This window comes from Rathayibacter sp. AY1C5 (assembly GCF_002931705.1).
Taxonomy (GTDB): domain Bacteria; phylum Actinomycetota; class Actinomycetes; order Actinomycetales; family Microbacteriaceae; genus Rathayibacter.
Map to the genome: position 1 here is coordinate 1 of NZ_PSWD01000018.1, position 56460 is coordinate 56460.

Sequence of the window (56460 nt, forward strand, 5' to 3'; positions counted from 1 at the left end):
CCCTCGAACCGCCCCCGACGCCCCCTCGAAGACCCGGAGCCGATCGTGAATCCTCAGACCACGCCAGACCCGACCCGCCCTCGCCGACGACGCGCACGCCTCTCCCTCACCACCGCTCTGATCGCCGCTCTCGGCATCCTGGTCGCCCCCCTCACGGCGCCCGCCGCCTCCGCGGCCACTCTCGACCCGGGCGCCGGGCAGAGCACGCGGATCCAGGAGACGAACTCCTCGCTGACCTACAGCGGCTCGTGGCGCACGATGACGGGCGGCGACAGCGGCGGCGGGATCAAGTTCCTCAACAGCACCGGCTCCGTCTCGTTCAGCTTCCGCGGCACCGGCTTCAGCTGGGTCAGCCGCACCACCGCCTCCGCCGGCATCGCCACCGTCACGGTCGACGGCGCGAGCACCTCGGTCGACCGGTACACGAAGACCACGGCGTACCAGGTCCCGGTGTTCACGAAGAAGGACCTCGCCGACACCGTCCACACGGTCAAGATCGCCTGGAGCGGCACGGCCAACAGCTCCGCGAGCGACAAGAACCTGGTCATCGACGCGTTCGACATCACCCGCGCGACTCCCGCCACCGAGGAACCGACCGACGAGACCGGCGGCGGCGAGGACGACGGCCCCGTGCTCGATCCTTCCGGAGCGACCAGCCTCCTCGTGCAGGAGACCGACCCCGCGCTGCAGTACACCGGCTCGTGGAGATCGATGGCGGGCGGCGACAGCGGCGGCGGGATGAAGTACCTGACCTCCGCCGGATCGGTGAAGTTCACCTTCGTCGGCACGTCGTGGCGCTGGATCAGCCGGAAGACCTCCTCCTCCGGCATCGCCGCGGTCTCGGTCGACGGCGGACCCGTCACCAAGGTCGACCGCTACAGCTCGACCGCGCAGTACCAGGTGCCGGTCTACGAGACGACCGACCTCGCCGAGGGCACGCACACCGTGACCATCTCCTACACGGGGACGAAGAACTCCAAGTCGACCGACAAGAACCTGATCATCGACGCGTTCGTCCTCGCCGAGGACGGCCTCGCGACCGACGCCGTGGAGCTCTCCCCCCTGACCGACGGCTACACCGTCGCCTGGGACGCGCCCTTCAGCTCGCGGGTCGTCTCGTACGACGTGCACCGCTCGAACGAGGACGGCTCCGGCGACACGGTCGTCGGCACCGTCGCCGACCCGGTGCGCCAGTACCGCGACGAGACCGCCGAGGCGGGACGCGCCTACACGTACACCGTCACGGCGACCGACGACGCCGGCCGCGACTCGCGGCTGAAGGAGTCGGCCACCACCTCGGCCGACATCCTCGCCTCCCGCGCCTCGCTGCTCGCGGCCTTCGACTGCCCCGCCGCCACCAAGACGGTGTCGACCTCGGCGCAGCTCGTCACGGCCCTGACCAACCCCTCCTCCGGCGACGTCATCCGCCTGGCCGACGGCGTCTACACCGGCAAGTTCGCCCTCCGCGGCACCGCCGCCCAGCCCGGCTCGATCTGGATCTGCGGCTCGCCCAACGCGGTCCTCACCTCCGGATCCACCTCGAGCGGCACCGCGCTCATCCTGAACACGGTGAGCGACGTGCACCTCGTGGGCTTCTCGGTCCGCAGCTCCTTCCAGGGCATCCAGGTGCTCGCCAGCAAGGGCGTCCAGATGGCCGGCCTGACGGTGAGCGAGATCGGCTACGAGGCGGTCCACTTCCGCAGCCAGACCACCGACTCCCTGATCGTCGGCAGCACCATCCGCCGCACCGGCCTCGTCTCCGCCAAGTACGGCGAGGGCGTCTACGTCGGCACCTCCGACCGCAACTGGTGCGAGTACAACAGCTGCAACCCTGACCGCACGGCCCGCATCGCGGTCGTGGACAACGCGATCAGCGACACCGGCGCCGAGCCGATCGAGGCCAAGGAGGGCACCCTCGACGGCGACATCATCGGGAACACGGTCCTCGGCGGATCGCGGCTCGCCTCGGACGTCGTCTCGCTGATCCTGGTCTCGGGCAACAGCTGGCTGGCCGCGGGCAACTCCGCCGCGGGCACCACCACCTACGGCTACCAGGTGATCACCCGCGCCGACGGCTCGGGCAACGACAACACCATCAGCGGCAACCTCGCGCTGAAGACCAGCAACGCGGTGGTCTACCTCCACCAGCCGTCCAACTGGTCCACCAGCGGCAACACGCTGAGCTGCTCCAACTCCGGGAAGGACCTGATCGGGAACGTGGCCTGCACGCCGTGACCTGATCCGCTCCCCGCGCGCAGAACCGCCGCCGTCGTCCCCTCGACGGCGGCGGTTCTGCGTCTGCCCGCCTCCCGCCGACCACGCGGGAGCCGGCGGAGTCGCGCGCGACGACCGCGACCACCGCGGACTCGCGAGGGCGCGGGCGGGCGCTCGGCGTCTCCGGGGCCGCAGGAGTGGGCCGGTCGGACGGTGACGCGATCAGAGCCCGGCTGACGCGCCCGCGCCTCTCCAGCACGCAGAAGTGGGCGGAGTCGCGCGCGGGTACCGCGACTTCTGCGGCCTCGCGGTGTCAGCGGGCTCCCGGGAGCCGGTGAGGCACCTGGTCCGGCCACGGCGGGCGCTGGAGAGGCCGGAGGAGGTCCGGAGGGGCCGGCCATGCCCTGGAGAGCCCGCACGGGCCCGCCCCGGAGAGCCCGCTGGCCTAGGACGGGGACGCCGCCTCCTCTCGAGTCCGCGGAAGTCGGCGTGCTCGCGCGCGACTACCGCGACTCGTGCGGACTCGCGGGGTGAGCGGGCTCGCGGGGGACGGAGAAGGGTCCGGTCCGGCCACGGCGGGCGTTGGAGAGGCTGGGAGGGCGGACGGACCGGCCAGGCCTCGCAGAGCCCGCACGGGCCTGCCCCGGACAAGCGGCGCAGTCCCCGGACGCGGAAGAGCGCACCGCGGCCGGGGCCGGGGTGCGCTCTTCCGCAGCGCGCGAGGACGCGATCAGACGATCGCGGGGGCCTTCTGCAGCTTGTGGCGGGCCAGGACGACCGCGCCGACCACGGGGGTGCCGGCGGTCTCGATCCAGTGCACGTCGGCGGCGGCCTGGGGCGAGTCGACCTTGCCCTCGATCAGGACGAGGACGGCTCCGTCGGCCACGCCGCGGAAGGTCGGCGACTGCTCGGTCGCGCCGAGGGTGCCGGTGACGATCAGGACGATGTCGTAGACCTTCTCGAGCTCCTCGACCAGCGCGCGGAGGGCGTCGGTCGGCATCGGTGTGCCGGCCTGGGCGCCGCCCGCGGGGAGCAGGTCGACGCGGTCGGTCGAGCGCTTGATGATCGCGTCGTCGAGCGAGGCGGCTCCGGCGAGCACCTCGCGCAGGCCCGGGCGTCCGCCCGAGGCGGAAGCGAGAGCCGAGCCCTCGGCGGTGCCGTCCACGATCACGACGGACGAGCCGAGCACGGCCAGCGCCTTGGCGAGCAGCACCGCGCTGGCGGTGTGCGGGGTCTTCTCGGACGCCGGGGCGATCGCGAAGGAGGAGTACGAGCGGGTGCGCGCGATGGCGGAGAGCTCGAACGCCACGGCCGAGTAGCGGGCCGGGATCTCGGTCGAGTTCAGCATCTCGTCGAGCTTGGTGGCCTTGACCGGGACGATGCCCAGCAGCGGCCGGTCGATCGCGGAGCGGACGTCGTCGCCGCTGCGGAGGCGGCGGTCGAGGGCGGTCATCACGATCGCCACTCCCACGCCGACCACGGCGCCGCCGAGGATGCCGAGCGCGAGCAGGACGAGGATGCCACCGGTGACCGGCAGCTCCGGCGGGAGCGCCTGGCTGAGCACCTGGAGCTGGATCTGCGGGACGGCGACGCCGTTCGTGGTGGTCGTCGGGTCGGCCCCCTTCACGGCCGCGTCGAGCTGGGCGGCGACCGCGTTCGCGATGACCGCGGCCTGCTCGGGCGAGGGGTCGGTGGCCGAGATCGTGATGACCACGGACTCCGGCTCGGCGAGGACGGTCACGCGCTTGGCGAAGTCCTCGATGGGCTCGTCGATGCCGAGGCCGTCGATGACGCCCTGCAGGACGGTGTCCGAGGTGCCGAGGGCGACGGAGGTGACCGTGGCCTGGGAGGCGGCGCTGTTGGCCGCGACCCGGTCCGCGGTCGAGAGGACTCCGGACGAGGAGACCGCGACGTACACGCGTGCGTCCGCCTTGTACTGCGGGAGGAGGACGGCGTTGAGTACCAGGGCCGCCACGGCGCCGAGCAGAGCGAAGGCGACGATGTAGACCCACCTCCGGCCGATGCCGGCGAACAGTCCGTTCAAGGTCATGGTGTGTGGTGTCCCTTTCGTCGACTGCACCGGAGTGCAGGGGGTCTGACTGTAGCGTCGTGATGTGTCGTCCGCGTTGCGCGGACCCGGCCGCGAGGTTTCGCGCGGGAGCGGTGGATCAGAGGTGGGCCTGCAGGAAGGCGAGGATCGCCTTCTTGTTGTTCGGGGTGTTGTTCTGGAGCCCGTGGTGGCCGGAGCCGTCCACGCCGACCTCGGACGCCACTCCGGCGTCCTGCAGGGCGACCTGCATCGCGTCGGCCTGCTCGACCGGGACGAGCTCGTCCTCGGAGGTCAGCCAGATCTGCGGGGCGTCCGTGGAGTCGACCGAGGTGATCGGCGACGCGGGGATGCTCTGCGGGCAGGTCGTCGAGTCGATCTCGTCGCAGTCCAGGTAGGAGAGGATCTGCTCCTTCGCCTCGGGCACCGGCGTGCCCAGCGACATCCCGGTCTCGGTCATGTCGGCGACCGCCGAGAAGGCGACGACCGTCTTGACCCGCGAGCCCTCGGTGAGGGATCCCTCGCCGAGCGTGCCCATGGTCGCTCCGATGATCGCTCCGGCGGAGCTGCCCATCACGCCGATGCGGGCGGGGTCGAGGCCGAAGCGCGTGACCTGCGCGGGCTCGCGCAGCCACTCCACGGCGGCCTGCGCGTCCTCGATCTGGCCGGGGTACCGGCTGTCCTGGAGGAGGCGGTAGTCGACGGAGACCGAGACGAAGCCGCGCTCGGCGTAGTACTCGCAGAGCTCGGTCATCCCGCCCTCGTCGCGGGCGCCGTCGACGAACCCTCCGCCGTGCAGCATCAGCAGCGCGGGGCGGTCGGTGCCGCCCGCGGTGGGGAGGCAGGCGTCGGCCTTCAGCGAGACGCCGTCGACCGAGCGGTACTCGATCGCCTTCTCCGTCGTGAAGCCGTCGGGCGTGCGGACGGGCTCGGGCTGCGAGGAGCAGCCGGCCAGCCCGAGGGCGACGGCCACGACGGCCGCCAGGACTCCGGCTCTGCGTGCTCGTGTCGTCTTCACTCGTGGGACTCCGCTCTCTTCTTCTCGTAACTGGGGGAGGTGCCGGGCTCATCGGCCGGGACCGCGACGGGATCGGAGACGACTCCGGGGCCGCGCGCAGGGACGGGCACGGGCTTGCGCCGCTTGCCGGGGCCGCCGAGGGCGGCCGGGGGGACGTAGATCCACTTGACCTTCGAGAGGTAGCGGGTCACGAAGAGCGAGAGGACGACCGCGAGCACCATCACGACCAGCAGCAGCGGCACCTCGAAGCCGCCGATCTCGGAGCGGTCCTCGGGGAGGATCACCCGCAGGATCGTGATGGCGATCACGATGAAGTAGAGGTGCAGCAGGTAGATGTGCAGGCTGCGCTCGCCGCAGATCGTGAAGAAGTTCAGGAATCGCACTCGGGAGAGGGCCCGCGACACGAGGATGCCCATCGCGACGGCGGCCATCTGGCCGGCGAGGGCGAGGAACGGCACCCAGCGGATCGGGAAGAGGAAGAGCACCGCGCTCAGCACGACGAAGACCGGAGTGACGTAGAGGAACGCGCGGCTCCCCTTCTGCTCGACGAAGTCGATGATCCTCTTCGAGTAGAGCGTGCCCACCAGGAAGAAGACGAACAGGGCGCCGATGCGGTTCCAGCCCACGTTGGTCGTGTTGAGGAGACCCGTGGTGAACATCGTCCCCATCACCGCGGCGAGGGCGACCTGCACGCGGTGGTCGACCTTGCGCAGGAGCCACGCGCCGAGCGTGAAGAGCACGAGGCCGTAGATGAACCAGTAGCTGCTGCTGGGCCAGAAGAACAGCAGGAGCAGGTTGAGCGGGTCGGTCGCGGGGAGTTCGCCGAGTCCGCCGTTCGCGAGCGGCACGACCAGGTAGAAGGCCATGCGGATCACGGACCACACCACGTAGAGCCAGAGCAGCGGGTACAGCCTGCGGCGCCAGAGGTCGCCGAAGCTCCAGGTGCGGATGCGCGAGCCGAAGAGACCGGACACCAGGAAGAAGAGGGGCATCGGGAACAGCTCGAACACGACCTTGATGCGGCCGAGAGTGTTCTCGACCCCGATGTCACCGAGGTACAACGACGTGTGGTAATACACGACCATCAGGATGGCGGCACCCTTGGCGAAATCCACCCATTCGCGTCGGGCCCCGCCCGCAGGCTTCAGCAGCTTCATTCTCTCCCCCTTGTGCCCGGTCGTACCGCTCGTGAATTCCATCCGAGGTGAACAAGGCTCAGAGAAGGACGCAGGCTCGGTCGCAGAATGCGACCGAGGATCAAGACTAAGGGTGTATCGTCCGCGCCGCACATTCGGCTGAATAGTGACGAGGACTCGATTGCCGGGAAGCGCACTCCGGCCTCTCCGCTCACCATGGAGACGACGGTCACCGGCGTCCGTTCCCGGCGCTCATCGCCGCACGGTAGAGCGCGGGCGCCGCGGCGGCGAGCCCGAAGAGGACGGAGCGCTTGAGGTCGCGCCGGCGCACGAGCGCGACCAGGTGCCGGAGCCCCGCCTCGTCGTGCGCGGCCCGCCAGAGCCGGTCGGCCTCCTCGGGGCTGTGTGCGCCCGAGGTGGCGTCCTTGAAGCGGGAGAGCAGGGAGAAGCGCGCGCGGTAGTAGGAGTAGTCCTGCGAGTCGAGGATGCGCGGGTCGAGCCCGCGGGCCGTCCGCTCGATCACGGCGGCGAGCCCGGCGAGCGAGTCGGCGCGCTTCGCGCCCGAGCGGATGATCGAGCCGGAGCGGAGGCGGTACTCGTAGACGGAGTCGGGGACGACGACGACCTCGTCGGCCGCGGCGAGCAGCTGCGCGACCTGCGCCTGGTCCGAGTGCTGGCGGATCCGCGTGAACTCGATGCCGTCGAACAGCTCGCGGCGGAACAGCTTGTTCCAGAGGTGCCCGGTCAGCTCCCCGACCAGGAGCGCGGTGAAGGCGCCCCGGCCCGAGAGCGCGAGCGGGCCGCGCAGGGAGCCGACGGGCGTGGATCCGGTGGCGTCGACCGTGACCGCCTGGGCGACCACCACGTCGGCGCGGCCCGCCTCCCCCGCCGAGAGCATGGCCTCGACCGCGGTCTCCGGCCACTCGTCGTCGGCGTCGACCAGCCAGACCCACTCGCCGGCGGCCTCGCCGACGGCGCGCTCGCGAGCGGCGGCGACGCCCTGGTTCTCGTCCTGGCGCAGGTAGCGGATCCGCTCGTGCTCCTCGGCGAACGCGCGGCCGATCGCCTCGGTCCCGTCGGTCGAGGCGTCGTCGACCACGAGGATCTCGAGCTCGGCGTGGGTCTGCCGCAGCAGGCGCTCCAGGGCGGAGGCGAGGTGCGCCTCCTCCTGGTGCGCCGGGACCACCACCGAGACGAGGGTCACTTCTGCCCCACGACCCGGCGGAGCACCGTCTCGAGGTCGCGGCCGCTCGACTCCAGCGAGAAGCGGTCGAGCCAGCGGTCGATGCCGGTGATCTCGAGCTCGCTCGCGCGGATCAGCGCGTCGGCGAGGTCGGAGGCGGAGGGGGTGAGCGCGAGCTCGCCGGTCAGGCCGGGGACGATCGCGTCCGCGACTCCGAGCGCCCCGGACACGGCGACCGAGGGGACGCCGGCGGCGGCCGCCTCGACCAGCACGTTGCCGAAGCCCTCGCGCAGCGACGGGAGCAGCACGACGGCGTTCTCGTCGAAGTGGTGGAACCAGTCCTCGACCCAGCCCATGTCCTGGAAGTCCACGCCGCGCGCGGTCGCCTCCGCCTTCATGCTGCCGAGCAGCGGGCCGCCGCCGAAGGAGACGACCTTCGCGGGGATGCCGCGGCGCTCCAGCTCCTCGGCCGCGAGGATCGCGAGCTCGGGGCGCTTCTGGACGACGAGGCGGCAGGGCAGCACGATCTGCAGGCCCGCCGCGGTGCCGGGGGTGCGCGAGACCTGGCGGGAGCGGTCGACCTTGGCGGTCGCCGGGTTCGGCACGACGGTGCAGCGCTCGCCCGAGACGCCGAAGCCGGCGACGAGCTCGCCTGCGACGGGGTGCGAGATCGCGATGACGTGGTCGGCGCGGCGGTAGAGCGTCTTGGCGAGCCCGAGCTGCACCTTCTGGGTCCTCGAGAAGCCCGGGATGCCGAGCGAGACGAGGTTGCGCTCGCTCACGATGGTCTTCGGGCGGTCCGCCTTCGCGGTCATCTCGGCCGAGGCCAGGAGCACGATGTTCGGGTAGCCCTGCAGGGCGACCGCGACGTCGGGGGTGCGGCGGCGGAACAGCTCCTTGAGCATCCGCGCCTTGCCGACGTGGCCCTTGCCCTCGCCGATGCGGTGCAGCACCGCGCCCTCGGGGAGGTACTCGTCCGTGCCCTTCACCGAGGTGGTGACCACGTCGACGTAGTGGCCCTGCTCGAGGAGCCAGCCCATCCAGGTGCGGGCGACGAACTCGGCCCCGCCGCCGTGCAGCGACGTGACGACGAACATGATCCGCATGCGCGGTCCCTTCTCCTGCGCCGCGCTCATCGCACGACCTCCGCGCCGAGGCCGCGGGTGTTGAGCGCCGAGAGGCGGCGCACCTCGGGCATGGCCGCGTCGATGGTGGCGCGCACGCCGCCGTCGCCCGGCTCCGCGAGGATGCGGTCGATCACCGGGAGGACGCGGTCGGCGAAGCCGGGGACCGGCTCGACGCACAGCTGCGGCAGGCCGATGAGGCGCATGATGCCCTCGACCTTGCCCTGGGTGGCGAGGGTGATCGCGGGGACGCCGAGCGAGAGCGACATGATCGCGAGGTGCATCCGCCCGGTGACGGTCAGCAGGGCGTCCTCGGCGAGGCCGCGGATCTCGGCGGGCATGAGCACGCGGTCGACGACGGTGACGCCCTCGGTTCCCACGCGCTCGGCGACCGCGCGGACGGCCACCTTGTCGTCGCCGATGGGGCGGGAGACGTGCGGGAGGAGCACGACGTGAACGCCGGCCGCGCGCAGGCGGTCGACGATGCGCTCGTACTCCGGCACCTGGTCGACCATGCCGGCGACGAGGGCGCTCGCGTTCACGAGCGCGAAGGGGACGCCCTCGGGCAGTCCCAGCCCCTCGCGGAAGCTGCGGTCGCGGGTGCGCGCCGAGAAGACGATGTCCGTGACCTCCTCGACGCGCTGCACGCCGATGCTCCGGGCGCGCTCCGCCGAGAGCGGGTCGCGGAGCATCGGGACGACGCCGGCGCGGGAGGCGGCGATCAGGGAGCGGCGGGCGGCGAGGCGGGCCGCCGCGTTCCAGGAGAAGCCGAGGACGCGCGTGGGCACCCCTGCCTCGGCGGCGGCCTGCGCGAGCAGGGAGCGGCGGACCGAGCCGCGGAGGCTGTACTTGCCGTCCATCATGTCGGCGCCGACGACCGAGACCGAGCGGGCGCGGCGGATCAGCGCGGCGTAGGCGCGGAGATCGGCGGCGTGCGCGTCGCCCACTCCGTAGACCAGGTGCGGGAGCTCGACGACCTCGACCCGGTCGGCCTGCTCCTCGGGGATCACGACGTCGCCGGCGTAGCGCTGGACGACCACGACGGGGCCGGTGGTGTTCTCGAGGAACGCCTCCAGCATGGCCTGGTCGCCGATGTTGCCGCTGCCGGGAGCGGCGATCACGAGGTGAGACTCGGGCTCGGGTCGGAGGTCCGCGAGGGCGGCGCGGAGCACCGCCGCGTCGCGTCGGGCGGGCAGGCGGGTCGTCGTGACGAAGTCCTTCTTCCAGGACTTGACGATGCCGAGCTTGAGTTTCATCGATCTCTTTCGCTGGGAGGAACGGCGGCGGGAGGCCGCTCGGAGTCGGGGATGCCGGCCGTGACGGCTCCGTCGACCAGCGCGCTGTCGCCGGTGGGGCTGATGGCGTCGACCGTGGCCGGGGCCGGAGCGGCGGCCGGGCGGCTGCGGCGGAAGTGGCGGCGAAGGTCGGCGAGGCTGAGGATCTGGCGGCGGAACGCGGGGAGGATCAGCATCCAGAGCCCGACCCCGACCAGGACGGCGGCGCCGCCCAGGAGGAGGCGGAGGACGGGCTGGTCGGCGGCGATCCAGACGGTGGAGAAGTAGGCGCCCACCGTGATCGATCCGAACGTGATGCCGCTGCGGAGGCCGTTGGTGAACATCTCGCGGACGGGGGCATCGGAGGTGCGGCCGATCCAGATCAGCGCGGTCGGCCAGGTGAGGGCGAGCGAGCCGGCGTACGCGACCGCGACGCCCGTCACTCCCCAGTTGGAGCCGAGCAGGATCAGGACGACCATCAGCGGGCGGGTCGCCAGGCTGTACCAGACGCTCTGGCGCACGAGACCCTTGGCGAGGAACACCCAGTTGGAGCAGTACGCCGTGGCCTGGAAGAACCCGGCCACGAGCAGGATCTGGAAGATCGGGACCGAGGCGAGCCAGCGCTCCCCCACCAGGATCCGGATGACCGAGTCGGACTGGGAGCCGAGGACGGCGAGCACGAGGCCCATCGCCGTCAGCATCGCCGACTGGCCGAAGAGGATGAACGTGCGGAACCGCTCGCGCTCGTCCTGCAGCTTGGACAGCACGGGCAGTGCCACGCGCTGCACCGGAGAGTTCAACTGCTGCAGCGGCAGCATCATCAGCTGGAACGCGCGGTTGTAGAGGCCGAGGTCGACCGGGCCGAAGCGCGCGCCGATGATGACGGAGTCGACGTTCTTGCTCACGTAGGTCAGCGCCTGGGTCGCGAAGACCCCGCCTCCGTAGCGGAGGAAGTGGCCCATCGCCTCGCCGCGGCGGTAGCGGCCGGGACGCCAGCCCGTGATGAAGACCAGCATCAGCACGCTGATGAGCGGCTGCACGATCTGGCTCCCGGCCAGCGCCCAGTAGCCGGCGCCGCCGAGCGCCATCAGCACGCCGACCACGAGGCCCAGCACCTGGGCGACGATGTCGACCAGGGTGATCTTCACGAAGCGGAGGTGACGGGCGAGGTCGGCGCGGAACTGCGTCGAGATTCCGTTGAGGAGGAACGTCGAGGAGAGCACGACGGTCAGCAGCTGGAGCCGGTCGTCGCCGTAGAGGGCGGCGATCGGCCAGGAGGCCGCGATGACCACCAGGGTGAGGGTGAGGCCGATGCCCGAGTTCATCCAGAACAGGTTGCTCTTCTGGCCCGGCGTGATCTCCTTCGCCTGGATGGCGGCGGAGGAGAGGCCGAAGTCGCGGAAGATCTCGCCGATGCCGATGATCGCCGTGACCATCGCGAGCAGGCCGTAGTCGGCCGGCGAGAGCAGGCGCGCGAGGATGACGATGCCGCCCAGCTGGACGGCGATGCGGATCGCCTGCCCGCCGATGGTGACGGCGGCGCCGCGGCTCGCCGAGCGGCTGAGGCTCGGTGACGGCTTCTGCGTGGTCCCGGTCATCGGGTCGAGCCCTTCTTGGTGGCGATCGCGCCCTCGTAGGCCTTCTTGAGCTGGAGTCCGAGCACGTCCCAGTCCCGACCGGAGAGGGCGGGGAGCCCCTCCGGCGGCCGGGTGCGCGTGCGCTCGAGAGCGGCGGTGATCAGCTCGGGGGTGAGCTCGCCGTCGTACTCGATCACCCAGTCGCTGCCGACCTCCTCGGCCAGGGCCGTGTTGGTGGGCGTGCGAGGCACCAGGATCGGCCGGCCGAGCGACAGGGCGACCAGGATCGAGCCGGAGTTGTGCATCTCGCGGTAGGGAAGGACGATCAGCTCGGCCCGGCCGATCTCGTCGACCATCTCGGCGTCGTCGACCCGGCGGAGCGTGGTGCGCACCCGGGTGTCGCGGGCGGCCCGCTCCTCGACCAGCTCGCGCTGGCCCGTGCTGGGGCTGCCGACCACGTGCAGGGAGAGGGAGTCGTCCTCCACGCCGCGGAACACGTCCATCAGCTCGACGACGCCCTTGTACGGGCGGATGATGCCGAAGTAGAGGACGCGGCCGTGCTCGCGCTCGGGCAGCGGGTGCTGCGCGAACTGGTCGCGGTAGTGGCCGTGCAGCACGGTGACGGCGGGCGCCCGGCCGGGAGCGACGGTCGTCGGGTTCAGGCGGACGAACAGGTCGGTCGCGCGGTCGACCCGGGCCAGCGAGCGGCGCTCGGCGGCGGGACCGAGCTCGTGCGGGTGCAGGTTGTGCACCGTCCGCACGAGCGGGATGCGCTGGAGCGCGAGGCGCACCAGCAGCACGTCGAGGGCGCGGCGGCGGAGGAAGCGGTGCAGCGGGCTGCGGCCGCGGATCATCAGCTCGGGCCAGTGCACGTGCAGCACGTCGTAGTCGGCGAGCAGGGCGCTGCGCCAGGAGAAGAACAGCAGCTCGACGCCGGGCGCCAGGCCGTCGACGATCGAGTCGACGTACTGCGTGGTCGAGTCCGGCGGCGCGAGCGACTGCTGGACGACGAGCGCGGCCGGCGACGAGTCGTTCCTGCGGGCGAGGCGGCTCATCGCTCGCCCCGCATCCCGACGGCCATCGGCGCGTCGAAGATCCTCGCCCCGAGGGGCTGGCGCATCCGGATGCCCTTCGAGAAGTCGGGGACGTGCACCGGGTTGAGGCAGATGATGACGAGGAATCCCAGGAGCAGGTGGCTGGGGCGGACCGCGTCGATGGCGTTGTAGCCGGCGAGGCAGACCATGAAGCCGAGCAGGCCCGCCGCAGGACCGACGTCGCGACGGCTGAGTGTGGCGCCGAACATCGCGGCCACCATGATCACGAAGAGCAGCAGGCCGGGGATGCCGACGCTGATCAGCAGCTGCAGGAACGAGTTCTCGATGACGACGTCCGAGAACCGCCTGCCGCTGATGCCGGACGTCGCCGCTCCGGAGCCGAGCCAGTGCGTGAGCTCGGCCGCCTTCAGCGACACGGTCACCGCGAGGTCGCGGGCGCCGGCCGAGATGGAGGCGTCGAGGTTGTTGTTGCGGGCGGTGACGGGCTCGAAGTTCAGGACTCCGACACCCGCGACGAGCCCGGCGATCAGGATCGAGCCGGGCCGGAGCAGCGAGCGGTTCGGGTTGAGGAAGCCCACGGCGACGAGCGCGACGACGACCGCGACGGCGATGGCCGCCATCGGTCCGCGCGAGACGGTCGCGACGACGCCGCCCGAGGCCAGGATGCCCAGCAGCAGGTCCGACTTGCGGGAGCCCTGGAGCCAGGAGCCGAACGCGAGACCGGCGCCCACCGTGAGGAAGGTGCCGGCGAGCAGCGGGTGGCCGAAGGTGATCTCGGCGCGGTAGAGCGACCAGTGCTGGTCCTGCTCGTAGCCGAGGGCGCCGTAGACGGCACCGAGGATCGGGGAGCTCTGCGCGACCAGCTCGAGGGCGGCGTAGAGGGCGAGCAGCCCCGAGAGGATCACCCACGTCTTGCGCAGCAGCACGGCCTCGCGCTGGGCGTCGAAGACGAGCATCGGCACGCCCACGCAGATCGCGAAGCTGAACATCCACGAGACGCCCTCGGTCGCGTAGGAGCTGCGCACCGTCGCCAGGGCCGACCAGAGCATGAGGGCGATGAACGCGAGGATCACCACGGCCCGCCACGGGGAGAGCACGAGCTCGCGGGTCCACGCCTTGACGGGGGCGCGCCACAGCTCGGGAGCGAGCCCGCGCCGGATCGCCCAGATCACGAGGATGACGGCCCAGAGCGTCATGCGGAACGTCAGGGTCGAGGGGGTCAGCGGCGTCGGGACGAGCGCGAAGAACGCGAGCGCCATCGCCGGCAGCCAGTGCGCGGGGACCCGCAGCAGCACGTAGGCGCCGACGATGCCGCCGACTCCGGCGGCGATCACCAGGAGGCCGGTGCCCGGCTCCCGGGTCGAGAAGATGTACCCCATCCCGAGGACGATCACCAGGGCGACCGAGAAGAGCGCGCCGACGAGGAGTCGTCGCGGGAGGATGTCGATCACGTCAGGGAGTCCTTCTGGCGTCGGAGCGGAGTGGTGGAGGAGGGGGCGGGCGGTGCGGCGCTCACGGGAGTGGTCCCGTCGGCCTCGATGAGGATCGCGATGCCCTCGCGAGCCGCCTCTCGGCGGCTGGGACGCCTGCGATGCCGTGCCCTCCTCCTCCACTGCTCGACCCTGGCGCCGACCCCCGGGGAGGAGGGGTCGCGTCGGTCCTGCCGCGGATCAGGCGGGGCCCTCCTGAAGCCAGCGGCGGAAGGTCGCGACCGAGTCCTTGTTGGTGAACTCCGGTACGACGTGACCATTATCGAATTCGGCGCCGCTGTGGTAAGCGATCGTCGCCTCCCTGGCGACGGGGAGCGCCAGGCGACGCAGGCGTCCGCCGTGGAGCTCGGCGGGAGCGAGCTTGTCGGCCGTGCCGGCGCTGACGCGCAGACGCATGCCCTTCCACGCGTCCTGCGGCAGCCGGGCGGGGTTGGTCGCGCGCATCAGCGCCCGGTCTCCCCCGTACACGGCGAGAACGCGGTTCGACGGACTGGTATCGCGCGCCGCGAGGTCCTCGACGTCGAAGACGCTGCTGGCGTGGTACGCCCCGTAGATGTTCGGCACCATCTTCTTCGCGTAGGCCCAGCACATCATCGCTCCGCCGCCGGAGTTCGAGCGGAGGAAGCTCGCGCGGACGTCCCAGAGGTTCTGCACCCAGGCTGTGGCGGCCGTCTGCACGGCGAGCGCCGTGGGGTTGGTGTAGTTGCTCGGACCGCCGAAGTCCGGACAGATGCTGACGAAGCCCAGGTCGACGAGTGGATCGGCCGAGTACCTGTAGGCGAAGTAGAGCGACGTGTAGTCGCTGCCGCTGGCGTGGTAGAACCAGGCGACCGGCACCGAGGAGCCTGATTTCGGCTTCGCCGAGTGCGGGACGAAGAGGCGGGTGGAGTCGCCGCCGATCTTCACATCGATGATCTCGTAAGGCTTCCTGCCGTTCTTCGAGAACGCGGTGTCGAGGCGCGAGACCTCGCCCGGAAGCTTCGGGATCACGCTGTAGTTCGGCGCGGCGAGCGCCGGGGTCGCTACGAGAGCGGAGGCGGTCGCGGCGGCTCCGACAGCGGAGGCGGCGAGCAGGAGGCGGCGCGAGAGGCCGCGCGGGGTGTCAGTCATATCGAGAATCCTTCGGAGCTTTCGCCATCAGTGTCGAGTCGGCCGACCATTCCGAATTCGACGCACATGAAGTGGCGTCCGGCCCCCCAACCCATTCGAGAGTGTACGGGCCGCGGATGACGCGTGGATGTCGTTCTCATCACGTCTGGTCGCTCGGGCGGGGATCAGCGGGAGGAGGGGAAGAGACGGCGGGAGAGGCCCGAGGACTTCTCGGCCGTCTCGTGCACCACGAAGGGCACGGCGGAATCGGCGGAGACGACCCGCCTCGCCGCGGCGAGTTCGAGCGTCTCGCGGGAGAGGCCCTCGATGTCGACGGTGACCGCGAGGCCGGAGTCGGCCAGGCGGGTGGCGATCTGCACCTGGTGGTCGTCGACGTGCTCGCCGAACGAGGCGCGGCGCGGAACCAGGATCGGCACCCGGCCCTGCTCGATGGCGCTGAGCGCGGTGCCCACTCCCCCGTGCGCGATGACGACGTCGGCCGCCTTCATCGCGGCGTTGAGCTCGTCGTGCGGCACGGAGTGGCGGCCGTCGATCCCGAGCCCGGAGACGTCGTTCGCTCCGGTCTGCCAGAGCACCTCCACGCCCTCGAGCAGCGGCGCGAGCGCGGCGAAGAAGCGGGGGAACGGGTAGCCGTCCTGCGTGCCGACCGAGACCACGGCGCGGCGGATCGGCTGCGGGACGACGTCCTCGACGCGGTAGGTGTCGAAGATCGAGCCGCCGAAGCTCCAGCGGTCGTCGGCCCAGGAGCGGTACTGGGTGTAGGTCGAGACGGCGGGGACCCGGGCGAGGATCCGACCGGTCATCGACGGGCCGAGCACGCGGGCGGCGCTCTCGATGTAGTGCGCGGGGATGCCGCGCGAGGCCGCGAGCGGCAGGAAGGAGAGGGCGGGGCTGGCGCCGGTGCTGAAGACGGCGTCGAAGGACCCGCGGGCCAGCAGGGAGCGGCCGATCATCGCGTTGCGGAGCACCGGCACCACGGCGCGGGGCGGCGGATCGGCGAGGTGGGTCACGCGCCGGTCGGCGAGGAGGGTGCGGCTGAGGGCGCTGTCGACGGTCGCCCAGTGCTGCTCCTCCGGGTCGACTCCGAGGAGCCCCGAGAGGGCGAACATCTCCTTGAGATGCCCGCCGCCGGAGCAGACGAAGAGATACGAAGCCATACGCGCCTTCACTGGTGATGATCGAGATAACAGGCGTGTGGATGATCGATCGTCCGCCGAGAACGACCCCCGGTCCCTGGTGCAGAAGTCGCCCGATCATAGCAGGGAGGGTCTCCGAGGGGCACTTCTCTGAGAGAACTGTTCACCTCGCCGGAAGGCGATAGGGGCTCATTCGACAGGCGATATCCGCTCACTTCTCCGGAGGGTGGAAAGCGATATCCGCTCGACTCGGGGATGACCGGGAACGTCGCTCGGCACCCCGATAGCGGACCGGCCGATTCCCGTCGATCACCTGCACCGCACGGGCCGCGCGCGTAGCGTCGGACCACCGGCGCAGAGGCCGGTCGACCCAGGAGGAGCGCCATGAGCGACAACGAGCAGAACAGCCCCGTGATGGACGGAGCCGAGGACGCCAGCAACGACGAGAAGCTCGGCGGCCTGATCGACCAGGTCGAGCACGACCACGGAGCCGAGGGCGCCGGCGCGATGGCCGACGCGCTCCGCGACCGCGCCGACGAGACCGACACCGAGATCACCGAGGAGTCGGACGCGTCCGGCCCGGTCGAGGACAGCGGCACCGCCCAGGTCTGAGCGACGGGGCCCGGAGGACGACTCCGGGCCCCGATCCCTGATCGCTGGGGAGAGCGGTGGGCCCTCCGGATCGCTCGTCAGAGCGGCCCGGCGAGCGCCGCCCGATGTGCACCGGAGCGGCCCGATGAGCGCCGCCCCACCCCCAAAGCCCTGTTTGACGGTGCGGGAGCCGCCGGTCATCATGGCCGCATGTCCTCTCTCGACGAGCTGCGCGCCACCGCGCATCCGATCCGCCTCCGCCTGCTGTCCCTGGTGACGGGAGCGGCGATGAGCGCCGCGGAGGCCGCCCGCGAGCTGCAGCTGTCGCAGGCGACGGCGAGCTACCACTTCCGCGTGCTGGAGCGCGCCGGGCTCGTGGCCGTCGTCGAGACCGTGCGCCTGCGGGGCGGCGAGGCGAAGAGGTACCGGCACGAGGCCTCCGGAAGGCCCTTCGACGTGACCGCGTCAGTGGACGCCGGGCCGGAGGAGGAGCGGGACCTGCACCTCGAGGCCCTGATCGAGGAGCTCCGGCGGCGCTCGTCGAGCCGGGCGGACGGTCCTCAGCTCTCGACGGACGCGGAGCTCTGGGTCGACCCCGAGGTCTGGCGGCGGGTGGTGCGGCACGTCGGGGAGGCGTCCGCGCTGCTGCACGCGGCGGCCCGGCCGCCGAGGACGCCCGGTACCTCGCCGGTGTCGATGACGACCGCCATGTTCCCGCTCCGCCGGCCGTGACCCGCGACGGGCGCGGGCCGCTGGCGCACGGTCCTCTCGCGCACGGCCCCTTCCGCTGGCTCCTCGCCGCCCGCACGACCGGGGTCCTCGGCAACGCCGTCGCTCCGATCGCCCTGGCCTTCGCCGTGCTGGACCTGACGGGCTCGCCGACGGACCTCGGACTCGTCGTCGCCGCGCGCTCCCTCGCCAACGTCGCCGTCCTGCTGCTCGGCGGCGTCCTCGCCGACCGGCTCCCCCGCTCCGTGATCCTCGTCGGCACCTCGCTCGCGGCGGCGGCCACTCAGGCCGCGGTCGCCGTGACGGTGATCACGGGGACAGCGACCGTCGCGGCCCTGGTCGTGCTCAGCGTGCTCAACGGCGCCGTCGCGGCGATGAGCCTGCCCGCCGCGGCCGCCCTCGTCCCCGAGACGGTGCCGGTCGGCGAGCTCCGCCCGGCCAACGCCCTGCTCCGCCTGGGCCTGAACGCCGGGAGCATCGTCGGCGCCTCGGGCGGGGCCGCGCTCGTCGCACTGGTGGGTCCCGGGTGGGGGCTGGCGGTCGACGCCGCGGGCTTCGCCCTGGCCGCGGTCCTCTACTCCCGTGTGCGGCTGCCGCGGACGGTCCGCTCGGGCCCGGGCGCCTCCGTCCTCGCCGACCTCCGCGAGGGGTGGCGGGAGTTCACGAGCCGGCGCTGGGTGTGGATCGTCGTGGCGCAGTTCACCGCCGTCAACGCCGCGTTCGTCGGCGCGACCACGGTCCTCGGCCCGGTCGTCGCCGACCGGTCCTTCGGCCGAGCGGCATGGGGACTCGTGATCGCCGCGCAGACCGTCGGCCTGGTGATCGGGGCCGTGATCGCGCTGCGCTGGCGGCCCCGCCGGGCGCTCGGGGCGGGCGTCGCCCTCATGGCGGTGACGGCCGTCCCGGTCGCCGCCCTCGGGATCCTCCCGGCGCTCCCCGCCCTCCTCCTCGCCTTCGCCCTCGGCGGAGTCGCGCTCGAGATCTTCGCCATCGCCTGGGACCAGTCGCTGCAGACCCACGTCCCCCGCGAGGCGCTCGCCCGGGTCTACTCCTACGACATGGTCGGCTCCTTCCTCGCCGTGCCGCTCGGGGAGGCGCTCGTGGGCCCGCTCGCCGACCTCGTCGGGCTCGACCGCACCCTGCTCGGCTGCGCCGCGGTCGTCCTCGTCGCCTCGCTCCTCGCGGCCTCCAGCAGGAGCGTCCGCGGGGTGGGCACGGACCGTCCGCGGCCGCAGACGCTCTAGCGCGTCCCGGGAGGCGCGGGTGAGGGGACGACCGGTCGGAGGTGTCGGAGAATCGCGGCCGCGACCGCCCCGGGGGCCTCGCGCTGCACGAAGTGGCCGACGCCGTCGAGCTCGATCAGCTCCCGGCCTGCGGAGAAGTACCGGCCGTTCGCCCGTGCGAGGGCGGGCGTCTCGCAGCCGTCGGCCGTCCCGAGGAGGAAGGTCGTCGGCGCGTCGAGGCGCGGCCAGGCGTCGAGGGCCTCCTGCGCGGCGCGGTACACGGCCCGGCCGGGCGCCTCCCCGGCGCCGTGCCGGTAGTAGTCGACGACGGTGTCGGCGAAGCCGCTGGTCGCCGTCGCCGCGAGGACCTCCTCCAGGGCCTCCGGCGGGAGGGAGCCCGGAGGCGACCACTCCCGCCAGGCCCAGCGGACGAGCTGCGCCGGGTCGCCCCGGAACGCCTCCGCTCCCGCGGCCGTGCAGAGCCAGTAGCGGTACCAGGCCGCGGCGGCGGCGTCGAGGACCTCGCCGCCGCTCAGCTCGCTCGACGGTCCGTACGCGGTGGCGAGGGTGACCAGTGCGCCGACCCGCTCGGGCGCGAGCGCCGCGACGGCGTGAGCGGTCCGTGCTCCCCAGTCGTGGCCGACGAGCACGACAGGCCCGAGGTCGAGCGCCTCGAGGAGATCGAGCAGGTCGGTGGCCAGCGCGGCCACCTGCCCGGACCGCGCCCCGGGGTCGACGACACGGGTCCGCCCGACCCCGCGCAGGACGGGGCGCACCACCCGGAGCCCGGGGGGGGAAGCAGCTCCAGGACGCCGTCCCAGGTGGCGGGGACGTCGGGGAAGCCGTGCACGAGCACGAGCGGAGTGCCGTCCTCCGGTCCCTCGTCGAGGTAGTGGACGTCGGTGAAGCGCGTGGACAGGACGCGCGCACCCGTCCCCTCCTGCTCCGGCCCGTCCGAACGGGAGTGCCGCGGCCCGCTCACGGGCGGTAGAGGGAGTCGACGGGGACCTCGCGGCTCGAGCCGTCCCGGGTGGTGATCGTGACCGTGCCGGCGGGCCCGGCGGCGAGACCGTCGGACGAGGGCCACCAGGCGGTCCAGGAGCCGCCCTCGAGGGTCGCGACGACCGGCTCGACACCGGCCTCGTTCAGCACCACCGATTCCACGTCCGCGCCCGCGAAGCCGACCGCGTAGATCAGAGCGGCGTCCCCCTCTCCGAAGGTTCCGGCCGAGCTGAGCTGGACGGCGTCCGCGGCGAGGGGGCCGACCGGTGCGGCGTCCGCCACCTCCCACATCCCCGCGCCGTTCCCGGCGCTGAGGCAGTAGTAGAGGGAGTCGTCGAAGCGGTAGATCATCGAGGCGGCGTCGCCGCGCGCGTCGAGGTGCGAGACCTCCGCCGGCCCGGCCTCGCCGTTGGGGCTCTGCAGGTTCGTCGCGCACCACTGCGTCGCCGACTGCCCGAGCTCGGAGCTCGGCAGGAGGCGCTCGGGGATCGCGGTCCAGGAGGCGAGCACCGCGCGGTTCAGCCCGACGGAGCCGGTGCCGGGGATGAGACCCGGGACCACGACGATCACCGCGGCTGCGGCGGCGGCGGCCAGGAGCACGGTCGCCGCGCCGGCGACGGCCCAGTCGCGGGGGCGGAAGAAACGGGGAGCGGACGCGTCCTCGCTGACCAGGATCTCGCCGAGGAGCGCGTCCCGACGTGCGGCCTCGGCAGCGGAGAGAGGGGTGCGGGGCTCGGCGTCGTGCGCGCGGAGCAGGTCGAGGAGCTGGTCGGTCATGAGAGGGTCCGTTCTGCCGTGCCGGAGAGGAGCGTGGAGTCGAGGGGGGCGAGCAGCGCCGCCAGCCGCCGCTTCGCGCGGGTGAGCCGCATCGCGTAGGCGGCCCGGGAGCAGCCGAGCACCTGCGCCGCCTCGGCCTGCGGGAGGTCCTCCCACACGTGGAGGGCCAGAGCCTCCTGCTCGGCGAGGGGCAGCCGCTTCCACGCGCTCGCCAGGTCGAGGCGGTCGCCGACCGACCGGTCGGCCTGCTCCTCCGGGGCGAGGGTCCCGATCCGCACGGCCAGCGCCTGCCGGCGGTTCTCGCCGCGGGCGGCGTTGAGGATCGCGTGCCGGGCCGTGCCGAACAGCCAGGGCCGCACGTTCTCCGGCAGGTCCTGCCGGCGACGCCAGGCGGCGAGGAAGGTCTCGCCGACGATGTCGTCGACCGTCGCGGCGGGAGCGCGGCGGCGGACGAAGCGGAGCAGGTCGTCGTAGTGGGCGCGGTACAGCTCGGAGAAGTCGTCTCGGGAGCGGATGCTCATGGTTCCCCTTTCGCGGAGTCACAGGTACATGTCCGGCTGCGGCGGCGCTGCAACATCCGTGTCGGCGGGAGTCCCGATGGGGCGGTGGCCGCGGCGTCGTGCGGCGCTCCGTGTCCGGGCAGGATCCACCGCGCCGGGGAGGTCCTGCAAGCGGCAGGCGGCGATCCGCGTCGACCGCACGCCGGAGAGGCGGGGCCCTCGGCGGGTGGCGGGCTGTCGGAGGGAGCAGCGGACGCGCGGTCATCCCCGAGGCGCACCGGACGCGACTCCCGGACGACGCACCGGACTCCTCCGGCCCGGGACTCTGGCAGAACGCGGCCGAGCCTCTGCTCCCGGCGCCCGTCCCGCCCCAGGAGACCCTCGTGAACCGCGCCCTCGCCCTCGCCGCCGCCTCAGCCCTCGTCGTCGCCGACGTCGTCGCCGCCGACCAGCGCGCCGCTGACGCCCGATGACCGGCTCCGGGAAGCCGGCCGGCGATCAGGCTCCGCTCCGCCTCGCGCTCGTGCACGTCGACTTCTGGTCGGCCGTGAAGCTCTCGTTCCTGCTCGGCCTCGCGATCGCGCTGCTCGGCCTCGTCGCCGTCCTGGTCGCCCATCCGCTGCTCGTGCACTCGGACCTCTTCACCCAGGCCGACACGCTCCTCGGGCAGGTCGTCGGCGATCAGGTCCACCTCGCCGCGATCCTCTCGCTGCCGAACGTGCTGGGCTTCGCGCTCGTCGGAGCCGTGCTGAACACCGTCGTCGCCACCGCCCTCGGCGGGGTGGGGGCGCTGATCTTCGGATCCGCAGCCGCCCTCGCGGGCGGGCTCCCGGTCGGCCTCGCCCGGCAGTGAGGGGCTCCGCTCCGACTAGGCCGCGAGCCCTCCCTCGGGAACCGGGGACGGACGGTCGTCACCGAGGAGCGGCGCCTGCTCGGGCTCGGCGGCGACGACCATGTCGCGCCCGGACGCGGGGGTGAGGAGCTCGCGCAGCCAGAGGCGGTTCACGGCGTGCAGACGGGGATGATCGAAGCGGTACTCCAGCACCGCGTTCGGCTGCACGAGGATCGCGTGCGAGCGCGGCTCCGACTCCTGCAGCGTCCTCCAGGTCAAGCGGAACGGCTGTCCCTGCTCCATCCGCGCGCGCACCGCGATCCGCACGTGCGCGAGCGTCCGGTCCTCGAACTCGATCCGGCACCGCCAGGCGCCGAAGATCAGCACTCCCACAGGGGCTCTCCTCATCGTGTCGGTCGAGCAGCCCGCAGAACGGCGGGGGCGGCGGGCGCGAGGCTCGCAGGGCCGGACCGCCATCGGACGGTCCGGTCGTGGGGACCGGAGTAGAGGTGGGTCCGAGGCTGGTCCCTTCCCGGAGGTGTGCGGACGGAGTGCGCTCCCGCGTCAGTCGGCGAAGATCGCGCCGACCGGCTCGCGCTTCTCGGCCTGGAAGCGGTCCTCGGCGCGGCCGAGAGCCCAGTAGGCCGAGAGCGAGAGCGCCCGGCGCTCCACGCCCCACTCGTCCTGCAGAAGGGCCCGCAGCTGCTTCATCGCGGTGCGCTCGCCGTGCGCGAAGACCTCGAGCACGCCCTCGGGCCTCGGCTCGGCCCGGACGGCCGCGACCAGCGCCCGGCCGGCCTCGAGACCGCCGCGGTGCAGCCAGCGCACCTCCACTCCGGCCGGAGCGGGAAGATCGAGCTCGTCGGCGGCCGAGTCCACCTCGATCAGGACCAGGCCGCGGGCGTGCGCGGACATCCCCTCGAGGGCCGAGGCGATCGCCGGCAGAGCGGAGTCGTCGCCGAGCAGCAGGTGCACGACCTCGGGGTCGGCGCTCGGCGACCAGGCGCCGCCGGGCGCGGAGAGAGCGATCCGGTCGCCGGGAGCCGCGGCGAGCGCCCACGGCCCCGCCACCCCTTCATCGCCGTGCACGACGAAGTCGACGGCGATCGAGCGCCGCTCGGGGTCGACCGAGCGGACGGTGTAGGTGCGGCGCACGGGCAGCTGCTCGGGGGCGACGCTGGCCCGGAGCGCATCGAGGTCGAAGGGCGGCTGGAGGTCGGAGCCGCGCGGCGGGAGCAGGAGCTTCACGTAGCGGTCGGTCGCGGCGAGGCGCTCGGGGTCGGACTCGGCGAGGAACGCGTCGAGCCCGTCGCCGCCGAGGTGCACGCGGACCAGGTGGCCGGTGAGGCGCTCGGTCCGCAGCACGGTGAGCACGTGCTGGCTGCGGGCACGGCGCGGGCGGTCGGGGGACGGGGCGGCGTCGGTCATCCGTCCAGCATGCCCGGTCGTGCTCGGTGCGGGCCGAGTGCGGGCCGCTCGCGGGCGGGCGGGCGCCGAGGGGTCACGAACGGTCGCTTCGGGAGGGAGGAAGGAGCCGTTCGTGACGCATCGGAGCAGGCCGAGGCGGGACCGGGACGTCGCGGCGGGGATCCGCGCGAGGCGGCGGCGCGGGCGCGCGTGCGGACGAGCGGGCGTCGAAGGGTCACGAACGGTCGCTTCGGGAGGGCGGAAGGAGCCGTTCGTGACGCATCGGAGCAGGCCGGGGCGAGGCCGGGGCATCGCGGCGGGGATCCGCGCGAGCCGGCGGCACGGGCGGGCGTACGGACGAGCGGGCACCGTGGGGTCACGAACGGTCGCTTCGGGAGGACGGAAGGAGCCGTTCGCGACGCATCGGAGCAGGCCGGGGCGAGGCCGGGGCATCGCGGCGGGGATCCGCGCGAGCCGGCGGCGCGGGTGGGCGCTGATCCGTCGCTCACGGCCCGCGGAGGAGCGCAGGACGGGCCGTCCGCGACGGATCGGAGCGGGCCGGGCGCGACTGGGCGCCGCATGCGGAGCGAGCGCGGGCCTGCCGGAGGGCGCCGGGCGTCGATCCGTCACGAACGGCCCGTGCGGGAGGACGGAACGGGCCGTCAGCGACGGATCGGAGCGGGCGGCCGGAGGCCGGGCCGGCGGAGGGGAGCGGACAGTAGCGCACGTCGGCGGAGCGGGCGGCGCCGCGGCCGACAGCCCGGCGCCCGCGGGCGGGGCGGGCGGCGCCGCGGCCAGCGGAGCGGAGCGGACAGCAGCGCACGTCGGCGGGGCGGGCGGCGCCGCGGCCGACGGCCCGGCGGACGGCCGGTGGCGCGAGGTGCGCTCGCGCGGGGCGCGGCGGCGGGGCCGCGCCTACTCTCGCGGGATGACTGCGACGGCTCCGCGACTCCGGCACGACCGACTGGTCGCCCCCGACGTGCTGCGCGGAGTGGCGGTGGCGGCCATGCTCGTCGCGCACGCGATGCCGCTCGTGCCGAGCGCCCGCACGGGGGTCGTCGGGTTCCTGGCGTGGAACGTCAACGATCTCGCGTCGCCGCTGTTCGCGCTGGTGATGGGGATGTCGGCGGCCCTGGTGCTCGCGCGGCCCGGTGCCTCGCCAGGGCGGGTGCTGCTGCGGAACGCGATCCGCAGCGCGGTGCTCGTGGCGCTCGGCGTCTGGCTCGAGACCTGGGGCAGCTGGATCGCGATCGTGCTGCAGTACCTCGGCGTCGTGCTCGTGCTCGGCACGCCGCTGCTCCTCCTCCGCTCCCGGACGATCGCCGCGCTGGCCGCCGTGATCGCGCTCGCCGCCGGGCCCGCGAACGCCGCGGTCGCCGCCGCCGCATCCGGCTCTCCGCTCGCCCTCTGGCTCTTCAGCGGGCCGAGCTACCGCGCGACCAACCTGCTCCCCTTCTTCCTCCTCGGAGCCCTGCTGCTGCGGCACGGCGCGCAACGCGACCGGCTGCTCGCGGTGCTCGTGGCGGTCGCGGTCGTCGCGTACCCGGTGCGGCCACTGGTCGCGCTCCTGCTCGGCGTGGAGTCGCCCTCCGGCAGCCTCCCGGACACCCTGCACGACCTCGGGCTCGTGCTCCTGGCCTACGTGGCGGTGGTGCTGCTGACCACGTCGCGCTCCACCGCGGTCCAGCGGCTGCTGGTGCCGCTCCGGGCGATCGGCACGCTCGCGCTCTCGGTCTACGTGCTGCAGGTGGCTCTCGTCGCGGCGCTCGCGCGGGCGGGCCTCGGCTACTCCGCCGACACTCCGCTCGCCGCTCTCGCCCTCGTGCTCGGGCTGTGCGCGGCCGCCGTGCTGTGGTGGCGGTTCCTCGGTGCGGGTCCCGTCGAGCGGCTGACGGCGCGGCTCACCGGGCTTGTGCCGCGCTGAGCCGCCCGGCCGCCGGCTGGGTCCGCGGCGAGGACCTGAGCCCGCTGCGGTCCGCGGCGAGCTCGCCTGAGCGCGCGTCGGACCGCGGCGAGCTCGCCTGAGCCCGCGTCGGACCGCGGCGACCCCGGCTGAGCCCCCGGCACCCGACGGCCCGCGCACGGGCCGCCGGGCGTCCACTCCCTCAGCGCGCGAGCGCCGACGCCTCCTTCGCGAGGGCCGGGCCGTGCGCCGCGAGCACCAGGTCCCGAACCGCGGTGGCCGGGAGCGACGCGGCTCCGGCCGGCAGCAGGTCCGCGTCCGAGGCCAGCACGAGCGGAGTGTCCGCCGACGAGGACGGCAGCCTCCCGTGCGTGCCGCGCACGAGCGACGCGTCCAGGGGCACCAGGTTCATCGCGTAGCGCAGCCCCAGGGCCTTCTTGGCCAGGTTGCCCGCCGCCTTCGCCTTCACCAGCGGGTCGGCCGGATCGAAGAAGAGCTCGGCCGGGTCGTAGCCGGGCTTGCGGTGGATGTCGACGCCGCGGGCGAAGTCGGGCGCGCGGTCGTCGTCGAGCCAGTAGTAGTAGGTGAACCACGCCCCCGGCCGGGCGACCACGACGAACTCGCCCGAGCGCTCGTGGTCGAGGCCGTAGCGGGCCTGCGCCTCCCGGTCGAGCACCTCGTCGACGCCGTCGAGCCCCTCGAGGATCGAGCGCACCCGCGGCAGGTCCGCCGCGTCCTGCACGTAGACGTGCGCGACCTGGTGGTCGGCGACGGCGAACGCGCGCGACGTCCACGGGTCCAGCTGCTCCCGGCCGTCCTGCACGTAGACCTCGAGCAGGCCCTCGCGGCGGAGCGCCCGGTTCACGTCGACCGGGGTGTCGGCGTCGGCGATCCCGTACTCGGCGACCACGATCACCGACGCGCCCAGCGCCTCCGCGTCGTCGAGCAGCGGAGCGAGCACCACGTCGAGCTCCGACGCGGCCCGGCGCGCCTCGGGCGAGTCCGGTCCGAAGCGCTGGAGGTCGTAGTCGAGGTGCGGCAGGTACGCCGTGGTCAGCTCGGGCGGGCCGGAGCCGTCGCCCGCCAGCACGTGCCGGGTCGCGTCGACCATCCACTGGGTCGAGCGGAGCGACGCGGTCGGCCCCCAGTACTGGAACAGCGGGAAGGCGCCGAAGCGCGAGACCAGCTCGTCGTGCAGCGCCGGCGGGCGCACGTACGCGTCCGGCGACTTGCGGCCGTCGGCGTGGTAGATCGGGCGCGGAGTGACGGTGACGTCGGTCGACGCCCCCATCGCGTACCACCAGCCGATGTTGGCCGCGCGGTACGGCTCCCCGCTCAGCCGGCGTGCGGTCTCCCAGACCTTCTCCCCCGTGACCAGGCGGTTGTGCTGGCGCCACAGGTGCACCTCGCCGAGGTCGCGGAAGTACCAGCCGTTGCCGACGATCCCGTGCTGCGCGGGCATCGTGCCGGTGAGCATGGTCGACTGCACGCTGCAGGTGACCGCGGGCAGGACCGTGTCCAGCGGCAGGCGCCCGCCCCCGCGGGCCAGCCGCGAGAGGCGGGGCATGTCGGCGAGCGCCGTCGAGGTCAGCCCGACCACGTCGAGCAGCAGCACGGGCCTCACAGCGCCGCCGCCTGCGGGAGGAGGGGCGCCAGCAGCGCCTCTCGGGAGGCGGGCGTGAGCAGGTGCGCGGCCGCCCAGGCGAGCTCGGCGCCGATGCCCGTCGAGAGGTCGCTCGGGGCGTCGGCGAGCACCGACCAGGTGTAGGTCTCGACGTCGAGGTGGATCTCGTCGTACGGCCAGGCGGCGTCGACCGCCGAGACCGCCTCCGCCAGGACGGCCGTGGTGGCCGAGAGCGGCGCCTCCGGCCGGTGGTGCAGCGGCACGTGGAAGTGCACGCGCCACGGGCCGGTGCCGGGGAGCGTGTCCAGCGCCTCGGGCAGATCGTCGACGCGGAGCACCCCGTCGATCCCGTTCTCGCGGGTCTGGTGCAGGTAGCGCTTCTCGACGAACGGGGTGAGCGCGGCGCGGCCCGAGGGGTCCTCCAGGTGGAGCGCGGCCGAGGCCTGCACCTTGACCACGCGCAGGCCCGCGTCGCGGATGCGGCGGACGGCCGAGACCGGGTCGGCGAAGGAGACGGCGAGGTGGCAGGTGTCGAGGCACACGCCCACGTACGCCGGGTCGACCACTCCGATCCGCGGGTGCAGCCAGTCGACGACGTCGTCCACGGTGTCGAGGATGCAGCCGGGCTCGGGCTCGATCGCCAGGCGGATCGCGTGGCCCGTGGAGCGGCGCAGGTCGCGCAGCTCCTCGACGAGCCGGGCGAGGTTCCGGCAGGCGGCCTCGTCCTGCTCCCGTCCCCAGCCCTCGCGCCAGCCCAGCGGCAGCGTCGAGATGCTGCCGTCGGCGCCGGCGGGCAGCAGGTCGGCCAGGATCCGCGCGCAGTCGATCGTGTACTGCAGGCGCTCCGGCGTGGTCCAGTCGGGGCGGTAGACGTCGAGCTTCACGACCTCGGCGTGGAACGCGGCGTACGGGAAGGCGTTGAGCGTGCGCACCTCCAGGCCGTTGCGCTGCAGGGCCGCGCGGAGGACGGCGCGGTCCTCGGCGCTGGCGACCAGGCGGGCCGCGAGGTCGCGCGGGATCCACAGGCCGACTCCGACCAGGGCGAGCCCGGCGGCCACGCGCACGGGTCCGGCGTAGACGTCGAGCTGGCGGACGACTCCGGCCAGGTCCTCGGCGGGATGGACGTTGGTGCAGTAGGAGAGGTGCATCACACGACCTCCGCCATGCGCGGGGCGCCCCGGAGCACGGAGTTGCCCTCGAAGGTGCGGCCGGCCGACTCCTGCACGTCGAAGCCCGCGACGGGCGAGAGGTCCAGGCGTCCGCTCTGCCCGTAGAACTCGACCGGGTTCTGCCAGAGCAGCCGGTCCACGTCGCCCGCGCTGAAGCCGGCGACGAGGAGGAGGCGGCCGGTCTTCGCGGTCGTGAGCGGGTCGGAGCGGCCCCAGTCGGCGGCGGAGTTGACCAGCACGCGGTCCAGCCCGATCCGCTCGACCAGCGTCACCAGGCGGGTCTCGTCCATCTTCGTGTCGGGGTAGATGGAGAAGCCCATCCAGCAGCCGGAGTCGCGGACCGCGTCGACGGTGACCTCGTTGAGGTGGTCGACGAGGACCCGCCCGGGCTCGAGACCCGAGTCGGCGACGACCTCGAGGGTCCGGCGGGTGCCCGACTCCTTGTCGCGGTGCGGGGTGTGCACCATCGCGGGGAGGCCGTGCTCGCCGGCGAGCTCGAGCTGCTGGCGGAAGACCTGGTCCTCCTCGGGGGTGAGCGAGTCGTAGCCGGTCTCGCCGACCGCGACGACGCCGTCCTTGGCGAGGTAGCGGTCGAGCTCGGGCAGGACGGCCCGGCAGCGCGGGTCGTTCGCCTCCTTCGGGTTGAGCCCGATGGTGCAGTGGTGGCGGATGCCGAACTGCGCGGCGCGGAAGCGCTCCCAGCCGATCAGGGCGTCGAAGTAGTCCGTGAACGAGCCGACGTTCGTGCGCGGCTGTCCGAGCCAGAAGGAGGGTTCGACGACCGCGCGGACGCCGGCGTCGAACATCGCCTGGTAGTCGTCGGTGGTGCGGGAGGTCATGTGGATGTGCGGGTCGAAGATGCGCATCGTCGCGCCTTTCTCATCGGTGGTGGTGCCCCGCGGTCGGGGCGGCGTTCGGGGGCGGTCAGCTCGGCAGGAGCACCGCCAGATCGTCCGGGAGCGGGCGCCCGGCCGCGCGGCGCTCGTCCGCGAAGCGGCCGGCCATCGCGCGCAGCTCGGCGTCGCTGCGCTCCTCCAGCCCGGCGACCGCTGCGAGCGGGACGCCGAGGAAGACGAGCTTGAGCACCCCGTGCCGCCAGGCGTGCGCGTCGAGGTGGCGGCGGGCGAAGGAGCCCATCGCCGCGGCGACGAGCCGGGTGTCGTTGGCGCGCAGGGCGTCGGCGGTCAGCTCGAGGCCGGCGAGGGTCGTAGCCGGTCCCGGGTCGCCGAGGGCGTTCAGCCCGGCCAGCACTCCGCGGCGCTCGGCGCCGTCCCCGCCGCGGTAGAGGCGGAGGAGGAGAGCGGCCAGGTCGTCGTCGCCGAGCGCCTGCGCGGCGGCCTGCACCAGGGCGGCGCGGGCCGCGTCGTCGTGCGTGCCGTGGACGAGGCCGTGCGGGTCCTCGGCGGGCCGGAGCGGCTCGCGTCCGGCCTCGCGGCCCGCGGCGGGGAAGAAGCGCTCGATCCGCGACGGGCGCTCGAGGACGGCGGAGCGGGCGGCCGCGGTCCACGGGTGCTCGGCGTGCGAGGAGGCGCCGCCGAGCGCCTCCTCCATCGCCGCGAGACTCGCCACGGCCAGGCGGGGCGCGTCGTGCGAGTGCCGGGGCAGCTCGACGGCGGCGATCCCGCGGTAGCCGATCTCGGCGAGGGTCGCGAAGGCGGCCGCGAGGTCGAGCGATCCGGTGCCGAGCTCGAGGTGCTCGTGCCGCTCCGGGAGCATGTCGTCGACCTGCACGTTCAGCAGCAGGTCCCCGGCGCTGCGGAGGGCTCCGACCACGCCGTCCGGCTCCACCACGACGCAGTGGCCGAGGTCGACCGTCAGCCCGACCGACTCCGGGTCGCCGAGCTCGCGGCGCAGCAGCAGCGCGTCGGCCACCGTCTCCACCAGCATCCCCGGCTCGGCCTCGACGGCCAGCCGCACGCCGTGGCGCTCGGCCGTCGCGACGACGCCGCGCATCCGCTCGACGAGAAGACGCCAGGCCGCGGCCGCATCCGCGCCCGCCGGCACGACCCCCGACCAGAGGGAGACGGCGTCGGCGCCCAGCAGCGCGGCGATCTCGATCGCGCGCTCGAGGAAGCGGACCCGGGGGCCGGCCTCCTCGTCGACCAGCGTGGGGCGGTGCTTCGCGAACGGGTCGAGCAGGTACCGCGCGCCCGTCTCGACGACCACGCGCAGGCCCAGCTCGTCGAGCCGCGACCGGAGCGCCAGCGTCCGCTCGCGCCAGTCGGCTGCGAAGGGATCGAGGTGCGGGTGCCCGAGGGTGAGCGCGACGGCGCGGTACCCCGCGGCGTGGATCACCGTGAGCGCGTCGTCGAGGGTGTGGTCGGCGAAGCCGTTGGTGCCGTAGCCGAGGACGGGTCCGGTGGCGCTCATGTGATGTCCGCCGTCCGCGGGCGGCGGAGCAGGAGGGAGCCGAGCGCGTCGAGCGCGAGCAGCGCCGCCCCCAGCTCGGGACGCTTCAGACCGGCGAGCGCGGCCTGCAGCGGGATCATCCCGGTGATGCCCGCGCGGGTCGCCGTCCGCGCGGCCGCGGCCGTCGGCGTCCGCACGGCCTGCAGCTGCGCGGTGAGCACGAGCAGGAGCCAGCGCCCGAGGCCCGCGGCGACGACCGCGGCGGGGGCGGCCCGGCGCTCGGCCAGAGCGCCGGCCGCGGTGGACAGCGCGATCGCCGCGGTGCCGGCCGAGACCGCACCCGCCGCGACCGGGGTGGTGCCGTGCACCTCGCCGCGCGAGAGCACGGTGACGCCGAGCGTGTGCGCGGCCACAGCGGCGGAGGCGGGGGCCGCCGCGCGCACGCCGTCGACGCCCGCGCCGAGCAGCACGTCGAGACCGCGGCAGGCCGCCATCACGACCGGGCCCAGCGGAGTCGGCTTCGCGAGCAGGTCGTACGACCAGATCCCGGCCGCGAGCGGCAGCGAGAGCGCGAGCGAGCGCCGCCCGTCCACGACGGCCGCCACGACGATCCCCGCCGCGGTCAGCGCGGCCGCCGTGCCCAGCGCCGCCGAGCGCCGGATGCGCCCCGAGGGGATCGGCCGCTCGGGCCGCTCCCGGGCGTCGAGCTCGGCGTCCGCGTAGTCGTTGAGCGCCATGCCCGCCGAGTAGAGCAGCGCCGAGGACAGCGGGAGCGCGACCGTGCGCGCTCCCACTCCGCGGCCCGCCCACGCTCCGCCCGCGACGGTGTCGCCGATCACGGTCAGCGCGGCCTTCGCGCGGACGAGCTCGAGGTAGTCGCGCAGCTCAGCCATCGCTCCGCGTCCCGCTCGTCACCGGGGTGCGGCGCTCGGCGACGAGCGCACCGGTGCGGGCGGACCAGGCCACCAGCTCCGCGGTCTGCTCGGCGAACCCGTGCACGTCGCTGCCCCACGGGTCCTTGAAGAAGAAGCCGAGCTCGCCGACCGGGCCCGAGACGCCGGCCTCGTCCGCGAGCGCCAGCAGGCGGGCGAGGTCGAGGATCAGCGGCGCCGCGAGGGCCGAGTCGTACGCCGACCAGATCGTCTGCACCGTGATCCGCGAGCCGAGGAAGCCCTCCGCGTGCACGTGGTCCCAGGCGGTCTTGACGTCGCCGAGGTCCGGGACGTTGTCGATGTGGAGCGGAGTGACGACGTCGTCGCCGAGGAGGCTGCGGAGTCCGCGGTTCTTCGAGACGAGCTTCGAGCGCACCGCCTCCGGGTCGGCGAGGGTCTGCCCGTCGCCGCCGCCGAGGAGGTTCGCGCCCGCCCACGAGAGCACGCGCATCCCGCGCGCCGTGAACATCGGCGCGAGCACGCTGCGGAGCAGGGTCTCCCCCGTCTTGCCGTCCTGGCCGGCGATCGGGATCCCGGCCTCGGCGGCCCACTCCTCCAGGGCCGGCAGAGCCAGCGCGGTCGAGGGAGTGAAGCAGGCGTAGGCCGCGCCCGCGACGACGGCCGAGAGGGCGGCGATCGAGCTCGGCGGCAGGAGGCGCTCGCCCGGACGCGCCAGGGCGGCGCGCAGAGCGGCGAGGTCGTGGAACTCGGGACGGTCGTCCGGCAGCACCTCGGTCGAGGCGACGTCGATCACGACGACCCGGGCGAGGCCGTGGCGCTCGCGGAAGGCGACGATGTCGGCGGCCCGGCGGTCGATCTCCTCCTTCTGCGACGCGGCGTCGGCGGGGGCGAGGCGGATCTCGGCGTCGGTCGCGTCGATCCGGTCGGCCACCTCGGCGACGACCGAGGTCGGGAACATGCCGCCGGCCGCGAGGCCCGTGGCCTTCTCGAGCAGCGGGGTCGGCGAGACGTCGTGGCCGCCGATGACGATGTCGGCGAACCCGGCGAGCGGGACGTCCTCGAAGGCGGGGGTCGCGGTGGCGCAGCCCAAGCTGGGCGCGGCTCCGGCGGCGATGGCGTGCAGGCCCACGGCGGCCGTGGTGGCGACGCTGCCCCGGGCCCCGATCAGCCAGAGGCCGATGCGCCCGCTCGATCGGGGGGCGCCTGTGGTGGTGGTGTCGGACGAGGTCATCGTTCTCTCCTGTCTGGAAGGGCTGGCTGAGCGGCGATCGTCGGGGCGCACCCGGGCGATCGGAGTGGGGAGGGGCCTCGGCCGGGCGCGCGTCGCGCCTCCGGCCGGCCGTGTTGCGCAGGAACCGCACGCAGGGCCCGCCGAGATTGCGCGACCGTGCGTCGACTGGTTTCCTCAGGTGTGCTGTCCCCCGAACCCGTCCTCCGGGCCGAGAGAAGGAGCTGAGCGTGGCCGAGCGCGCGGGTACCGCGACCGGCGACATGCTGAGGCTGTTCGCCGACGGTCGGCCGCGCACCCGCGCCGAGCTGGTCGAGGAGACGGGCCTCGCGCGGACCGCGGTGATGACGCGCCTGGAGCAGTTCTTCGAGCTCGGACTGATCGCGCACCTCGACCGCGCTCCGTCGACCGGCGGCCGTCCGTCCGCGCGCCTCGTCTTCGACCCGGCCGTCCGCTCGCTCCTGGCCATCGACCTGGGCGCGGCGCACTCGACCATCGCGCTGACCGACTTCGACGGCCGCATCATCGCCGAGCGCCGCGAGGAGCTCGACATCGCGCAGGGCCCCGTGGCGGTGCTCGGGCACGCGCTCGACGTCTGCGACGGGATCCTCGCCGCGGCCGGGGTCGACCGCTCCGCCCTCGCGGGCATCGGGGTCGGCGTGCCCGGCCCGGTGGAGCACGCGAGCGGCCGCCCGGTGCGCCCGCCGATCATGCCCGGCTGGGACGGCTTCGACATCCCCGCCTTCGTGCGCCGGCGCTACGACACCACGGTGCTCGTCGACAACGACGTGAACCTGCTGGCGCTCGGTGAGCGGGCCTCGCGCTTCCCGCACGCCCTCGACCTGATGTTCGTGAAGGTCGGCACCGGCATCGGCGCGGGCATCGTCTCCTCCGGGCTGCTCCAGCGCGGAGCCCTCGGCTCCGCCGGTGATCTCGGCCACGTCCAGGTGCCGCGCACGGCCCCGGCCGCGGCGGGAGGTCAGGAGGGGGACCTCGAGGCGGTCGCGGGCGGCTCCGCTCTGGCCGCCGGGCTCGCCCGGGCGGGCCGCGACGTGCAGTCGGTGCGCGAGCTGATCGACCTGCTGAAGGCGCGCGATCCCGAGGCCGTCGAGGCGGCGCGGATCGCGGGACTGCAGCTCGGCGAGGTGCTGGCCACCTGCGTGAGCCTGCTGAACCCCTCCGTCATCGTGCTGGGCGGCGCGGTCGCCCTCGCCAGCCCGGAGATCCTGACGGCCGTGCGCTCGGTGATCGACGAGCGCTCCCTCCCCCTCGCGACGCAGCGGCTCGACGTGGTGACCGCCGAGCTGGGCGGCAGCGGGGGCGTGCGCGGTGCCGCGCTGATGCTGCGCGGGCACCTGCTCAGCCCCGCCGTGGTGGACGGCTTCCTCGAGCAGCTGCGCGCCGAGGGGCGGGCGGTCCGCTAGAGCGGCGGCCGCGCGGCCGGAGGCGGTGGGCCGCGCCGGCGCGATCCCCCGCGGACCGCGTCGGCCGCACCCGGTCAGGAGCGGACCTCCGCGCGGTCGGCGTCCTCCGGCTGGGCGCCGAGTGCGGCGGCGACGGCGGCGTCGATGCGCGCCTGCTCCCCCGCGGCCCGGCGGCGGCGGCGGACGACGGTCAGCACGATGAGCCCGATGAGCAGGGCGAGGAGGAGCACGGCGCTCCACGGCACGGCCGCGGCCGAGGTCTCGGCGGTGGCGACCGGCACGTCGGGAACGACGACGGCGGAGTCGGCCTGGGAGGCCTGGTCGGCGGTGACGACCGTGCCCGAGAGCGCGGCGCGGGCGGTCGCGACGAAGAGCGGCCAGACTCCGGCGACGGTCACGGTGCGCGAGACCGAGGTTCCGGGGAGGAGCTCGGGCAGCGGCTCCGGGTCGGTCGCGGACACCGGCGCGAGGCCGAAGAGGCCGGCGACGCTGATCTCGGCGCCCGGCGCGATGCGGGTGTTCCCCGCGTTGGTCACGGTGTAGTCGACGGTCGCGGAGCCGGGGGCGAAGGGGTTCCAGCCGCCCTCGTACGAGACGGCGAGGCCGTCGATCGACAGGCGCGGGGCGAGCTCGCCGCCGACGCGGAGGTACATGCGCGAGCCCAGGCGCCGGTCGACCGAGACTCCGGTCTCGCCCTGCACCAGGATCGAGGACACGACGCCCGCGGCGTAGTCGCCCGGGGTCACGTCGTCGGGGACGACGACCTCGAACGGGACCTGCACGCTCTCGCCGGCGGGCACGGTGACCTCGGGCTCGGGGAACGCGATCCAGCTGCCCAGCTGCGTCGAGGGCTCCGCGGCGGGGAGCAGGTCGAGCTGGCCGGCCTCGGTGATGAAGCCGTCGGAGCCGTAGACGCGGAACGTCTGCTCCTCGTCGTCGTAGTTGGAGACGATCAGGGCGTCGCTGAGGCGTCCGCCGGGATCGAGGGCGTACGCGTAGTTCGGCCGCTCGCTGCCCTGCTCGGTGTCGGCGGGGCGCACCCCCCAGGTGACCGGCGTGGAGGCGGGGTCCGCCTCCTGGGCACCCGCCTGAGCCGAGAGGCCGCCGGCTGCGAGGAGCGTCATCAGCAGCAGGGCGGCGGTGGTGCGGGAGGTGCGTGGCATGAGCGACATCGATCAGGCTTCCGTTGCAAGGGGGGATGCCTCCCCGCGGGACGCCGCTCCGGTACGCGGCACGCCGAGCGGGGCGTACCGGAGTGGCGTCTCGCGGGGAGACGGGGGGAGGGTGGGGCGGCCCGGAGGCCGCCCCACCGGTGCTAGCCGAGCGCGGTGAGCGTCAGCGTCGCGGTGTAGGTGCCGGTTCCGACCGAGAGCGGGAGCTTCAGGTCGAGGTCGGCGCCCAGGACCGAGGATCCGGTCGGGTGCTGCGCCGCGGCGGAGCCGAGGACGCGGGGCGTGGCGAGGCCGTTGCCCGAGTCGAACCCGGAGGGGACGGCTGCGCCCGCGACGGCACCGCCGGTGTTCTCCAGGACCTCGGGGGTCCAGCCGAGGTGCTTGCCCGAGAACGTCTTCTCGCCGGAGCGGAAGTCGCTCAGCTGGCCGGTGACCGACCAGGCCGGGCCGTTGAGGCGGGTGTCGGTCACGCGGACCGGCACGAGCTCACCGGAGGCGGCGAAGTGGTCGCCCTGCTCCTCGGCGACGCCGAGGTTCACCAGGTTGCTGGTGCCCTCGAGCGTCCAGGTCAGCTCGCCCTTGTTGGCCTCGGGGACGATGACGGCCACGGCCTGGTCGCCGGCCGCCGCAGCGCCCGCCGCCGTTCCCGTGAAGGTGCCGTCGACTCCGGCGGCGGTGTTGCCCGCGCCGAAGTTGACCGCCGGCGCGTTGTCGGCGAGCGCGATGCGCCCGCCGACCGTCGAGCCCGCGAGCTGGACGTTGCCGGAGTTGCCCGAGAGCGTGAGGTTCCCGCCCACCGTGTTGCCGAGGGCCGAGGCCGAGCCGTCCTCGTTCGCGCCCAGGAGGACGCCGCGCGAGGAGCCGGTGACGGCGAGCGAGCCGCCGACGATGGCGCCCTGCACGTTCACGCCGAAGTCGCTGCCGGCGAAGGTGGCGTCGCCGCCGACACTGGTGCGGTCGACGTCGACGTAGTTCGCCGCGTCGGTGCTGACCGAGCCGTCGACCGAGAGGTCGCTGAACTCGACGTCGATCCCGCCGGCCTCGACCATGCCGCCGACCGTGAGGTCGCGCAGGTAGAGGAAGCCGTTGCGGCTGCCGTCCGAGAACGACACGACGTCTCCGCCGACGCTGGTGCCGTCGATCGAGATGCCGTACGCGTCGGTGCCGATGACGTCGCCGCCGATGGTCGCCGAGGTGGCGTCCAGCCAGGCGTCGTCGCCGACGATGACGTTGCCGGTGACGGTCACGTTGCCGAGCACGCAGGTCTGGCCCGCGCCGACGTTGAGGTCTCCGGTGATCGTCTGGTTCCCGAGCTCGGTGGTGCAGTCCGTCGTCGCCGCGAAGGCGGACGGTGCGGCGACCATCGCGAGGGAGGCGGCCGCGAGGACCGCCGTGGGCGTCTTCCACTTCATGGGGGTTCTCCTCGGTGCGCTCGTGCGCGTCGTGCTGGTGGTGGTGCTGTCGGTGCGGCGCGCGCGGCGCGGGGTGCGCTCAGCCACGGAGCGCAGCGATCGCGGAGTAGCTGCGGGAAGCGGCCTCGAGGGAGTTCCCCGTGCTCGGCGGCGTCGCCAGCGTGGGAGCGGTGTCCTGCTCCCAGACGCCGAAGCGCTGGCCGCGGTCGCGCAGCTCCGAGAGGAACGCCTGGTAGGGCAGGTTGCCCGCGCCGAACTCGACGATGTCGTAGCCGTTGGTGTTGGCGTTGTTCGTCTTGCCGTCCTTGAGGTGCAGGATCGGGTAGCGGCGCGGGTTGCGCTTGATGTAGTCGAGCGGCTCGAAGCCCGGGTAGAGCTTCTTGCCGACGTACGCCCAGTAGACGTCCATCTCGAGGTACACGTGACGCGGGTCGGTGTTGTCGTAGAAGAGGTCGTACAGGCGGGTCTTGGGGTCGTCCGTGGCGAACCCGAACTCACCGGCGTGGTTGTGCTGGTAGAGCTTCATGCCCGCGGCCGAGACCTGCTGGCCCCACTTGTTCCACTCCTCCGCCGCGGCGAGGTAGCCCGCCTTGGTGTTGACGTTGGTGGGCGCGTTGCCGGTGCCGAGGTGCGGCGTGCCGAGGATCTGCGCGATCTCGATCTGCTTGCCCAGCTCCGAGCGGAGGAGGTTGGTGCCGACGTGCGAGCCGACGGCGCGGAGGCCGTTGTCGTCGAGCAGCTGGCGGATCTGCTGCGGGGTGATCGCCCCGACGTTGCCCTGGGTGTACCCGGCGAACTCGATCTCGCTGTAGCCGATGCGGCCGAGCTCCTCGAAGACGGCCCGGAAGCCGAGCGACGAGACCTTGTCGCGGACGCTGAAGAGCTGGATGCCGATGCGGTTGATCGGGACCAGGCGCGTGGATCCGGACGAGGGCGCGGGGGCGGCCGTGGCGGGCGCCGCGAGGGCTCCCGCTCCGACGCCGACCGCGACGGTCGATGCGGCCAGGGCCGTCATCAGCGAGCGCCGGCTCATCGGCTTGGCCGTGATGGATGCGTGGTGGTGGTGCATCATTTCTCCTTCGAAATGGCAGATGGTGCAGGGGGTGGGGGGCCGGCCGGCCCGGTCGAGCCGGCCGGCCCCTGCGCGGGGGCTACTGCTGGACGGTGAGGTTCAGCAGCGCCGACGCGGCGTTGGTGTCCGCCGTGGCGGTGTGGGTGACGGTCAGCTTGTAGCTGCCCGCCGCGAGCTTCGGGAGCGTCACCACGACGTGCCCGTTCTCGTCGAGGGTCCCGGTGAGCATCGCGACGGTGGAGAGGTTCCTCTTCACCATCACGCTCACCTGACCGGTGCCGGCGACACCCGTCGAGGACTTCGCGTCGACCGTGACCTGCGCGCTGGCGCCCGGCTTGACCGGGTTGGGCGAGACGGTCGCGGTGAGCTCCGAGGCGGCCTTCGAGACGATCAGGCGGGCGGTGCCCTCCGAGGCCTTGAAGGTGGCGTCCGAGCCGTACGCCGCACGGAGGGTGTGGGTGCCGGCGCCGAGGGTCTTCGGCAGGGCGAAGGTCGCCTTGCCGTCCTTCAGCGTCGCGCGGCCCAGCTCGGTGGCGCCCTCGTAGAGGACGACCTCTCCGCCGGGGTTCCCACCCTGACCGGTGACCGTGACGGTCGCCTCGCCGGGTGCCCCGAAGGTCACGCGGGGAGCCGAGAGCGCCACAGTGGTGGTCGACGCGGCGGTCGGGGCGTTCGCCGCGGCCAGGTCGATCGTGAACTTCACCGTGCCGACCGCCGAGACGTTGCCGCCGGTGTCGGTGGCGCGGTACTGGATCGTCCGGGCGCCGTTCGTGGTGAACGGGACCGTGTACGCGCCGTTGACGGCGCGGACCGTGGTCCACGTCGTGCCGTTGTCGGCGGAGTACTGGACGGTGGAGAGCGCTCCGTTGTCCGTGGCGGTGAGGCCGAGGGTCACGGGCTTGTTGTAGACGCCGCCGACGCCCGCAGGCGCTGCCGGGTCGAGGGTCGCCGCGACGGTCGGAGCCGTCTTGTCACCGGCGCCGGCACCCTGGAAGGTGAGGGAGTCGAGCGACAGGCCGTTGGGCGAGGTCACGTAGAGCGAGCCGGTGCCGCGGGGGACGTTGGTGCCGAAGGGGACGAGGACGTCCTTCCAGCCGGCTCCCGCGGGGATGGTCGCCGTTCCGAAGGGCGCTGCGTCGGCAGCGTTCCAGCGGAGGTCGACGGTGCCCTCACCGGTGGCGCGGACCACGACGCCGGTCAGGTTGGCGAAGTTCACCGGGTCCCAGCGCAGGAAGGATCCCGCACCGAGTCCGCTGACGGCGTTGCCGCCGCTGGCGGTGGTGTCCGCGTAGGGCAGGACGCCCTCACGGGCGGCGTGCTCCGCCTCCTGCGTCTTCGGGTTCAGCCGCAGCGTCGCCTCGGCCGCAGCCGGGGGCAGGCCGTTGAAGCCGCCGTCCGTGTAGGTCACGACGACGGTGCCGTACAGCAGCGCGCCGGGGCCGTGCTCGGGCGAGTCCTTGGACGTCGGGAACGCTCCCTTGGCACCGGTGCCGGTGACCTCGGGGTGGGCGTGCTCGTCGTGGCCGAGGCCGTAGGTCCAGCCCACGCGGCTGCTGACGATCTGGTCGCCGTCCTCAGCGTCCTTGCCGGTCACCTGGTAGGGGATCGCGTCGCCCCAGCTGAAGAACGAGCCGTTGCCGGGCGTCTGGATCTGGATCTGCGGCGCCTGGTTGCCGACCGAGATGACCCGCGAGGTCAGGCTGAACTTGCCCTTGGCGTCGGTGACGCGCAGACGGGCCGTGAACTGTCCGAGCTCGGTGTAGGTCTTCTTGACGGTCACTCCGGTGGCGTCGAAGGTGCCGTCGCCGTCGAAGTCCCAGTCGTAGGTGAGCGCGTCGCCCTCGGGGTCGGTCGATCCCTTGGCGTCGAACGTGACCTCGAGCGGGGTCTGCGAGGCGGACAGGGGGGTCGCGGTGAAGCGGGCCTGCGGCGCCTTGTTGCCCTCGGCGTAGTCGATCCGGTACAGGCCCGCGTCGGGGTTGGCGCGGAAGAATCCGTCGCCGTACTCGATCACGTACATCGACCCGTCGGGGCCGAACTCCATGTCCATCGGGTTGTCGTGGATCGGCTGCGCGGCCTGGCTGAGCGCCGCGTTGGGGAGGAAGTCCTCGATGTGCGTGACCGCGCGGTCCTCATCGAGCGTGAACGCCGCGATGTAGTCCTGCGAGAACTCGCCGAAGAAGGTCTTCTTGTCCCAGTACTCCGGGAACTTCGACGTCGAGGTGTTCTCCGCGTCGAAGTGGTACACCGGTCCGCCCATGGGGCCCTGGCCGGTGCTGGTCCCGAAGTTGACGAGCTCGTCGAACGGCTGGTCGCCGGGGTTGTCGCCGTAGTAGACGGTCGCCGCCTTGGCGTCCGGGATGTCGACGAGGCCGGTGTTCCAGCGCGAGTTGTTCTTCAGGTTCTCCGGGTCGAAGAAGCCGCGGGGCGTCGACGTCTCGAAGTTCCACTCGTTGTACGGCGCGTTGGGTCCGTGGACGTAGGGCCAGCCGGAGTTGTGCGGCTCGTCCAGTCCGGTCGCGTTCCACTCGACGAGGCCCATCGGGCCGCGGACGCCGTCGGCCGCAGCGGCCTTCGTGGCGTCGGGGCCGTAGTCGCCCCAGGAGAGGGTGTTCGTCTCGGCGTCGACGTCGATCTTGAACGGGTTGCGGACGCCCATCACGAAGATCTCGGGGCGGGTCTTCTCGGTTCCCACCGGGAAGAGGTTGCCGTCGGGGATCGTGTACGAGCCGTCCTCCTGCACGGTGATCCGGAGGATCTTGCCGCGGAGGTCGTTCGTGTTGCCGGCGCCGCGACGCGAGTCGAAGCCCGGGTTCATGCGGGGCGCGTCGTTGTTCGGCGCGAAGCCCGCGGCACCCGGAGCGCTCGCCGGCGTGTTGTCGCCGGTGGAGAGGTACAGGTTGCCGTCGGCGTCCCAGTCGAAGTCGGCACCCACGTGGCAGCACTGCCCGCGCTGGGTCTCGATGTCGATGATCTTCTGCTCGCTCGCGAGGTCGAGGCCCGAGCCGGTCCACTTGAACCGGGAGAGGCGGTTGATGCCCTTCCACTGGTCCCAGTAGCTGTCGGTCGCGCCCTCGGGCAGCATGTTCGGGGCCGCGCCGGTCGGGGTGTTCCCGGGGGGCGCGTAGACGAGGTAGACCCACTTGTTCTCGGCGAAGTCGGGGTCGATGCCGACGGACTGCAGTCCGTCCTCCGAGTTCTGGTACACGGGGATCGTGTTGACGACACGGGTGGTGCCGGTCTTGGGGTCGGTGTGGCGGATCTCGCCGTTCCGAGCGGTGTGGAGGACCGACTTGTCCGGGAGGACGGCCAGGTCGAGGGGCTCGCCGACGTTCTTCGTCAGCAGGACCTTCTCGTAGTTGCTCCAGTCGAGAGCGGATGCTCCGCCCTCGGAACCGTGGTCCACTCCGTCGTGGGCCGAGGCGGGCAGGCCGAGGGCGGTGAGTCCGGAGACCGTCACCATCCCGGCGATGCCGAGTGCGAGAAGACGCCTGATGCTTCTTCTCGAGGATCGCTTACCATTCATGCGTGATGTGATTCCTTCAATGAGGTGTTCATCGCAGAGGCCGGGTCCGTCGCTGTCCGCACGACTGAGCGGATCCGGTCTCCTCCTGTCCGGCCCTGGGGCCGGTGTCTTGCACTCCTCCTCCTCTCGCGGATGCCGGTGGCGCTGCGCTGCGGGTCGTCAGTGATCCCGGGGCGGCGCCGAGGTGGGGGCCGGCGCGGAATGGTTCCCGCGCCGACCCGGGCTGGTGGGGCCGATCAGGACTCGAAGGCCGAGGGCAGGTACTCGGAGACGTTGTCCTTGGTGACGACCGGCGCGAAGAGCTGGATCTGGCGCGGGACGCCGAGCGAGCTGGTGTCGGCCATCGACTTGTTCTGCTCGACGAGGCGGGCGAGCTTGATGCCGTCCGCGGCCTGGGTCGAGGGGTAGACGACCGTGGCCTTGACGACGGAGTCGTCGGCCTCGATCGCGCGCATCACGTTGGCCGAGCCGGCGCCGCCGACGAAGAGGAACTCGTCGCGTCCGGCGGTGTCGATCGCCGCGAGGACGCCGACGCCCTGGTCGTCGTCGTGGTTCCAGATGGCGTCGATCTTCGGCGCGGCCTGGAGGAGGTTGGCCGCGGCCTGCTCTCCGCCCTGGACGGTGAAGTCGGCGGCGACGCGGTTGTCCACGTCGAGTCCGCAGCCCTCGAGCGCATCCGAGAAGCCCTGGCTGCGCTCCTGGGTCAGCGGGAGGGAGTCGATGCCGGCGATCTCGGCGACGACGGCGTCGGGGTTGTCGCCGAGCTCCTCGCAGATGTAGGTGCCGGCGCTGACGCCCATGCCGTAGTTGTCGCCGAGGATGGTCGATCGGGCGGCGAAGGGGCTGGAGAACTCGCGGTCCACGTTGATGACGGTGATGCCCGCCTCCATCGCCTGGGTGGCGACCTGCGTGAGCGCCGCTCCGTCGATCGGCAGGAGCACGATCGCGTCGACGCCGTCGTTGATGAAGGTCTCGACCTGGCTGATCTGGAGGTTGACGTCGTTGGTCCCCTCCGCGGTGCGGAGCTCCACGTCGTCGTACTTCTCGGCCTCGGCGATGGCGGCGCGGCTAACCGCACCCATCCAGCCGTGGTCGGCGGCGGGAGCGGTGAAGCCGATGACGACGTTGTCGCCGGAGGCGTCGTTGTCCGAGGCGGCCACGGCGGCGGCGGTCCCGCCGGAGGCGGCGTTGCCGGTCTCGACCGGGGCGTTCGAGATGCATCCGGTGAGCATCAGCGCGACGGCGCCGAAGGCGACGCCGGCCGAGCCGAGTCGGGCGGTGCGGGAGAGGCGGCTGCGGGTGAAGGGGCGTGCGGGCATGGAAGTGATCTCCTTCGATCGATCCGAGGGGTCCGAGGGCACACGTGTCCTGCGGAGAGGTGACCTGAGTGGTCGGGTGGGTTGCTGTGTGTGGAGGAGCGGGGCCGGAGCCCCGGGGTCAGGACTTCCTGCCGCGGGCGGCGAACCGCTGCTGCAGCAGGACGGCGGCGACGATGATCGCGCCCTTCGCGACGGCCTGAGTCGAGGTCGACATGTTGTTCTGCGTGAACACGTTGGTCAGGGTCGTGAAGATGAGGACGCCGAACACGGTGCCGACGATGGTGCCGCGGCCGCCGGCCAGCAGCGTGCCTCCGACGACGACCGCCGCGATGGCGTCGAGCTCGTAGAGGAGGCCGTTGGTCGAGCTGCCGGCGGTGGTGCGGGCGAGCATCATGACGGCGGCGATGCCGGCGGTGAGCCCGGCGAGGCCGTAGACGTACATGGTGTGGCGGCGGACCTTGATGCCGGCGAGGCGGGCCGCCTCCGGGTTGCCGCCGACCGCGATGGTGCGGCGGCCGAAGGTGGTGCGGTTGAGCAGGATCCAGCCGGCGACGGCGACGACCACGAAGATCAGCACGAGCACCGGGATGCCGAGCACGTCGGCGCGGAAGAAGTCGAGGAACGGCGTGACCGTGACGACCTGCGTCTGGCGGTTCGAGATCAGCTCGGCGAAGCCGCGGGCGGCGACGAGCATCGCCAGGGTCGCCATGAAGGCGACGACCCGGCCGTAGGCGATCAGCGCGCCGTTGATCAGGCCGCAGACGAGGCCGACGACGACCGCGGTGAGCACGATCACCAGCCAGGAGGTGTTGGCCGCGTAGTACTGGGTCGAGACCGTGCTCGCCCAGACCGTCGCGAGCCCCATCACGGAGCCGACCGAGAGGTCGATGCCGCCGGAGGTGATGACGAAGGTCATGCCGATGCTCAGCACGCCGATGACGGCGGCGAGGCGGAGGATCGTGAGCACGTTGTCGACGCTGGCGAATCGCTCCCCCGCGGTGGCGAATCCGACGATGCAGAGGATCACCAGCGCGAGCAGCAGCCCGACGTTGCGGCCGAGGGAGCCCTGCATGAGGCGGGCCATCCCGGAGCGGGAGTCCTTCGAGGGCACGCCCCCGGAGGAGCCTCCCGTCGCGGCCGACGCGTGACGGGCGGCGTCCTCCTGCGGACCGCCGATCGACGGCGACGCGGTGTCGAGCTGTCCGCTCACGCTGCACTTCCTTCCATGACGAGATCGAGCACGCGGTGCTCGTCGATCGAATCGGCCGGGCCCTCGTGGACCACGGCGCCGTCGGAGATCACGAGCACTCGGTCGGAGAGTCCGAGGACCTCGCCGATCTCGCTGGAGACCACGAGCACGGCGGCGCCGTTGGTCGCGAGGTCCCTGATCAGGGTGTAGATCTCGGCCCGTGCGCCGACGTCGACCCCGCGGGTCGGCTCGTCGAGCAGCAGGACGCGGCAGCCGCGCACGAGCCAGCGGGCGAGGAGCGCCTTCTGCTGGTTGCCTCCGGAGAGGGTGCGGGCGTCGCGGTCGACCCCGGAGGGCCGCAGGTCGAGGGAGACCGCCTGCTCGGCCGCCGCCGCGCGCTCGGAGCGCTCGTCGAGGAAGCCGCGCTTGGCGAAGCGGTCGAAGGTCGAGAGGGTGATGTTGCGGTAGACCGGCTCGTCCAGGAGCAGGCCCTGGCTCTTGCGCTCCTCCGGGCAGAGGCCGATGCCGGCGTCGACCGCCGAGGTGACGGATCCGGCGCGCAGGCGCTTGCCCGCCACGCTGACCGTCCCGGTGCTGGCGCGGCGCGCCCCGTAGATGGTCTCGAGGATCTCGGAGCGGCCGGAGCCGACCAGCCCCGCGAGGCCGACGACCTCGCCGGCGCGGATCTCGAGGGAGACGTCCGAGAAGGAGCCCTGCAGGCCCAGCTTCTCGACCTTCAGCAGCGTCTCGGCTTCGACGTCGAGCTCCTGGCGGTCCGGGAAGACGTACTCGACGGCGCGGCCGGTCATCAGGGTGATGAGCTTCGAGGTGGGGGTGTCGGCGACCGCGAGGTTCTGCGCGACGGTGGCGCCGTCCTTGATCACGGTGATCCGGTCGCCGATGGCGCGGATCTCGTCGAGGCGGTGCGAGATGTACACGATGGCGACGCCGGAGGCGGTGAGCTGGCGCACCACGTGGAAGAGGTTCTCCACCTCCTCGGAGTCGAGCACCGCGGAGGGCTCGTCCATGATGATGACCCGCGCGTCGTGCGAGAGGGCACGGGCCATCTGCACGATCTGCTTGCCGGCGGCGGAGAGCGTGCCGACCTCGCGGTTCGGCGAGATCTCGGAGTGGCCGAGGCGCTCCATCAGCTCGCGGGTGATCCTCGTGGCCTTCGCCCGGGCGGTGAAGCCGCCGCGGGAGAGCTCGTGGCCGAGGAAGATGTTCTCGGCGACGGAGAGGCCGTCGACGACGTCGAGCTCCTGGTACATCGTCGCGATGCCCAGGGCGAGGGCCGCCGTCGGGGACGGGATCGTGACGACGTTCCCGTCGACGAGGATCTCGCCCTCGGTGGGCTGGTGGGCCCCGGCGAGGGTCTTGATGAGGGTGGACTTGCCGGCGCCGTTCTGGCCGAGGAGGCAGTGCACCTCACCGGGTCGGACATCGAGGTCGACGCCGTCGAGAGCACGGGCGCCGGGGAAGACCTTCACGATGCCGCGCATCTGCAGAAGCAGCTGCTGAGACTCGTCGGAGGTGCGGGGAAGAGGCTGTGCAGCAGTGCTGCGGGGGTCTGCGGTGACCATGCGGATGAAGCTACTTCCACTTACGTCGCGGGTCAAGCAAAAGTTCTGAACCGATTCGAAGGCGGTTCGAGTGATCGCCCAGTCGCCCCAAGGGCTTCCTGCTACCGCGTCAGGGCTGGGATCCGCGGGATTACGCGACATCTGACGGCGGCGGTTGAGACATTCCGTCCGTGATAGAGCGCTCTCCGAACCCTATGAACGCGCTCATGTCCGTGCAGCCCGGGCGCGTCGCCCCGGAGGCGGCCTCGCCGAGCGCGGTAGCGCCCGCGCCCCGACCCGTGGCAGGGTCGTACGGCCGACGAAAGGACGACGATGTCGAACGACCGAGCCCTGCGCGTCGCGATGGTGGGGACCGCCTTCATGGGCCGCACCCACTCGCACGCCTGGCGCACCGCCTCCCGCTTCTTCCCCCTCCCCCTCCGCCCCGAGCTCGCCGTGCTCGTGGGGAGCAACCCCGACTCGACCGCCGAGCGCGCCGAGCGGCTGGGCTGGAGCGAGGCCTCCACCGACTGGCGGGCCGTCATCGCCCGCGACGACATCGACCTCGTCGACATCTGCACGCCGGGCGACACCCACGCCGAGATCGCCATCGCGGCCCTCGAGGCCGGCAAGCACGTGCTGTGCGAGAAGCCCCTCGCCAACTCCGTCGAGGAGGCGGAGCGGATGGTCGCCGCGGCCGCCGCCTCCGGCAAGGTGGCGATGTGCGGCTTCAGCTACCGCCGCACCCCGGCCCTCGCCCTCGCGAAGCGCTTCATCGAGGAGGGCCGCCTCGGCGACATCCGCCACGTGCGCGCCCAGTACCTGCAGGACTGGCTGTCCGACTCCGAGGCGCCGCTGACCTGGCGCCTGCAGAAGGAGCGCGCCGGCTCGGGCGCCCTCGGCGACATCGGCGCGCACAGCATCGACACCGCCCAGTGGCTGACCGGCCGCGGCATCACCTCGGTCTCGGCGACGCTGCGCACCTTCACCACCGAGCGCCCCGTGCTCAGCGAGCAGGTCGGCCTCGGCGGCCGCGCCGGTGCCGACGCCCCGCGCGGCGCCGTGACCGTCGACGACGCCGCGGCCTTCACCGCCTCCTTCGAGGGCGGCGCCCTGGGCGTCTTCGAGGCGACCCGCGTCGCGACCGGCCGCCGCAACGCCAACCGGATCGAGGTGAACGGCGAGCTCGGCTCGATCGCGTTCGACTTCGAGCGGATGAACGAGCTCGAGTACTACGACGCCCGCGACCCCGAGGAGGCGCAGGGCTTCCGGCGCATCCAGGTCACCGAGCCGGCGCACCCGTACATGGCGGCCTGGTGGCCGACCGGGCACGGCATCGGCTACGAGCACCTCTTCACGCATCAGGTCGTCGACCTCGTCGAGGCGATCGCCGGAGGCACGGCGGTCACGCCCACATTCGCCGACGCCCTCGACGTGCAGCGCGTCCTCGACGCGGTCGCCACCAGCGCGGGCGCGTCGTCCGTCTCCACGCCGGTCGCCCGCTGACCCGACCGTCCCCTCCCCGCGAGATGCCGCTCCGGTGCGCCTCCCCCGGCGTGTCGCGTGCCGAAGCGGCGTCTCACGGAAGGGGGCGGCGGGCGCGGGGAGTCACAGTCGGCGCCGTGCGCCGATCCTGCGCCATAATGCGCCTATGAGCAAGAAGATTGACGCTGCGCATCGCGCACTGGTAGAGGCCCTCGACAAGCACGCCCGACTCGTCTCGGACAAGGAGTCGAAGCCGCGGAAGGTCGAACGGGCCGGAGCCGAGCTCCGCGCCGCGACGAAGGCGTACGCCGCGCTCGTGTCCGCGCGCACCGGCGCCGCGAGCCCCTTCGCCGATCTGGCCGACCCCCGCCTGGACAAGCCGACCATCGCGTCGCTCCGGGCCGAGCGCGACGCGATCGCGAAGCGGATCGCCAAGCACGAGGCGTCGGCGGGCGAGGACGGCGCGCTCGCGAGCTGAGCGTCCGGCGCGGCGCGGTCAGGCGCTGAGCAGCCGTCACAGCGCGATCCCGCGGTGAGCGCGCGCCTCCTCTGCCTCCGAGTCGCCGTGTTACGCGCGGGTTCCGCGCGGGTCCGACCGCCTTCGTAAGGTGATCCCCGGGATCCGCGCAGTCGCGGCGCCGAGCGACCGGAGGCCGGTCGCAGCGCCGGCGGTGACCAGCACCGCCCGGTCGGCACCGCGTGCCCGGATCCTCTCCACGGAAGGATCCCCACAGCCATGACCCTGCGCACCCGACTCCTCGCGACCTCCGCGATCGCCGCCTCCGCCGCCCTCCTCCTCGCCGGCTGCTCCGGCGCGGGCGGCGGCGACGACACCGTCCGCATCGGCGTGGTCGGCGCGAGCGACCCCTACTGGGCCACCTACGAGAAGGCCGCCGCCGCCGCCGGGATCGACGTCGAGATCGTCGACTTCAGCGACTACAACCAGCCCAACCCCGCCCTCACCGAGGGCGAGATCGACCTCAACCAGTTCCAGCACATCGCCTACCTGGCGCAGTACAACACCTCGGCCGACGCGGATCTCGTGCCGATCGGCGCGACCGCGATCTACCCGCTCGGCCTCTACTCCTCGCAGTACGACGACGTCGCGGACATCCCCGCCGGCTCCACCGTCGCGATCCCCAACGACGAGACCAATCAGGCGCGCGCGCTGCTGGTGCTGCAGTCGGCCGGGCTCGTCGAGCTGAAGGACGGCGGCGGAGTGCTCTCGAACGTCGACGACGTCGAGTCCTCCTCGAAGGTGGAGGTCACCGCGCTGGAGGCCTCCCTCACCCCGACGTCGCTCCCGGACGTGGCCGCCGCGATCATCAACAACGACTTCATCGAGAACGCGGGCCTGAAGGCCTCGGACGCGATCGCCCAGGACGACCCGAGCGACCCCGCCTCCCTGCTCTACACGAACATCTTCGCCGCCCGGGCCGACGACGCCGGGAACGAGACCTACACGAAGCTCGTCTCGATCTACCAGGACAGCCAGGACGTGCTCGACGGCGTCTCGGAGCAGTCCGGCGGCACCGCGGTCTTCCTGAAGACCCCCGCCTCCGAGCTGGAGACCTCGCTCGAGTCCGCCGAGACCGACATCTCCGCCGCCTCCTGACTCCGGCACCCGCGGCACCGCGCCGGTCGGGTCCTCCGCTCGCGGAGCTCCCCACCGGCGCGGTCCCGCGCCTCCCCCGCAACAGAAAGGGCGCCCCGTGCCGCTCATCCGCATGACCGACGTGCGCAAGGTGTACCCCGGCGCAGGGCGCGGCGCCGCCCCGACCGCGGCCGTCGACGGCGTGAGCCTCGAGATCGAGGCGGGCGACGTCTACGGCGTGATCGGCTACTCCGGCGCCGGCAAGAGCACGCTCGCGCGCCTCGTCAACGCTCTGGAGCCCGCGACCAGCGGCAGCATCGAGATCGACGGCCGCGAGACCGTGGGCCTGCCCGAGCGCGAGCTGCGCCGGCTGCGCCTGGGGATCGGGATGATCTTCCAGCAGTTCAACCTGTTCGGCTCGAAGACCGTGTGGCAGAACGTCGCCTACCCGCTGCAGGTCGCGGGCGTCCCGCGCACGGAGCAGCGCGCCCGCGTCGACGAGATGCTCCGCTTCGTCGGTCTGAGCGACAAGGCGCGCAGCCACCCGGAGCAGCTCTCGGGCGGGCAGAAGCAGCGCGTCGGCATCGCCCGCGCCCTCGCCGCCTCCCCGCGCATCCTGCTGGCCGACGAGGCCACCAGCGCGCTCGACCCGGACACCACCGGCGAGGTGCTCGCCCTCCTCCGCCGCATCAACGAGGAGCTGGGCGTCACCATCGTCGTGATCACCCACGAGATGGACGTGGTCCAGCAGCTCGCGACGAAGGTCGCGGTGATGGAGTCGGGCCGCATCGTGGAGCGCGGGCCCGTCTTCGACGTGTTCTCGGCCCCGCGCGAGCCGGTCACCCGCCGCTTCGTCTCCACGGTCGTCCGCTCGGTGCCCTCGCCCGCGGAGGCGGCCGTGCTGCGCGCGCGCCACCGCGGCCGGCTGGTCACGCTCTCGTTCTCGGACGACTCCGCCTCCCAGGGCGACGTCTTCGCCGAGGTCGCGGCCGCCGGCGTGCCGCTCGAGCTCGTCTACGGCGGCATCACCGACGTCCGCGGGCGGGCCTTCGGCCACCTCACGGTCGCCCTCGACGCGCCGGACGGCGTCGTCGACTCCCTCCTCGCCCGCCTCGGCGGACGCGTCGCCCTCACGGAGGTGCCCCGATGAACGAGCTGATCCCGCTCCTGCCCAAGCTCGTCCAGGCGACCGGCGAGACGCTCTACATCGTCGCGCTGAGCCTCCTCTTCGGCGGGCTCGGCGGACTGCTGATCGGACTGGGCCTCGCGCTCACCCGCGGCGGCGCCCTCTACGCGAACCGGATGGTCCACGGACTGCTCAACGTGATCGTGAACGTGTTCCGGCCGATCCCGTTCATCATCTTCATCGCCGCGGCCCAGCCGCTGGCCCGGCTGGTGGTCGGCTCCGGCATCGGCACGGACGCCATCGTCTTCACCCTCTCGCTCGGCGCCGCCTTCGGCATCGGGCGGATCGTGGAGCAGAACCTGCTGACCGTGCAGCCCGGCGTGATCGAGGCGGCGCGGTCGGTCGGAGCGAGCCGGTTCCGGATCGTCCGCACGGTACTGCTGCCGGAGGCGCTCGGTCCGCTGATCCTCGGCTACACGTTCGTGTTCGTCGCCGTGATCGACATGTCGGCGGTCGCCGGATACATCGGCGCCGGCGGGCTCGGCAACTTCGCGATCCAGTACGGCTACCGGCAGTTCGAGCCGGTCGTCACCTGGGCCGCGGTGCTCGTGATCATCGTGATCGTGCAGCTGGTGCAGCTGCTCGGCAACGTGCTGGCCCGGCGCGTCCTGCGCCGCTGAGGCCGCCCCCGCACGAAAGCGGGACGCCACTCCGGTACGCGACACGCGAGGGTCGCTGTACCGGAGTGGCGTCTCGTGGAGGCCCGTCCGCAGAGGCGGGAGCCGTCAGTAGCGCGGCTTGCGCTCCGGGCGCTCGCTCGAGCGGCTCGGGCCGCTGGGGCGTGCGCCGCGGTCGGCGCCGGCGCGGCTCGGACGGCGGTCCGGCTTCAGCTCGATCAGCTGGCCGCTGATGCGGGTGTCGGCGAGGCGGTCGAGCACGTCCTGGGGCAGGTCGGCCGGCAGCTCCACGATCGAGAAGTCCGGGCGGATGTCGATGTGCCCGAAGTCGCCGCGGTTGAGGCCGCCCTCGTTCGCGAGCGCGCCCACGATCTGGCGGGGCTCGACGCGCTGGCGGCGGCCGACCTCGATCCGGTACGAGGCGAGGTTGCTGTTCGCCGGGCGCTGACGGCGCTCGGGACGCTCGCCCCGGTCGCCGCCGCGGTCGAAGCGGTCGCCGCGCTCGGGGCGGTCGCCGCGGTCGGGCCGGGAGTCGCGGTCCTCGCGCTCGCGACGGGCGAAGCGGGGGTCGTCGGGCGAGAGCAGCAGCGGCTCCTCGCCCTGCGCGACGATGGCCAGCGCGGCGGCGACGTCCGACTCGACCACGTCGTGGTGCTCGACGTAGTGGCCGATGATGTCGCGGAAGCGCTGCAGGCGCTCGGTGTCGGCGAGCGCCGCGGTGATCGCGTCGTCGAAGCGCGAGAGGCGGGTGACGTTGACGTCCTCGACGCTCGGCATCCGCATCTCGGTCAGCGGCTGGCGGGTGGCCTTCTCGATGGCGGCGAGGAGGCGGCGCTCGCGCGGCGTGACGAAGCTGATCGCCGCTCCGCTGCGCCCCGCGCGACCGGTGCGGCCGATGCGGTGGACGTACGACTCGGTGTCGATCGGGATGTCGTAGTTGACGACGTGGCTGATGCGCTCGACGTCGAGACCGCGGGCGGCGACATCGGTCGCGACGAGGATGTCGAGCTTGCCCGACTTCAGCTGCTCGACGGTGCGCTCGCGCTGGGCCTGGGCCACGTCTCCGCTGATCGCCGCCGCGGTGTAGCCGCGGGCGCGCAGCTTCTCGGCCAGCGTCTCCGTCTCGCTCTTCGTGCGGACGAACACGATCATGCCCTCGAAGTTCTCGACCTCGAGGATGCGGGTGAGGGCGTCGACCTTCTGCGGGTACGACACCATCAGGTAGCGCTGCGTGGTGTTGACGGAGGTCGTGGTCTTGTTCTTGACCGTGATCTCCTCCGGCTCCTTCAGGTACTTGCCGGAGATGCGGCGGATCTGCGCGGGCATCGTCGCCGAGAACAGCGCGATCTGCTTCTCGACGGGGGTGTCGGCGAGGATCGTCTCGACGTCCTCCGCGAAGCCCATCTTGAGCATCTCGTCGGCCTCGTCGAGAACCAGGAACTTCAGCTGCGAGAGGTCGAGGGTGCCCTTCTCGAGGTGGTCCATGATGCGGCCGGGCGTGCCGACGACGACGTGGACGCCGCGGCGGAGCGCGGAGAGCTGGGTGCCGTATCCCTGGCCGCCGTAGACGGGGAGGACGTGGACGCCGCGGAGGCCGGACGCGTAGCGCTCGAACGCCTCGCACACCTGCAGCGCGAGCTCGCGGGTCGGGGCCAGCACGAGGGCCTGCGGCGTCTTCTGCGAGACGTCGAGGCGCGAGAGGATCGGCAGCGCGAACGCCGCGGTCTTGCCGGTGCCGGTCTGGGCGACGCCGAGGACGTCGCGGCCGGAGAGGAGGGACGGGATCGTCGCGGCCTGGATGGCCGAGGGCGTCTCGTAGCCGACCTCCTTGAGGGCCTTGAGGACCGGGTCGGAGAGACCGAGGTCGGAGAAGGTGAGCGTGGGGGCGCTCTCGGAAGCGGTGTCGGCTTCGGGGGCGGAATCGGGGGTATCGGTGGACGCCATGGTGCAACGGTAGTGCTCCGGCGGCGCCGCCGTCCGAGGGAACCCCGAACGCTCGGGCGATCCCGACCCTCCGGAGGCGCCTCGAGCGCCCGTCACGGGGTGAAGTCGAGCAGCACCTTGCTCGAGCGCGAGGCGTCGCGGGCGAGCTCGAAGGCCTCGAGCGCGCGCTCCAGCGGCAGCACCTGCGTGACCACCGGCGCCACCGCGAGGCTCCCGTCGGCGAGCGCCGCCAGCACCTCGTCGATCTCGTCGACGAAGCGGAAGGAGCCGATCAGGCGCAGCTCCCGGGTGATCGCGAGCGAGATCAGGGCCGGCTGCTCGCCCGAGGGGAGGAGTCCCACCATCACGACAGTGCCGCCGCGGGCGGCGCCCCGGACGGCCGAGGCGAGGCCGCGCGGGCTGCCCGAGGACTCGAAGACGACGTCGGCCGCGACCTCGGCGATCGCGTCGGCGTCGGTCGCGCGGATCGTCCGGGTCGCGCCGACCGCCCGGGCGATCGCGAGGGGCTCCTCGGCCAGGTCGACGGCGACGATCTCGGCCGCCCCCGCCCGCTTCAGCACGGCGACGATCAGCGCTCCGATCGGGCCGCTGCCGATCACCAGCGCGCGACGTCCCGCCACCTCTCCGGCTCGCGAGACCGCGTGCCAGGCGACGCTCGCCGGCTCCGCGAGCGCCGCCTCCCGGAGCCCGAGGACGGCGGGCAGCTCGCGGAGCATGCGCGCCGGCAGCACCGCGTGGCGGGCGAACGCGCCCTGGGTGTGCGGCATCCGCGCGGCGCTGCCCAGATAGGTGCCCTCGGTCGCGAGGTTGGGGCGCCCGTCGGGCCACTCGCCGCGAGCGGTCGCGGGGTGCACGGCGACGGCCGCGCCGACCGGGGGTCCCGAGCCGTCCACCGCTGCCTCGACGACCGTGCCGACCACCTCGTGGCCGAGCGTCAGCGGCTCGCGGAGGATCGACTCGCCCGCGGCGCCGTGCGTCCAGGAGTGCAGATCGGAGCCGCAGATCCCGCCGTACGCGACGGCGACGAGGGCCTCGCCGGGGCCGCGCGGCGCGAGCGGCGCCTCCTCGACGCGGAGGTCGCCGGCGGCGTGGACGACGACGCGGGTGGTGGAGGCGGGGACGAGCGCGGTCATGCGGGTTCCGTTCGGTGGGTCGAGGGGTGGCTCAGACGACGACGGTCATGCCGCCGTCGATGAAGACGACCTGCCCGTTGACGTAGTCCGAGCCGTCGGAGGCGAGCCAGACGGCGGGGCCGATCAGGTCCTCGACGCGGCCCCAGCGCGCGGCGGGCGTGCGCCCGAGGATCCAGCTGTCGAACTCCTCGTCGTCGACGAGGCCCTGCGTCATCTCGGTGTGGATGTACCCCGGAGCGATCGCATTGACCTGGATGCCGTGCTGCGCCCACTCCGCCGTCATCGCGCGGGTGAGGTTGCGGATCCCGCCCTTCGAGGCGGTGTAGGGCGCGATCGTCGGCCGCGCGAGATCGGCCTGCACCGAGGCGACGTTGACGATCTTCCCGGCGCCGCGCGGGATCATCCGCTTCGCCGCCGCCCGGCCGACCACGAAGGCGCTGGTGAGGTTCGTGCGCAGCACCCGCTCCCAGTCGGCGACCTCGAGCTCGAGCAGGGGCACGCGGTGCTGGACGCCGGCGTTGTTGACCACGATGCGCAGCGGGCCCACCGCCTCCTCGATCCAGGCGACGCCCGCCTCGGCGGCCGCGTCGTCGGTGACGTCGGCGGGGAGCGCTCGCGCGCGGAGGCCGGGCCGAGACGTCCCGCTGCGCGCCGGGACGCCGGCGAGGGGCGGTGTCTCGGCGAGGGGCGGTGTCTCGGCACTGACGGGCAGCGGGAAGCCGGCGCCTCACCGCTGCCGGGCGCGTGAGCACGGCAGCTCGGCGGAGAGGCGCCGCGCGAGAGCAGCCTCCGCGCGTCGGCGCAAGGGCCCCCGCTCCGGGCGTCCCCGACCTAGCGTCGGTGGAACGGCATCATCGAGCGAAGGAGCACGACATGGCATCAGGAGTCGCAACGGTCTGGGTCCCCGTCACGGACATGGAGCGGGCGGTCGCGTTCTACCGCGACACGCTCGGCCTCGAGGTCAAGGACACCTCGGACGACTGGTCGGAGCTGGACGCCGGCGGGCTGATGATCGGCCTGAACGCCCGCGAGTCGGCCACGGTCGCGGAGCAGGGCGGGGCGGTCATCTCGTTCCAGCCCGAGGGCTCGATCGAGGACGAGCTGGAGCGCCTCACGGCGCGGGGCGCGTCGATCGAGGGCGAGATCAGCGACCACGAGTGGGGCCGCATCCTCCCCTTCAAGGACTCGGAGGGCAACGACCTCCAGTTCTACTCGCCGCCGCAGAGCTGAGCGGAGGGCCGCCGTCGAGGCGGCCGCGACGAGCGGCGGGCGGGCCGGAGCCGGAGGGCTGCGGTCCGCCCGCCGCTGTGCGTCGCGCGGGCGGTCGTTCCCCGCGCAGGTGCATCGCCCGGCCGGTCCGGTCCTCCGATCGTCTCTCCGCCGCACGTGAGGCCCTCCTCCCAGCCCGGCTCCGCACCTGAGGTTCTAGAATCAGCTGTCCGCCGCATCTGCGGAGCCCACATCCGGAGGTCCCCGTGCGTCGTCGACTGCTCCCCCTCGTCCCGGCCGCTGCCGCGCTCCTCCTGCTCGCGGGCTGCTCCGCTCCGTCGACCCCCGCCGGCGATGCGGCCACCGGCGGCGCGACGTCCTCGGTCGGCGGCTCCATCACGGTCTTCGCCGCCGCCTCGCTGAAGGGCGCGTTCACCGAGCTCGCCACGGGGTTCGAGGCCGCCGAGCCCGGCGCGCAGGTCGAGCTCTCCTTCGCCGGCTCCTCCGACCTCGCGACGCAGATCGTCAACGGCGCCCCGGCCGACGTCTTCGCCTCCGCCGACGAGCGCACGATGTCCACCGTCGCCGAGGCCGGGCTCGTCGACGGGAACCCGGTCGACATCGCCACGAACACGCTCGAGATCGCCGTGCCTCCCGGCAACCCGGCGCAGGTCGCCTCGCTCGCCGACCTCGCCCGGCCCGGGACCGCCACCGTCGTCTGCGCGCCGCAGGTGCCGTGCGGAGCGGCGGCCGCCGCGGTCGAGCAGGCCGCCGGGGTCGACATCTCTCCCGTGAGCGAGGAGTCGTCGGTCACCGACGTGCTCGGCAAGGTGTCCTCGGGCGAGGCGGACGCCGGGCTCGTCTACGCGACCGACGTCCGCGGGGCTGCGGGCTCGGTCACCGGCATCCCCTTCGCCGAGGCCTCGGAGGCGGTGAACACGTACCCGATCGCGGCGCTGACCGGAGCGGGCGACCCGGCCACGGCGGCGGCCTTCGTCGCGTACGTCGCCTCCGACGCCGGGCGCGCGGTGCTCGCGGCGGCCGGGTTCGGAGCGCCGTGAGGAGCGTCGCGGCGTCGGACGAGGGGTGCAGGACGGTCAGCGGGTCGGTCATAGGAGGGTCGTAGGACGGTCATCGGAGGCGCAGAGCCCCGGCCGCCAGGGTTGCTCGCGACGGACACCACGACCGACGAGGAGCACGACCATGACCCGCATCCCGGAGCCCCGCAGCACGCCCGACGGACCGGCCTACGAGGGCCGCCGGCTCGACCGCCCCGAGGAGGAGGTGGTCGACCAGGGCCTCCCGTTCGACGTGGGCACCCTCTTCTCGCGGCGCGGCGTGCTGACGCTGGTCGGCGCGGGGGCGGCGACCCTCGGGCTCGCGGCGTGCGCCACCGGAGCATCGGGATCCGCCCCCTCCGCCGCCGCGACCGCCACCGCGACTCCCACCGCGACCGCCACGGCCGGGGCCCGCACCGCGGTCGCCGGCGAGATCCCCGACGAGACGGCCGGCCCCTACCCGGGCGACGGCTCGAACGGGGTCGACGTCCTCGAGCGCTCCGGGATCGTCCGCAGCGACCTGCGCACCAGCATCGGCGGCGGCGCGACGGCCGACGGGGTCCCCCTGGCGCTCACTCTGACGATCCTCGACGCGGCGAGCGGGGGCGTGCCGTTCGCCGGAGCCGCCGTGTACGTCTGGCACTGCGACGCGCACGGGGACTACTCGATGTACTCCAGCGGCGTCGAGGACGAGACGTACCTCCGCGGCGTGCAGGTCGCCGACGCGTCGGGCGTCGTCTCCTTCGCCTCGATCGTCCCGGCCTGCTACTCCGGCCGCTGGCCGCACATCCACTTCGAGGTGTACCCGGGAGTGGACTCGATCACCGACGCGTCGAACGCGATCGCGACCTCGCAGGTCGCCCTGCAGGAGGAGGCGTGCACCGCTGTCTACGCCCTCGAGTCGTATGCGGGCTCGGCCGCGAACCTCGCCCGGGTCGGCCTGGAATCCGACTCCGTCTTCGGCGAC

Annotated in this window: 47 protein-coding genes (1 of these 47 only partly in view); 15 read left to right on the forward strand and 32 right to left on the reverse strand. The window is 73.1% G+C overall.

From position 1 onward, the window contains the following. Window positions 1-2235, forward strand: a 2235-nt coding sequence (locus C5C57_RS12570; RefSeq protein WP_219827756.1) for a hypothetical protein, incomplete at its 5' end; no start/stop codon positions are given. A gap of 709 nt (window positions 2236-2944) precedes the next feature. On the opposite strand, the gene C5C57_RS12575 is transcribed toward C5C57_RS12570, so the two are convergent. The 11 genes from C5C57_RS12575 to C5C57_RS12625 all read right to left on the reverse strand — a co-directional run bounded on the left by C5C57_RS12575 (window position 2945) and on the right by C5C57_RS12625 (window position 16385). After that, a complete protein-coding gene (locus C5C57_RS12575; protein ID WP_104255871.1) occupies window positions 2945-4264 on the reverse strand; it encodes a Wzz/FepE/Etk N-terminal domain-containing protein in 1320 nt (439 codons plus the stop codon). A 118-nt stretch (window positions 4265-4382) separates the two neighbouring features. Continuing rightward, entirely contained in the window at window positions 4383-5279 is an 897-nt protein-coding gene (locus C5C57_RS12580) for an alpha/beta hydrolase (RefSeq protein ID WP_104247646.1), read from the reverse strand. Then, the gene (locus C5C57_RS12585) at window positions 5276-6436 is read right to left on the reverse strand and encodes an acyltransferase family protein (protein WP_181027202.1); all 1161 of its coding nucleotides are present in this window, start codon (window positions 6434-6436) and stop codon (window positions 5276-5278) included. Before C5C57_RS12585 ends, C5C57_RS12580 begins: the two co-directional genes overlap by 4 nt. Before the next feature lie 208 nt (window positions 6437-6644). Further along, complete coding sequence (locus tag C5C57_RS12590; RefSeq protein WP_104297679.1) at window positions 6645-7619, reverse strand: glycosyltransferase family 2 protein; 975 nt, start codon at window positions 7617-7619, stop codon at window positions 6645-6647. Further along, entirely contained in the window at window positions 7616-8704 is a 1089-nt protein-coding gene (locus C5C57_RS12595; RefSeq protein ID WP_181069199.1) for a glycosyltransferase, read from the reverse strand. Before C5C57_RS12595 ends, C5C57_RS12590 begins: the two co-directional genes overlap by 4 nt. A gap of 26 nt (window positions 8705-8730) precedes the next feature. After that, window positions 8731-9978, reverse strand: a complete 1248-nt coding sequence (locus C5C57_RS12600) for a polysaccharide pyruvyl transferase family protein (protein WP_104297680.1) — start codon at window positions 9976-9978, stop codon at window positions 8731-8733. Continuing rightward, window positions 9975-11594, reverse strand: coding sequence for a lipopolysaccharide biosynthesis protein (locus tag C5C57_RS12605; protein WP_104297681.1), 1620 nt, complete (start codon window positions 11592-11594; stop codon window positions 9975-9977). The genes C5C57_RS12600 and C5C57_RS12605 overlap by 4 nt, the downstream gene beginning before the upstream one ends. Beyond that, a complete protein-coding gene (locus C5C57_RS12610; protein ID WP_104226616.1) occupies window positions 11591-12628 on the reverse strand; it encodes a glycosyltransferase in 1038 nt (345 codons plus the stop codon). The genes C5C57_RS12605 and C5C57_RS12610 overlap by 4 nt, the downstream gene beginning before the upstream one ends. Continuing rightward, window positions 12625-14079 (reverse strand): O-antigen ligase, encoded by a 1455-nt coding sequence (locus tag C5C57_RS12615; RefSeq protein ID WP_104260672.1) that lies wholly within the window; start codon window positions 14077-14079, stop codon window positions 12625-12627. The genes C5C57_RS12610 and C5C57_RS12615 overlap by 4 nt, the downstream gene beginning before the upstream one ends. A 219-nt stretch (window positions 14080-14298) precedes the next feature. Next, window positions 14299-15228: a S9 family peptidase gene (locus C5C57_RS12620; RefSeq protein ID WP_104260671.1), complete on the reverse strand. Its 930-nt coding sequence runs from the start codon at window positions 15226-15228 to the stop codon at window positions 14299-14301. A gap of 164 nt (window positions 15229-15392) precedes the next feature. Further along, entirely contained in the window at window positions 15393-16385 is a 993-nt protein-coding gene (locus tag C5C57_RS12625) for a glycosyltransferase (protein ID WP_104260670.1), read from the reverse strand. A 363-nt stretch (window positions 16386-16748) separates the two neighbouring features. Between C5C57_RS12625 and C5C57_RS12630 the strand changes: the two genes are divergently transcribed. The 3 genes from C5C57_RS12630 to C5C57_RS12640 all read left to right on the forward strand — a co-directional run bounded on the left by C5C57_RS12630 (window position 16749) and on the right by C5C57_RS12640 (window position 18928). Beyond that, a complete protein-coding gene (locus C5C57_RS12630) occupies window positions 16749-16976 on the forward strand; it encodes a hypothetical protein (protein WP_104222474.1) in 228 nt (75 codons plus the stop codon). A gap of 189 nt (window positions 16977-17165) precedes the next feature. Next, window positions 17166-17687, forward strand: coding sequence for a helix-turn-helix domain-containing protein (locus C5C57_RS12635; RefSeq protein ID WP_104260669.1), 522 nt, complete (start codon window positions 17166-17168; stop codon window positions 17685-17687). Beyond that, window positions 17684-18928, forward strand: coding sequence for an MFS transporter (locus tag C5C57_RS12640; protein ID WP_258065665.1), 1245 nt, complete (start codon window positions 17684-17686; stop codon window positions 18926-18928). The genes C5C57_RS12635 and C5C57_RS12640 overlap by 4 nt, the downstream gene beginning before the upstream one ends. Here C5C57_RS12640 and C5C57_RS12645 read toward each other — a convergent pair. The 3 genes from C5C57_RS12645 to C5C57_RS12650 all read right to left on the reverse strand — a co-directional run bounded on the left by C5C57_RS12645 (window position 18925) and on the right by C5C57_RS12650 (window position 21207). Then, on the reverse strand, window positions 18925-19728 hold the full coding sequence (locus C5C57_RS12645) for an alpha/beta fold hydrolase (protein ID WP_258072021.1): 804 nt from the start codon (window positions 19726-19728) through the stop codon (window positions 18925-18927). The genes C5C57_RS12640 and C5C57_RS12645 overlap by 4 nt on opposite strands. Before the next feature lie 157 nt (window positions 19729-19885). After that, window positions 19886-20686: a hypothetical protein gene (locus tag C5C57_RS18160; RefSeq protein WP_181069203.1), complete on the reverse strand. Its 801-nt coding sequence runs from the start codon at window positions 20684-20686 to the stop codon at window positions 19886-19888. Next, window positions 20683-21207: an RNA polymerase sigma factor gene (locus tag C5C57_RS12650; protein WP_104297683.1), complete on the reverse strand. Its 525-nt coding sequence runs from the start codon at window positions 21205-21207 to the stop codon at window positions 20683-20685. The genes C5C57_RS18160 and C5C57_RS12650 overlap by 4 nt, the downstream gene beginning before the upstream one ends. Before the next feature lie 448 nt (window positions 21208-21655). On the opposite strand from C5C57_RS12650, the gene C5C57_RS12655 reads away from it, so the two are divergent. Then, a complete protein-coding gene (locus C5C57_RS12655; RefSeq protein WP_104273268.1) occupies window positions 21656-22039 on the forward strand; it encodes a DUF3566 domain-containing protein in 384 nt (127 codons plus the stop codon). A gap of 15 nt (window positions 22040-22054) precedes the next feature. Here the strand turns inward: C5C57_RS12655 and C5C57_RS12660 are convergent, their stop codons facing one another. Together C5C57_RS12660 and C5C57_RS12665 are read right to left on the reverse strand one after the other, a co-directional pair. After that, window positions 22055-22411: a hypothetical protein gene (locus C5C57_RS12660; protein ID WP_104297684.1), complete on the reverse strand. Its 357-nt coding sequence runs from the start codon at window positions 22409-22411 to the stop codon at window positions 22055-22057. 171 nt (window positions 22412-22582) lie between these two features. Then, the gene (locus C5C57_RS12665; protein WP_104297685.1) at window positions 22583-23446 is read right to left on the reverse strand and encodes a siderophore-interacting protein; all 864 of its coding nucleotides are present in this window, start codon (window positions 23444-23446) and stop codon (window positions 22583-22585) included. A 907-nt stretch (window positions 23447-24353) separates the two neighbouring features. Between C5C57_RS12665 and C5C57_RS12670 the strand changes: the two genes are divergently transcribed. After that, window positions 24354-25349, forward strand: coding sequence for a DUF418 domain-containing protein (locus C5C57_RS12670; RefSeq protein WP_104247659.1), 996 nt, complete (start codon window positions 24354-24356; stop codon window positions 25347-25349). Between the two features lie 181 nt (window positions 25350-25530). Here C5C57_RS12670 and C5C57_RS12675 read toward each other — a convergent pair whose 3' ends face one another. The 6 genes from C5C57_RS12675 to C5C57_RS12700 are packed head-to-tail and all read right to left on the reverse strand — an operon-like array spanning window position 25531 to window position 32594. Continuing rightward, window positions 25531-26952, reverse strand: coding sequence for an alkaline phosphatase family protein (locus C5C57_RS12675; RefSeq protein ID WP_104273272.1), 1422 nt, complete (start codon window positions 26950-26952; stop codon window positions 25531-25533). After that, window positions 26949-28100, reverse strand: a complete 1152-nt coding sequence (gene eboE, locus C5C57_RS12680; RefSeq protein ID WP_104297691.1) for a metabolite traffic protein EboE — start codon at window positions 28098-28100, stop codon at window positions 26949-26951. Before eboE ends, C5C57_RS12675 begins: the two co-directional genes overlap by 4 nt. Continuing rightward, window positions 28100-28987, reverse strand: coding sequence for a TatD family hydrolase (locus C5C57_RS12685; protein WP_104297686.1), 888 nt, complete (start codon window positions 28985-28987; stop codon window positions 28100-28102). Before C5C57_RS12685 ends, eboE begins: the two co-directional genes overlap by 1 nt. A gap of 58 nt (window positions 28988-29045) precedes the next feature. Further along, entirely contained in the window at window positions 29046-30491 is a 1446-nt protein-coding gene (locus C5C57_RS18515; protein ID WP_104263224.1) for an EboA domain-containing protein, read from the reverse strand. Next, on the reverse strand, window positions 30488-31363 hold the full coding sequence (locus C5C57_RS12695; protein ID WP_219812291.1) for an SCO3242 family prenyltransferase: 876 nt from the start codon (window positions 31361-31363) through the stop codon (window positions 30488-30490). The genes C5C57_RS18515 and C5C57_RS12695 overlap by 4 nt, the downstream gene beginning before the upstream one ends. After that, entirely contained in the window at window positions 31356-32594 is a 1239-nt protein-coding gene (locus C5C57_RS12700) for an inositol-3-phosphate synthase (RefSeq protein ID WP_104297687.1), read from the reverse strand. Before C5C57_RS12700 ends, C5C57_RS12695 begins: the two co-directional genes overlap by 8 nt. 227 nt (window positions 32595-32821) lie before the next feature. Between C5C57_RS12700 and C5C57_RS12705 the strand changes: the two genes are divergently transcribed. Next, entirely contained in the window at window positions 32822-34015 is a 1194-nt protein-coding gene (locus C5C57_RS12705) for an ROK family protein (protein ID WP_244229502.1), read from the forward strand. Window positions 34016-34089: 74 nt separating this feature from the next. On the opposite strand, the gene C5C57_RS18165 is transcribed toward C5C57_RS12705, so the two are convergent. The 7 genes from C5C57_RS18165 to C5C57_RS12740 all read right to left on the reverse strand — a co-directional run bounded on the left by C5C57_RS18165 (window position 34090) and on the right by C5C57_RS12740 (window position 45207). Continuing rightward, entirely contained in the window at window positions 34090-35178 is a 1089-nt protein-coding gene (locus C5C57_RS18165) for a hypothetical protein (protein ID WP_181069205.1), read from the reverse strand. Window positions 35179-35330: 152 nt separating this feature from the next. Continuing rightward, window positions 35331-36599, reverse strand: a complete 1269-nt coding sequence (locus C5C57_RS12715) for a hypothetical protein (protein WP_104226600.1) — start codon at window positions 36597-36599, stop codon at window positions 35331-35333. Between the two features lie 79 nt (window positions 36600-36678). After that, on the reverse strand, window positions 36679-37668 hold the full coding sequence (locus C5C57_RS12720; protein WP_219813837.1) for a sugar phosphate isomerase/epimerase: 990 nt from the start codon (window positions 37666-37668) through the stop codon (window positions 36679-36681). Between the two features lie 82 nt (window positions 37669-37750). Further along, window positions 37751-41197 carry a PQQ-dependent sugar dehydrogenase gene (locus tag C5C57_RS12725; RefSeq protein ID WP_146082424.1) on the reverse strand — a complete coding sequence of 1149 codons (3447 nt, stop codon included), beginning with the start codon at window positions 41195-41197 and terminating at the stop codon, window positions 37751-37753. 236 nt (window positions 41198-41433) lie between these two features. After that, window positions 41434-42516, reverse strand: a complete 1083-nt coding sequence (locus tag C5C57_RS12730) for a substrate-binding domain-containing protein (protein WP_104222461.1) — start codon at window positions 42514-42516, stop codon at window positions 41434-41436. A gap of 118 nt (window positions 42517-42634) precedes the next feature. Next, window positions 42635-43600, reverse strand: a complete 966-nt coding sequence (locus tag C5C57_RS12735; protein ID WP_104222491.1) for an ABC transporter permease — start codon at window positions 43598-43600, stop codon at window positions 42635-42637. A gap of 122 nt (window positions 43601-43722) precedes the next feature. Next, complete coding sequence (locus C5C57_RS12740) at window positions 43723-45207, reverse strand: sugar ABC transporter ATP-binding protein (RefSeq protein ID WP_208543410.1); 1485 nt, start codon at window positions 45205-45207, stop codon at window positions 43723-43725. A 393-nt stretch (window positions 45208-45600) separates the two neighbouring features. On the opposite strand from C5C57_RS12740, the gene C5C57_RS12745 reads away from it, so the two are divergent. The 5 genes from C5C57_RS12745 to C5C57_RS12765 all read left to right on the forward strand — a co-directional run bounded on the left by C5C57_RS12745 (window position 45601) and on the right by C5C57_RS12765 (window position 50152). Next, entirely contained in the window at window positions 45601-46773 is a 1173-nt protein-coding gene (locus tag C5C57_RS12745; RefSeq protein WP_104226598.1) for a Gfo/Idh/MocA family protein, read from the forward strand. Window positions 46774-46918: 145 nt separating this feature from the next. Beyond that, window positions 46919-47230: a hypothetical protein gene (locus tag C5C57_RS12750; protein ID WP_104222458.1), complete on the forward strand. Its 312-nt coding sequence runs from the start codon at window positions 46919-46921 to the stop codon at window positions 47228-47230. 258 nt (window positions 47231-47488) lie between these two features. Continuing rightward, window positions 47489-48367, forward strand: coding sequence for a MetQ/NlpA family ABC transporter substrate-binding protein (locus C5C57_RS12755; protein WP_104226597.1), 879 nt, complete (start codon window positions 47489-47491; stop codon window positions 48365-48367). 112 nt (window positions 48368-48479) lie between these two features. Further along, complete coding sequence (locus C5C57_RS12760) at window positions 48480-49496, forward strand: methionine ABC transporter ATP-binding protein (protein WP_104297692.1); 1017 nt, start codon at window positions 48480-48482, stop codon at window positions 49494-49496. After that, window positions 49493-50152, forward strand: a complete 660-nt coding sequence (locus tag C5C57_RS12765) for a methionine ABC transporter permease (protein WP_104226596.1) — start codon at window positions 49493-49495, stop codon at window positions 50150-50152. Before C5C57_RS12760 ends, C5C57_RS12765 begins: the two co-directional genes overlap by 4 nt. A 105-nt stretch (window positions 50153-50257) precedes the next feature. On the opposite strand, the gene C5C57_RS12770 is transcribed toward C5C57_RS12765, so the two are convergent. The 3 genes from C5C57_RS12770 to C5C57_RS12780 form a co-directional block, all read right to left on the reverse strand. Further along, entirely contained in the window at window positions 50258-52093 is a 1836-nt protein-coding gene (locus C5C57_RS12770) for a DEAD/DEAH box helicase (protein WP_104237941.1), read from the reverse strand. Window positions 52094-52185: 92 nt separating this feature from the next. Next, window positions 52186-53226, reverse strand: a complete 1041-nt coding sequence (locus C5C57_RS12775) for an L-idonate 5-dehydrogenase (protein ID WP_104247665.1) — start codon at window positions 53224-53226, stop codon at window positions 52186-52188. A 31-nt stretch (window positions 53227-53257) separates the two neighbouring features. Further along, the gene (locus C5C57_RS12780) at window positions 53258-53938 is read right to left on the reverse strand and encodes an SDR family oxidoreductase (RefSeq protein ID WP_104226593.1); all 681 of its coding nucleotides are present in this window, start codon (window positions 53936-53938) and stop codon (window positions 53258-53260) included. A gap of 161 nt (window positions 53939-54099) precedes the next feature. Here C5C57_RS12780 and C5C57_RS12785 point away from each other — a divergent pair, with 161 nt between their 5' ends. The 3 genes from C5C57_RS12785 to C5C57_RS12795 form a co-directional block, all read left to right on the forward strand. After that, window positions 54100-54456, forward strand: coding sequence for a VOC family protein (locus tag C5C57_RS12785; RefSeq protein WP_104226592.1), 357 nt, complete (start codon window positions 54100-54102; stop codon window positions 54454-54456). 245 nt (window positions 54457-54701) lie between these two features. Further along, the gene (gene modA / locus C5C57_RS12790; protein ID WP_104247666.1) at window positions 54702-55496 is read left to right on the forward strand and encodes a molybdate ABC transporter substrate-binding protein; all 795 of its coding nucleotides are present in this window, start codon (window positions 54702-54704) and stop codon (window positions 55494-55496) included. A 142-nt stretch (window positions 55497-55638) separates the two neighbouring features. Then, window positions 55639-56460, forward strand: partial view of an intradiol ring-cleavage dioxygenase gene (locus tag C5C57_RS12795; protein WP_104247667.1) — the 5' portion only. Its footprint extends 126 nt past the window's final position; the window shows 822 of its 948 coding nt (coding positions 1-822); it begins with the start codon at window positions 55639-55641; its stop codon lies beyond the right edge, outside the window.

Excerpts from the sequence above, each read along its gene's own strand:
- C5C57_RS12600 (WP_104297680.1), bottom strand. The coding sequence starts at position 9,978 with ATGAAACTCAAGCTCGGCATCGTCAAGTCCTGGAAGAAGGACTTCGTC.
- C5C57_RS12765 (WP_104226596.1), top strand. The coding sequence starts at position 49,493 with ATGAACGAGCTGATCCCGCTCCTGCCCAAGCTCGTCCAGGCGACCGGC.
- C5C57_RS12740 (WP_208543410.1), bottom strand. The coding sequence starts at position 45,207 with ATGCGCGGCATCGTGAAGGTCTTCCCCGGCGCCCGTGCTCTCGACGGC.
- C5C57_RS12605 (WP_104297681.1), bottom strand. The coding sequence starts at position 11,594 with ATGACCGGGACCACGCAGAAGCCGTCACCGAGCCTCAGCCGCTCGGCG.
- C5C57_RS12770 (WP_104237941.1), bottom strand. The coding sequence starts at position 52,093 with ATGGCGTCCACCGATACCCCCGATTCCGCCCCCGAAGCCGACACCGCT.
- C5C57_RS18160 (WP_181069203.1), bottom strand. The coding sequence starts at position 20,686 with ATGACCGACCAGCTCCTCGACCTGCTCCGCGCGCACGACGCCGAGCCC.
- C5C57_RS12745 (WP_104226598.1), top strand. The coding sequence starts at position 45,601 with ATGTCGAACGACCGAGCCCTGCGCGTCGCGATGGTGGGGACCGCCTTC.
- C5C57_RS12715 (WP_104226600.1), bottom strand. The coding sequence starts at position 36,599 with ATGAAGTGGAAGACGCCCACGGCGGTCCTCGCGGCCGCCTCCCTCGCG.
- C5C57_RS12650 (WP_104297683.1), bottom strand. The coding sequence starts at position 21,207 with ATGAGCATCCGCTCCCGAGACGACTTCTCCGAGCTGTACCGCGCCCAC.
- C5C57_RS12625 (WP_104260670.1), bottom strand. The coding sequence starts at position 16,385 with ATGGCTTCGTATCTCTTCGTCTGCTCCGGCGGCGGGCATCTCAAGGAG.
- C5C57_RS12730 (WP_104222461.1), bottom strand. The coding sequence starts at position 42,516 with ATGCCCGCACGCCCCTTCACCCGCAGCCGCCTCTCCCGCACCGCCCGA.
- C5C57_RS12610 (WP_104226616.1), bottom strand. The coding sequence starts at position 12,628 with ATGAGCCGCCTCGCCCGCAGGAACGACTCGTCGCCGGCCGCGCTCGTC.
- C5C57_RS12655 (WP_104273268.1), top strand. The coding sequence starts at position 21,656 with ATGACCGGCTCCGGGAAGCCGGCCGGCGATCAGGCTCCGCTCCGCCTC.
- C5C57_RS12635 (WP_104260669.1), top strand. The coding sequence starts at position 17,166 with ATGTCCTCTCTCGACGAGCTGCGCGCCACCGCGCATCCGATCCGCCTC.
- C5C57_RS12760 (WP_104297692.1), top strand. The coding sequence starts at position 48,480 with ATGACCGACGTGCGCAAGGTGTACCCCGGCGCAGGGCGCGGCGCCGCC.
- C5C57_RS12685 (WP_104297686.1), bottom strand. The coding sequence starts at position 28,987 with ATGCGCATCTTCGACCCGCACATCCACATGACCTCCCGCACCACCGAC.
- C5C57_RS12665 (WP_104297685.1), bottom strand. The coding sequence starts at position 23,446 with ATGACCGACGCCGCCCCGTCCCCCGACCGCCCGCGCCGTGCCCGCAGC.
- eboE (WP_104297691.1), bottom strand. The coding sequence starts at position 28,100 with ATGCACCTCTCCTACTGCACCAACGTCCATCCCGCCGAGGACCTGGCC.
- C5C57_RS12575 (WP_104255871.1), bottom strand. The coding sequence starts at position 4,264 with ATGACCTTGAACGGACTGTTCGCCGGCATCGGCCGGAGGTGGGTCTAC.
- C5C57_RS18165 (WP_181069205.1), bottom strand. The coding sequence starts at position 35,178 with ATGCCACGCACCTCCCGCACCACCGCCGCCCTGCTGCTGATGACGCTC.
- C5C57_RS18515 (WP_104263224.1), bottom strand. The coding sequence starts at position 30,491 with ATGAGCGCCACCGGACCCGTCCTCGGCTACGGCACCAACGGCTTCGCC.
- C5C57_RS12630 (WP_104222474.1), top strand. The coding sequence starts at position 16,749 with ATGAGCGACAACGAGCAGAACAGCCCCGTGATGGACGGAGCCGAGGAC.
- C5C57_RS12695 (WP_219812291.1), bottom strand. The coding sequence starts at position 31,363 with ATGGCTGAGCTGCGCGACTACCTCGAGCTCGTCCGCGCGAAGGCCGCG.
- C5C57_RS12725 (WP_146082424.1), bottom strand. The coding sequence starts at position 41,197 with ATGAATGGTAAGCGATCCTCGAGAAGAAGCATCAGGCGTCTTCTCGCA.
- C5C57_RS12735 (WP_104222491.1), bottom strand. The coding sequence starts at position 43,600 with ATGGCCCGCCTCATGCAGGGCTCCCTCGGCCGCAACGTCGGGCTGCTG.
- C5C57_RS12750 (WP_104222458.1), top strand. The coding sequence starts at position 46,919 with ATGAGCAAGAAGATTGACGCTGCGCATCGCGCACTGGTAGAGGCCCTC.
- C5C57_RS12775 (WP_104247665.1), bottom strand. The coding sequence starts at position 53,226 with ATGACCGCGCTCGTCCCCGCCTCCACCACCCGCGTCGTCGTCCACGCC.
- C5C57_RS12670 (WP_104247659.1), top strand. The coding sequence starts at position 24,354 with ATGACTGCGACGGCTCCGCGACTCCGGCACGACCGACTGGTCGCCCCC.
- C5C57_RS12720 (WP_219813837.1), bottom strand. The coding sequence starts at position 37,668 with ATGCACCACCACCACGCATCCATCACGGCCAAGCCGATGAGCCGGCGC.
- C5C57_RS12755 (WP_104226597.1), top strand. The coding sequence starts at position 47,489 with ATGACCCTGCGCACCCGACTCCTCGCGACCTCCGCGATCGCCGCCTCC.
- C5C57_RS12585 (WP_181027202.1), bottom strand. The coding sequence starts at position 6,436 with ATGAAGCTGCTGAAGCCTGCGGGCGGGGCCCGACGCGAATGGGTGGAT.
- C5C57_RS12785 (WP_104226592.1), top strand. The coding sequence starts at position 54,100 with ATGGCATCAGGAGTCGCAACGGTCTGGGTCCCCGTCACGGACATGGAG.
- C5C57_RS12700 (WP_104297687.1), bottom strand. The coding sequence starts at position 32,594 with ATGACCTCGTCCGACACCACCACCACAGGCGCCCCCCGATCGAGCGGG.
- C5C57_RS12595 (WP_181069199.1), bottom strand. The coding sequence starts at position 8,704 with ATGCGGATCATGTTCGTCGTCACGTCGCTGCACGGCGGCGGGGCCGAG.
- C5C57_RS12620 (WP_104260671.1), bottom strand. The coding sequence starts at position 15,228 with ATGACTGACACCCCGCGCGGCCTCTCGCGCCGCCTCCTGCTCGCCGCC.